Consider the following 45667-nt stretch of genomic DNA (forward strand, 5'->3'; position numbering starts at 1 on the left):
TCTCGATCGAGAGTTCGTTCTCACTGCTCTCGGTGACCCGGAGTTCCATGCAAGACGTTCCGTTCGTCGGCCGCTTGTACCTTTCGAAGGCGTCTCCGTGCGGGTACCACGGAAAGCGATCACCGCTGGTCCGTCGCCACCCACGGACTCACGATCGGCGTACTGGTGCGCTCTCGTCGTCACCTGTGGGGTCGCTCGAGGGCGTTCGGTCGACTTCCGTGATCGAAAGCAATCACTATACGACTTCGCTCGACAGTACCGGGTATGCTCTCGGCTCTCCTCGCAGTGCTCGTTCTCGCGGTGCTTCTTGGCTCCGTCGCGGTCGTCTCTCGACTCGACGGGACGGAGCGTCGGTTTCGGGACGTCGCTCGAGCGCGACTCCACTACGGCGTGCCGTGGGGGACGCTCGTCGTCCTCGCGGGGGTCGCCTGCGTGTATCTGTTCGTACAGGACGGGATCACGGATCTCTCCGATCCCGTCACGATCCCCTACCGGGCGTGGTCGTACTTCTACCCGCTCGGGATCGTCACCTCGTCGTTCTCCCACGCCAGCCTCGGCCACCTGCTCGGAAACCTGATCGCGGCGGCCGTCGTCGCCCCGATCGCCGAGTACGCGTGGGGACACTACCCCGACGACGGCGTCCCCTCCTGGCGGGCGAACCCGTGGATTCGAGCCCTAGTGATCTTTCCGCTGGCCGTCTTCGCCATCGGCATCCTCACGAGCCTGTTCGCGCTCGGTCCCGTGATCGGTTTCTCCGGGCTCGTCTTCGCGTTCGCCGGCTTCGCGATCGTTCGCTACCCGATCCCGACGCTCGTCGCAACGATCGGCCTCCAGGGCGCGCTGGTGACGATCTACAACTCGATTCGAACACCCGTTTTCGTCTACGTCGCCCAGCCGAGTCCACCCACGTCGCCGTCGTGGGCCGACGTCGCCATCCAGGGCCACGCCCTCGGCTTTTTCATCGGGATCGTCCTCGGGCTCGCCTTGCTCGAACGTCGGGGCGGTCGGCCGACCGCGTTTCGTATCTGGATCGCCGTCCTGCTGTATGCGTTCTCGAAGGGGCTCTGGCAGATCTACTGGTTCGGCGAAGGGAACACCTACCTCCTCTTTCGAGGCCCCGGCGTCGTGATCGTCGCGGCCCTCGCGATCGTGATCACGCTCGCCGTCTCCGGTACCGACCGGAACGTCGTTCCGGATCGGTTCGAACGCGCACTCGCCCCGATTCGGTCCTCGAGCGAGGTGTCTGACCGTGACGTCCGAAGTGACGATCGGGATTCAGGCACCCGCCTCGGGCGGCTCCTGGGTCTCGAGGTCCGACCGAAGGCCGATCGCGACTCGACGGTCGACCGCCTCGGGCGGGTGCGCGAAATCGCGACCGGGGCCACCGACGGGGCTACTCGACGGACAGCTCCGGGAAGTCGCCGAGTCGGCTTCGTCGCCGTCGTTCTCGTCCTCGCGGTACTTTCGGGGATGGCGATTCCGGTCAACTTCCTCCTCCTCGAGAGCGACTCAGGGGCCGACCGGGCGACGGTCGAAGTCGAAGATTACACCATCGAGTACGTCGAGGAGGCCGACCACGAACTCGTCTCGGGGATCGGTATCGAGGCGGTCGAAGACGACGCCGGGCTCACGGCCAGCGGCGTCGTGGTCTCGAGCGAGGCGCGCCACGCCTGGATCGAGGCGGTGACCAGCCAGCGGCTCGCGTTCTCCGGGTCGGAGACGGTCACGGTCGGCGGCCTCGGCTGGCGAGAGACGGTTCACGTCGAACGGGAAGGCTGGGAACCCGTCGGTAACGATACCGTATACCAGGTCTGGCTGTGGCAGGACGGCGACCAGCCACGGCACGCATACGAATCCGAGCCCTCCCGGGCCGACGTGTTGATCGACGACAGAACCGTGTCGATCCTTCCCGACGACGGTGAGTTCCTCCTGGCGGTCGAGTCACGCGAGACGGGCGACGTTTCGACGGCACCTGTTCCGGTCGAAAACGAGTCGGTCGACGTCGGCGGGCTGACGTTCGACCACGATAACGAGACGGTGTACGCCTCCTCGAACGGAACCGAAGTCGCGGTCGCGAGCGCGGAAACGTACGAGTGAACGAGCGGAACACAGTCGCTTTTGGGCCCACCAGACGGCCACATCGCAAACGCGACTGTTATGCGACGGACTCGAGTCGCCACCGGCTGTGTCCGCCGCCTGGACCCCGTGTGGGGTGAGACGGCGAAACCGGACGGACGAAACACCACTTCAGAGGGTCCCCACGAGCCGTCGAGCAAAACCGCATCTCGAGCGAAGCGAGGGATTCGTACCGGCGCGTGATGGACACGGTTTGGGGACAGTCGGCTGTACGTGGACGTTTCGGCGGTCGACGACGAACGCGGCGATCGGCGGCGACGAAGTGAACTGGTCCGGCGGCGGTTAACGTCCGGACCCCGATCGGAAGCCGGCCTGAAACAATGCCTCGCCTCCCTGAGGTATCGGACAGGTCGAGATTGGACGATGATCCAACGTGTACTCCGGCGGTCGTCCGCGAGGGGCTCAGAGTCGGACGGGGACAGCGACGCGAAACCTGCCGTTCGTCTCGCGGGCGTCACTCACAGCTACGGGGCGACGGGCGGGCGTCTGGAGACGAGCCGAGATCGGACGGTGACTGCGCTTCGGGACGTCGCCCTCGGGTGTGATTCGGGGGAGATCGTCGGTCTCGAGGGGCCAAGCGGGAGCGGAAAGTCGACGATTCTCCACGCGATCTCCGGGCTACTCGTTCCGACAGCGGGACGCGTCGAGATACTCGGAACCGATCTCACCGGGCTGTCGGCTCACGAACGAACCCGACTCCGGCGTCGACACGTCGGGATCGTCTTTCAGCGGTTTCACCTCCTCCCGTCGCTTTCCGCTCGAGCGAACGTCGCCTTGCCGCTCGTCCAGGCCGGTGTTCCGAGATCTGAGAGGCGTGAACGAGCCACTGCGTTGCTGACGGAGGTCGGACTCGCGGGGCGAGCCACCCACTTGCCGAGCGAGTTGAGCGGCGGCGAGTGCCAGCGCGTCGCGATCGCCAGGGCGCTCGCGACCGATCCGGACGTCGTGGTCGCCGACGAACCGACGGGCGAACTCGACACCGAGACCGGGGCGGCCGTCCTCGAGTTGTTGACCGACGTCGGCGGCGACCGGGCGGTGGTGATCGCTTCCCACGACGACGACACGCTCGCGATCGCCGATCGGGTGGTGACGCTTCGCGACGGGTCGGTGATGTCGGATGAGGGGTGATCGGGAGGGGAGCCGTCGCGAGCGGTGGCGCGGACTCGCCGAACTCTCGCTCGTGCGGCTTCGAAACCGTGCGATGCGAACCGGACCGCGCCGTACGGCCGCGACCGTCGTCGCCGTGGCGCTGACGATCGCGTTGCTAGTGGTCCTGACCGGGATCGCGCTCGCGCTGGCCGGCGGCGTCGCGGACGAGACCGACGCTGACGTTCGGATCGGCCCGGAAGACGGTGGGGCCTTCTCGAACATCGACGGCGTCGAGGAGCCGCGACTCGGGGAGACGAGCGAGCGGTCGGCGGCGATTCGTGGACACGAGGGCGTCGATCACGCCTCGCCCGTCCTCGCCGAGACGGGCCGACTCGAGCCAGCCGATGGCGGTGATCACGAGACTGTCCTTCTCGTCGGCGTGATCCCCGACGACGAATCACGGACGGTCGCTGGCGTGCCGACCGACGGCCTGGAGCCGGGGGACCCCCACTACGCGGACGGCTCGTACGACGGACCACCGACGGGCGAGATCGTCCTCTCGGAATCCGCGGCAGACCGCCTCGACGCCGAGGAAGGTGATGAACTCGACGTTCCCGCCTCGCACCTCGAGGCCGAGTCGGCCTACCTCTCACGGACCGTCACCGCAGTCGAGGACGGGAGTGGAGACTCGAACACCGAGGTTCCGGTCGCGCTCGTCCATCTGAGCGAATTACAGACGTTCGCCGGAAGCGGAGACGACGAGCTGGCGGATACGGTACTCGTGTGGGGAGAGTCCGAAGCCGCGACGTCCGCGGGGACCGACGCCTATCCGAACGCGGCCGTCCAGCCGGTCGGTGACGGCGGCCCGTCGGCGATGTTCGACGACGGGTTAGCGTTTGCGACCGGACTACTCGCGCTCGTCATCGGTATCGCGATCTGTGCGTCGTTCGTCGCAACCACCGCAGGAATGAGCGTCGACCACGACCGGAAGGCCCTCGCCGTCCTCGAGTCCGTCGGCGTTCCCACTAGCGGCCGACTCGCGATCGTCGCACTCTCGACGGTGACGACCGCGGTGTGTGGCGCACTCCTGGGAGCCGCGTTGGGGCTGGTCGGCATCCGTGGTGTGAACGCGATCGCCGCCGGAACCGGCGCTGACGGCGCGGTCGCCGCCGCTCATCCGCTTTTCGTTCCGTACGCGGTCGGGGTCGCACTCGTCGCGACGGTGATCGCCGTTCCGTATCCACTCGCCGTCGCGGCCAGAACGTCCGTTCTCGAGGAGGTGGGGCGGTGATACGCGCGAAATCCCGTATTCGGTCGCGGGCAGTCATCGGCATCGCGCTGGCACAGCTTCGCCGGTCCCCCGGACGGACGCTGATCGCGATTCTCGCGGTCGGGCTCGCGGTGTTGTCCGTCACGCTCCTGGCGAGTCTCGGCGCTGGCGTGATCGATGCCGGCGAGGAGGGCCTCGACACGGCCGGACGGGACATCTGGATCTCCGGCGATCCAGTCGACTCGTCGGCCGGGCCCGCGGAAAACTCGATCGTGGGCTCCCACGAGGTCGCTCACGAGGTCTCCGAACGTGACGACGTAAGCGGCGCGTCCCCGATCGGAATGCACGAACTGTACCTCGGTTCCGATCCCGACGAACTCGAGCGGGTCCCCGCGGTCGGAGTACAACGAACGCACGACGGATTCGACTTCGAGGAGGGCGGCGGATTCAGGACGCCAGACGAGGCCTTCGAGGGAGGACGATCCGACGAGCCGACGACCGACGAAATCGTCCTCGACCCGGAGGTCGCATCGGCACTCGACGTCACCGTCGGCGATACGATCTACGTCGGGGCCAGCCAGGAGACCGCACCGAGATACGAGTTCACCGTCGTCGGGACGTCGTCGTACTACTCGCAGTTTCTGGGCTCCGAAACTGCGGCGCTTCCGCTCGTCGACCTCCAGGCGCTCACCGGAACCACGGGATCGGACAGGGCGACGTTCATCACGGCGAACGTCACCGAGGGCGCCGACCAGGACGCGGTTCGCGACGATATCGCGGCGGAGCATCCCGACTACGACGTTCGGACGAGCGACGAACAAATCGGAGCCATGGCGGCGGATCGCCCGATCGTGATCGCCAGCGGGACGACACTCGTCGGACTCGCGATCGTCGGTGGCACCGTCCTGACGGTCAACCTCTTCGCGCTCGTGACCTACCACCAGCGGACCGAACTCGCGGCGCTTCGGGCGCTCGGACTCTCCCGGTGGCTCCTCGCCGGAACGATCGGGGTACAGGGGCTCGTAATCGGCGCCCTGGGCGGTCTCGCCGGGCTTGTGGCGACCCCGCTGATCGTCGCCGGGCTCAACCACCTCTCGGCGTCCGTCGTCGGATTCGAGAATCTGCTCCGGACGCCACTCGAGGTGTACGTGGCCGGGCTCGTGCTCGCGGTTGGGCTCGGATCGGTCGTGGCGCTCGTCACCGGATGGCGCGCCGGCCGATACGCCCGAATCGAACACCTCGAGCAGTGAGGCGGATCGCTGTATCGCCACGACGACAACCCGTCTCGTCGTCGCGTCGAGACTGTCTGAGCGCGGACCGTCTGACGGCCTCGCTCACCGCGTCGTCGATCGAACGACGCTATCGATCCCACTCGATCCGAAAAACCTCCGCCTCGAGCGTCTCGCGGTCGGCGGTGTGAAACTCGAACCGACGGTCGATCGGGAACTCCGCCCGAAAGGCGTGGGTCACGTCGCCACCTTTGTCGGCCGCGAACGACTCGACGAACGCCTGGCTCCCCTCGTTGTGGACCGTATAGGAGACGTCCGCGATTGCACTCGCCGTCTCGAGAAACGTCCGATCCGCGTGACGATTTCCGCGCTGGGCGCCAAACGGCGGGTTGGAAATCGCCGTCGCCCCGGCCGTCGCGAACGGATGGCGGGTGACGTCTCCTAAAATCCAGTCGACGTCGCGGACTCGATCGCCGCCACGATCGACTGCGCGCGCGTTTTCCCGGGCCAGCGCCAGCGCGTCGAGGTCGACGTCGATCCCGACGACGCGGTCTGCACCGGCGATCGATGCACCGATCGCGAACATGCCGGTTCCGGTTCCGAGGTCGATCACCCGACGCTCGAGATCACCGTGTAGACTCGCCAGGTGAAGGACGTGTGCGGCGAGTTCCGGCGGCGTGAGATACTGTTCGAGTTCGACCGCGGGATCGGAAAAATCGTCGACCGACTCGAGCGTGCGTGCAAGCTGTCGCCGCGAGAGACCCGCCATTCCGAAAATTCAGTGCTCGATCGAGAACGGTCCATCGAGGTCCAACACGACGCCCTCGCGTTCGGCGCGTTCGGCACAGGCCGAAAGCGCCGGCCGAACCTTCTCCGGATCGGCGACGTCGTCGACGGCGACCGACACCGAGGCGACGCCCAGAAACGCTCCGGCGCGAACGTAGCTTCGAATCCGGTCGACTTCCTCCTGGGTGGCGAGCGAACAGTCCTCGTCGAAACACGCCTCGACGGTGAGGGCCGCGGGAACGAGCCCTTCCTCGGCGAACTCGCGTTTGAGATCACGAAGGTACGCCGGCGCGGTCGACTCGAGGTCCGTCGCCTCGAGGGAAACCGGCGTCGCGTCGGCCGGCCGACAGCGATCGATCGTCGGTGCAAACTCGGAAGACGGGGTCGTGCTCATTACCACCACATACATGAGTTGCATACAAAAACCTTTGTAAATGCACAGTAGTAATTACGTCGGGATCAGAGCGCAGTTTGTTGCGCTCACGGGGCGCATGAATCGTATCTTTCACGACAGGTTCGAATAGAGTTAAGGGTCGTCCGTGAGACGTTTCCGTATGGACGAGTGTCCTCGGTGTCAAACACCACTCGAGCGCCTCGCCCTCGGTGACGTGACCACCATCGCCTGTCCGCGCTGTTCGTACGCCGACATCCCGGTCGAACACGAGAGCGCACCGGACGAGCGCGAATCCTGGCAGGACGCGTTCAACCGATTCTACGAGGCGTAGTCTACCCTACCCGATTCAAAGAAACGGAGAGAATTGTCGAGTTATTCGCTCGCAGCGGCCGCTTCGGCCTCTTCTTCGTCGTCGTGGTCGACGTCTTCGTCGGATCGTGCGGCGACGAGTCCACCACGTGCGACGCTGTACAGCGGTTCGCTCGCGTGAGAGACACCACTGATCGAGAACGGAATGTTGGCGTCCTCTAAGTGGTCACGGAACAGCGCCTCGAACCCGTTCGGACTCGAGGTACCGCCGGTGACGACGACCGGAACGTCGAGTCCTTCCTCGACGTCCTCCTCGTCGACTTCCGAGACGATGTTCTCGATGACGTAGTCCAGCAGGTTCTCGTAGTAGATCGAGAGTGCGCCTTCGACGCCGCCGACGTCGGTCGTGAAGTCGAGTTCGAAGTCGTCTTCCTTGATCGAGGTGACCTTGTCGACGGGCGTCCCGGTCGCGCGGGCGGCCTGCTCGTCGACCCAGTCGCCACCGCGGGCGACGGAGAACTTCATGACGGGTACCGCGTAGTACGCCAGACAGACGTTCGTCATGCCTGCGCCGAAGGAGATGCCGAGGCCAGTGAAGTTGTTGTCCGCCAGTTCGGAGTAGATGACGGACATCCCCTCGTTGATCGGTTCGGCGTCGTAGCCCATATCGTTCAGGAATGACTCGATCGTCTTCTGGTGGTAGAGCGTCGAGAGATCGGAGTCGATCGGGTCGGCGGGCGTCGAGAAGTACAGTTTCTCGTCCGGATAGCCGGGCTCGCCGACGACCTGTTCGATGATGAGTTTCATCATCGGGATCGCGCTCTTCTCGTCGTTCGAGAGGATCCCGTGTTTCATCGGTCGGCGCGTCTCCTTGTTGAAAATGTTCGCGAAGTTCAACGCGTCGTCGCCGACGACGTACACTTTGTCGTCCTTGCGGATGTGTAGGACTTCGCTTCGCGAGAGCATCTGCTCGGCCATATCCGAGTACTCGATCTCTACGAAGGAGTTACGCTGTTGCACGAAAACCGTGTCGTTCCCATCCTGCTGTGCAGACAGAATGTTCATCGTTCCAACGTCTAGGCCTTTGGCCATAGTTGGCCAAGGTGGCCGACGGATTATAAATCTATGTGCCTTAATTCTATTTGAAAAGATCCGCGAACAATATAATATTTACCGCAGTAATACTCTCTTAATTTCTCCCGAGAATAGATCGTATTCGGGCGAACAGGCCCGAAACGGCGGATTCGGATTCGGCCGCGGACGAAGACGCCTCTTTTGCTTGCTGTTCCTCACGAAGCTGTCGAAGTTTCGCGGTCTGGTCGTCGACGGTCGAACTCGAGGTGGTCGTCTTTGTCTCCCCGCCTTTCAGTCCCTTGAGACCGGCGACCTGCGAGTCGACCCCGGTCGAGCGCGTCGTCTTGGCCTGGACGTTGACGTTGACGTCGTCGAACTCGTCCTCGGAGAACGTCAGGCGACTGTGTTCGGTCTTCTCGACGCCGCCCCACGAGAGTTCGACGCCGTCCATCGCCTCGTCGATGTCGCGGCGAATCTCCTCGTCGGAGTACGACTCCTCGTCTTCGTCGGGTTCTTCGGCTTCGGCGTCGACGCGGTCGGCCGCACGAGCCATGTCGAGGTAGTGAGCGATCAGCGCCGCGCCGGTCGAAGCGGTGAGCCCCGCCATGCCGACGGCGTAGACCGCGACGACTTCGGCGGTGTAGTCGTTGCCGACGCCGTACCAGTCGTAGGGATAGGCGATCAGGAAGCCAACGATGGCGGCGAACGTGATTGCGACGGCGCCGACGGACGCGTAGCGAACCCGACGCTCGCTCGGGAGCAAGACGACGATGCCGAGCATCGTTATCGGGAGTGCGGCCATCACGATCGCGTACGCCGGCTGTGCCCACGCGACGTGGTCCGTGGTGCGCGGTTCGAGCGTGTTACTCCAGAGGAACAACACCAGCGCCACGGCTGCCAGTCCGATTCCGCCGAGGAACAGGCCGAAGCCCAGATAGACGTCGGTCCGGTCCTCAGGTTCGCCGATGTATCGGCGATAGAGGTCGAATAGATAACCGTTTTCGGACGATTCCGCTGCCATTAATTCCCCGTTTACACTCCAGTACTATCACTGTTGGGTTGAAATTATCTCTCACTCCCCGCTCGAAAACAGTCGGTCGCCGCTCCGTCGTGTCGATGAAACGTACCCGACATGTCGGTAAAACGCCGCCGTTATACGTCCGTGGCCGTTAGCACGGTCAATGAGCCAGGAGTCTGGGTACACCGAGGGAGACCTCCGAAACACCGGGATGCAGTTGAAACACGACCGCGAGTGGGACTACGAACTCGAGCGGATCATCGACGCGATCGAAGAACGCGACGCGACCAAAGTCGGCCTGCAGTTTCCCGAGGGTCTCAAACGGCGCGGCCCGTCGGTCGCCGACGACCTCCGTGAACTGACCGGCGACGACGTGACGTTCATGCTCTCGGGCCAGCCCTGCTACGGCGCGTGTGACCTGGATACCTACCTGATGAAGCGGACCGACGTCTTCGTCCACTTCGGCCACTCGCCGATGAAGGACACGAACAAGGTCATCTACGTGCCCCTCTTCTCGAACGTCGAGGTCTTCCCGATCATGGAGGAGGCACTCGACACCCTCGAGCCACCGGCCGAAACCGAGGGCGTCGGCCTGGTCACCACCGCCCAGCACATGAACCGCTACGAGGAGATGCGCGAATTCCTGGAAGACCGCGGCTACGAGGTCCACAGCCGTCGCGGTGACGACCGACTGACCCACGAGGGACAGGTACTCGGTTGCAACTACGCGAGCGCGGACGTGCCCGCGGATCAGGTACTATACGTCGGCGGCGGGAAGTTTCACCCGCTCGGGCTGGCGATGGAACATCCGGAGAAACACGTCGTCATCGCCGATCCCGTCAACAACGTCGTCACCGTCGCCGACACGGAGAAGTTCATGAAACAACGCTACGGCGCGGTCCATCGGGCGATGGACGCCGAGAAGTGGGGCGTCATCTTCTGTACAAAGATCGGACAGGGCCGGTGGGAACAGGCCCAGGACATTCTCGAGGACAACGACGACGCCTACCTCATCACAATGGACGAAGTCACCCCCGACCGTCTGCGTAACTTCGATATGGACGCGTTCGTCAACACCGGCTGTCCGCGGATCACGACGGACGACGGCCCGCAGTTCCACAAGCCGATGCTGACTCCCGGCGAGTACGAAATCGCCGTCGGCAACAGATCGCTCGAGGAACTCTCGTTCGATACCTTCCACGGAACCTGGTGACGGTTCGACGGCGTTCCCGGTGGCCGGTCTCGGTTCGACCACCCCGAACCACAGATTTCCGATACGCTTCTGAAATGCTGAAATTGTGCCGAAGGACACACTGACAACAACGATAGTCCCAATATTTCGAGAGTTTCGAGTAATACTGTATTGAACCCAAATCCGTTTGGGAGTGTTCTTTTGCCCGGTCAGTACGGATCAGTAGTCGATGAATACCACGACGTTCGGCGACCGGTCTGGCACGCCTCGGGGCGGCGCACTCGAGTCGCTCGGAGACGCTCGACAGTGTGCGGTCCTCCGACTCGTTTACGAACGGTCGTCGGCAGGAATCTCGAAAACGGATCTTGCGTACGAACTCGCGGCGGTAACGAACGATAAACCACCCGACGACGTTACTAACCCAGAGTACCGACGCGAACAGGTCGACTGTCACCACCGGCTCCTGCCCGCGCTGATCGAGGTCGGCCTTCTCGAAGAGAGTGGAGACGGCATCGTTACGACGGATCATCCGATCTTCGACACCCTCGTTTTCGAGGCCATCGTCGAGGGGCGACTCGACGGACTCGAAGACGATCTCGAGACGCTGATCGACGCCCTCGCTGACTCGACGCGTCGGCTGATTCTGACCGTTCTCGACGAACGGGATCGTCCGATCGGCGTCGAACCACTCGCCCGCTCGCTGGCGGCCAGAACGAACTCGACGAGGAAAGCGATCTCGGACCGGCGGCTCGAGCGCCTCCGTACCGCACTCGTTCACGTCCATCTTCCCGTTCTGGCCGACGCCGACCTCGTCGAATACGACGTCGCCACCGATCGGATCTCGACCGGCGAGCGCCGGTCGTTCGCCTCGGATCGATCCGCTACCGAATCGGATTCCTCCCCAGAAGGGCGCGAGTCGACGTCCCCTTCACGGACCGTCGGTAAGCGCGGGAACGTTTGAGTCGGAAGGAGCCACCAGTTTGTCGGGCCGACGTGCGAAGACAACAACATTTACCCTGCCGGTCCGCGCATCGTCGTGCATGCCCGAAATTACGAGCGATTGGGGCGACTGGCTCGTTCGCGACGTCGAGGACGCTACCCCACAGGGAGTGGCGATCTGGTATCTCGGCTGTAACGGCTTTATTCTCAAGGGACGCGAAGGAACCACGATCTACGTCGACCCGTACGTCGGACTGGGCGATCCGCCTCGAACCGTCCGAATGATTCCGGTCCCGTTCGCCCCCGCGGACGTCGCGGAGGCCGACGCCGTCTTCGCGACCCACGAACACACAGATCACGTCGACGGTCCGAGCCAGGCGCCGATCCTCGAGAACACGGGTGCGACGTTCTACGGGGCCGACGACAGCCTCGCGGTCGCGCGCGAAGACGAACAGTGGCTCGAGGAGTGGGATCTCGACGCCGATCAGTTCGTCGAACTCACCGAAGGGGATTCCCTCGAGGTCGGCGAGTTCACCGTCCACGTCGAAGATGCGTACGACCCGGACGCGACGCATCCGGTCAGTTACGTCTTCGAAAACGACGCCGGAACCGTCTTCCACGGCGGCGACACGAAGCCAAGCGAGGAGTTCGAACGCATCGGGAGCGAGTACGACATCGACGTCGGGATACTGGCGTTCGGAACCGTCGGCCAGATTCCGGACAAAGAGACCGGTGAAGGGAAACGAACCCGCTGGTACAGCGACGAAAACCAGATCGTCGAGGCCGCAAGCGACCTGCAACTCGACCGACTCCTACCGAGTCACTGGGATATGTGGCGTGGACTCACTTCCGATCCGAAAGTGTTGCACCATCACGCGAAGAGTTTCGAGTTCCCGAATCGCGTCGACGTGATCGAGATCGGCGACCGAATCGACCTCGAGTGAGATCCGTCGGCGACCGGTAATGACTTATATTTGATACTGTCCGTACCATTTATAGTAATGGTGAGGTAACGTTGTGGCCATGAGTAGCACCGCCGACACGGACGACGTGATCGAGGTCAGTTCCGACGGGTTGACCGTCCGGAAATCGTTCACGGCGGACGAGTTTCCCGTCCCTGCGATCCGGTTCGAGATCGAATCCGATCGCGACGAACAGGTTACGTTTCGACTCTCCGAGGACATTCCCGAATCGTTTCCGATGGACAAAGTCGGCTTCCACCCCGACTATCACAGCGAAGAGTGGACCGCGTTTCAGGACAACCACGTCGAGTTCACCGGCTCGCTCGACCCCGAGGAGCAACTCGTAACCGTCTACGGGATTCGTATCGACGACGATCAGTCAGCGGCGCAGTTTCTGACCGAACCGGCGATCGTCGAAGTGAGCTCCGAGGAAGACGAGGCGGATTCCGATCGAGAGGAGGTCGACGACGGGGTCATCGATAGCATCGTTTCGGACGATCGAAACCAGCCGGTCAAAGACATGCTCTCCGGCGACACGGACGCCGTCCCGGGCCTCGAGCAGGAAGATGCGGACGAATCCGAAGACGACGGCGATCTCGACCTCGATCTCGATCTGGGCGACGTCGACACCGAGCCAGTGGAGACGCCGGAGGAAGACGAAACCGACGACGCACCCGATATCGACCTCGACTTTGGCGAGGAGGAGATTCCGGAACCCGACGAATCGACCGAACCGGAGACCGACGACGCCGAGGACGAACCGGAGATCACGCTCGACCTGGGCGGGGACGAAGACGACGAAGACGATGCGGATGCCGAACTCGACGTCGAACCGGAGCAGGACGTCGAACTCGGCCTCGAGGACGAGACATCCGACGTCGAGGAAACCGGCGCCGAAGACGACGCGGATACCGAAGACACCGATGTCGACGCCGAGGACTCCGACGCCGAATCCGAAGACGGCGCGGACCCGATCGAACTCGAGACCGAACCCGCGGATGGCGACGCCGAAGACGATGCGGATGTCGAATCCGACGCGGACGTCGACGAACCCAAAGAGGTCGAGGAAGACGTCGACGAACCCGAAGAGGTCGAGGAAGACGTCGACGAACCCGAGAGCGAGCCAAGCGAACCCGACGCGGACGTGACACCCACCCCGGATCACAACGGGGCGGACGTCTCAGCCGAGACCGCCACCGACTCGCTCAGCACGCAACTCGCCGCCGAACTCCGTGAGGGGACGGTCGACGACGACGATCTCGAGGTACTCCGATCCGAACTCGAGATCGAGCCCTCGAATCTCGAACAGGTGAAAATCGACCACCTTCAGTCGCGAGTCGAAGAAGTCGCCGCCTACGCAGGCGCTCTCGAGGAGTTCATCGGCGAACACGGGACGGGCACGGAAATCATCGAGAGCCTCCGGAACGAGGTCGCGGAGTTCGACGACGAACTCGAGACGATGGGGAGCCGACTCGACCGGACCGAAAGCCAGGTCGGCGACGTCGAATCCGAACTGGAGACGTTGACCGAGTGGACGACCGACCTCGAAGGTGACGTCGAAACGCTCGACAATCGTGCCGACGCCACCGAATCGGAACTCGACTCGCTCGGAGACGGACTCGAGTCGGTGGAGTCCGACGTTCGATCCGTCGGCGACGACGTCGACGACCTCGAGACGGGGCTCGCCGATCTCGAGGGAGACGTTACCGACCTCGATGCAACGGTCGACGACGTCCGTGACGACGTGAGCAACGTCGAAACAAACGTCTCGAGTGTCTCGGCTGACGTCGAGGACCTCGAGTCGACGGTGGATACGGTCGAGTCCGATCTCGAAAACGGGCTGGAATCCGTCGAGGACGACGTCGACGAACTCGAGGACACGCTCGAGGCCGTCGAATCCGACCTCGAGGACGTTCGAAGCGACGTTACGGAGATCCAGGACTGGCGCGACCAACTCGGTTCGATGTTCTCGGAGAACTGACGGCGTTTTCGAAACGCAACTCGTTTATCCGCCGCCGAACGAAACTCGTTCAATGGGCGAGACGATTCCGATCGCCGTTCCTCGAAAGGGGCGGCCGCTCGAATCCGTACTCGAGCGATTCGCTCGCCGTCTCGACGTGACGGAACTCGCCGACGAAATTTCCTCGACGCTCCGCCACGAGAAAGCCCTCACGAAGGGGAACCTCGATTCCGACGAGGAGAACGTCTATCATCGCCTCGCCGACTACAGCACGGTTTCGGAGCCGACCGAGCCCGAGTACACGCTCGTACGCGACGACCGTGCGGGGAAACCACGCCGAATCGTTTTCGACAGCGTCACGGTTCCCATCGACGGTATCGACGGGGTTCCGGAGGGAACCAACGTCCAGCTCGTCGGACGCGAGGAGCCGTTTCGTGCGCTTCGAACCCACGAGTTCGCACTTGGATTCGACAGCGCCGACCTCGTCCTCGAGGAGGTCGTCGAGCTTCGACCGGAACCGCTCGACCGAATCGCGGACGTCAACGCCCGGATCGATCCGGCCGAATCCGACGTCCGCGTCGTGACTGGTCTCGGAGACACGGTCTATCACACCCTCATGGCGACGCCGAACGTCGCGCCGTCCGGCTCGGCGATCGACCGCTCGTTTCTCGAGACTTACGACGGCCCGTTGTGTATCGAACCGCGGTACGAACGGCTCGTTCGAGCCGTCCTCGGCACGCGAACACTCGAGGGAATCGACTTCCGGTATCCCGAAAACGGACGCGAAGAGGAGGCGGCGATCGCCGAGACGGGACTCGGTGTCTACCTGACGGTTACGGGATCGACCGCCCGCGAACACGGGCTGTTGCTTGGGGAACAGCTCTTCCCGAGCGAGACGGTGTTGCTCGAGACGACGCCGGAGGTTACCGAAACCGCTGAGGCGGTGCGTGCTCTTCTGAATGGGCCGGATCTCGAGACGAAACTTGCCGTCGAGACGTAGCCCGTCTCTCGGTCGAATTTCTGCGCAGTGTATGTGATTAGAGACTGTAGTCGAACTCCTGGTCGGCGACCAAGTTGATATAGCGATATAGGATATATGCGATCGGTATCGCACAAATTAGGGAAGATTATTTACTCGGCATAGAATAAATATGGTCTAAATACGTCTCGCGGACGCGATCGCCCCAGTCGTGCGTGTAAGTGTCGATCACCTCACTCGCGACGTCACCGCGGAGGTACTGGACGACGCCCCGGTCACCGGTTCGATCCCGGAGATGCGTCGTAAAGAAGTGTCTGAAGTAGTGTGGCGTCACGTTCTCGGTCGTCCCGCCACCTGTTCGATACCAGCCGAACTCGCGGGCGTGTTTCTCGACGATGTATCGGACGTCCGCCGTCGTAAGCCGCTGGCCCCACGACGTTTGGGTATCGACGAACAGCGGTCGTGCCGGTGAAATGGCGTCCGGACGGATGGCGAGCCACTCGACGAGCGCCCGATCGAGTTCGTCGTCGACGGGAACGACGGTATCTCGCTTGCGCTTGTTCGACGCGGTCCGTTCTTCGCCGTTGGTTACTTCTCCACGAGCGGGCTCAGCGCCGACGAAAATCGACGACTCTCGATGTTCGAGTTCGACGCGAGCGTCCCACTCGAACTCGAGGTCGTCGACCGCGAGGTTGAGGTCCCGAAGATCGAGGTTACACAGTTCGCCGACACGGATCCCGGTTTTCAAGAGCACAAGCACCACTGCACGCTCGAGTGGGTGGCCGATCGAGGCGACGAACGAGCGCATGTCGGGGATCGAGACGTCACGTCGCGTCGGGTTCGAGTCGATCGATTCGGACAGCTCTTCCATGACGAGCGCCATCGGATTAGAGTCAAACACCCCGATGCGGTTCATGTAATCGAAGAATCGGTTCAGGTAGGACGCGTAGGTCGCGATCGTACTCGGCTCGTACTCTCCGCGCAAGGAGTGAACCCAGGCCATACACTCCCGGCGGGAAACCCCCTCGAGGGAGTCGACGGCGAACTCGCCGACGACGAACGCCTCGAACGCCCGCAACACCCGATCGTACGCCTCGAGCGTTCGTTCGCTCTTCCCGTGGTATCGCTGGTCCTCGAGGAAGTACGCGATCGGATCGTCGACCGCCTGAGGAGTCGCCTCAGTCGCCATCGTCACCCCCCACGAGCACGTACCCATCGTGGCGTCCGCTGTATCGAATCCGGTTGTTCGCCTGGAGGTCGCCGATGGCATCGTCGAGTCTGGATTCGACGTCGTCGCTGATCGCTTCTAACAACTCGTCCCACGAGTACGTGTCAGTCGATAGTAACTCGAGGACCCGTGTTTCGAGGCCGTTACCCCCGGGGTCTGACCCCTCAGAAGGGAGTTCCTTTTCGGCGGGTTCGAACCCTTTTCGTCCGGCCTGAACCATCGTCCTGACGAACTCGCTCTGGCTCATTCCGAGGTCGTCGGCGTGAGATTCCCACTCGGCCTTTTGGTATGCAGGCAGATAGGTACTGATGGACGTGCGCTCGGTGTTCGCCGATTCCTCCATACGCACCCATCATACTCGAGGAGTATCAATGTATCTTACGAATCCGTCTAAGGTATCTTATCCGATTTTGTGATGGTATATTACTCGCGTCTACGGTCCCATGGTCCGAGATATTATCAAATTGTACTGTACTATTCCAGATATCAACCTCCAATGGATGGTGCCACAATTTGGGATCTAAATTGAAACGAGCTCGAGTGAGACCAGTCAGATCGGGACAAATCGTCCAATCGAATGCTCTCTTTAACAGTCTATCTTCTTATACAAACGGAGGATAGGGCTCAGTCGGGATACGAATGAGGCGCTCATTTGTGCCGATCGAATCGCCTTTTCGCGGACGTCTTCGACGAGACGAGCGATAACTGAGACACTCATCTGCGCCGATCGAACGTTGGTCGGCGGGCCGTCTCGAGCCGGCGTACTTCGACGAAGCGAGTGCGTCGATTCTCCGCTTGTGAGACCATGGCCCAGACGGCGAGGGTTGATTGACGAGGGGATGCCCGAGGTTCAGTCGGTCGTTTCCGAATCGCGGGTAACTGAAACGGTGGCGCCGGTGTGACTTCCCCGGCCGTCTACGGCCGCACAAGCGCCTCGAGGCGCCATTGGTGGAAAAGTGGGAAAAGGCGACCAACGCTATCACACGGACCGTACAGCGACTGTGTGGACTCGAGAAGACAAGTAGCGACTACGGCGATCTAGAGACGATCGCACGGCCGCTGGCGATCGGGGATGCACTGGCCAGTGGTTCCGATAGCGTAGCTTGACTCGAGGGGAGAGAGCGCCCCGACTCGAGACCTGGGAAACGTTCGTATCTACGAACGCGTTTCACTGACGGCCCGTCCAAACGGTTTCAGGGGGAGACCACAGCGCGGTCCTGATAAAGTTTTGTATGGCCCCGTGTAGCACGGAATGCTACGGAATTGGTGAGATGCCGGCCCCGAACCACAAGGGGTGGCGAACCAGCGGTGGTTCGTACGGCGATGACACGGATTCCGATGGGGCCTGTTTGACCGGGCCACAGCCCTACACAGGGGAGAAAACGAGAGTTTCGCCGGTATCAAGCGAGAGCAAGCTCTCGCGGACCGTCGGAAGACTGTGTCTTCCGAGATGCTGCCGGTTCCCCTTGAGTGCGGGTTGGAACCTCGAACGCCACGCTCGGCGGAAATCCGATGGTCGGATTCCACGTCCTTCAGGGCGTAGAGGAGGTCAACCCTAGGGAGATTTATCGACCGTCATCACTCGTCGTTGACGAAGTCGGTGTGTGAGTACATCGAGCGAACGTCCCGAATGGGCGACAGCCGGGCGGCGTGACGGACCGAGTGGTCCGCGGTCGGGTCGCGAAGTGGTTGACTGACGAGTCGCGGGTTGGTTAGCGATAGTCGTTGCTTCTCATAGTGGCCATCGCTTCGAGACGTGGTCGTCTCGAGCAGTGAAATCCCACACATAAACCAAGTAGTGCTATATCTATACAACGGGCCCGGTACTGTCACGTCGAGAATACTCGGTTGGGTTACCAAGGCCAATTCGAACGCGACCTCGTTGGCATCTCTCCGTCGAGATCCAGCAGTTGACGAACCGTAATTCGATGCTCGAGCGACCCCACGAATTTCGTCTGTTGTAGCCTGATGCCGGCCTCCAGATTACGTCCGCGACCGAGTTGAGTTGGTGTTCAGCCACAAACCGGGATTCGCTCCCGGCCTCGAGCGTGCTTCACCTGTCGAACACAGAGCCGAGAAAACCGCGAGTAAGATCAGTGTGTCGCCGTTCGAACGTCGTCTACGTGATACAGATCCTCCTGTAGCCCTTCCCCCTCGCAGTCCTCGTTCGGGCAATCGTAGTGCCACCCGTCCTGGGTCGCATCCCGTTCGCGGAATCTGTCGCCACAGACCTGGCAGAACAGTTGTCCCTTCTTACACGTATCCCGGTGTAACTCGAGTGCCAGCTCGGTTTGAAACGACTGGTTGCAGTTGCGACAAGTGTGCATATTTGGTCTGACGCCAGCATCCCCCAAAACTGCTTGGGTTTGTTTATTCCGCCGGGAATGTCGGCGATCTGGACCTGCTACGGCGATTCAGTTATGACCGTCTGAGAAATCACGAGCACGAACTCGGACTGGAGTAGACGTTTCGATCCGTGTCAGGTCCCGCCGGATCGAACCCGTCCGGTTATCGTCGACGCACTATGACAGATTTAGAAGGTTATGAGGGTCCGGAGTCTACTCGTCGCGGCCGAGGATTCCGCGTTCGGTCATCTTCGCGGGGTCGAGCACTTCGTCGGCCTCCTCCTCGTCGAGGTACTCTTTCTCGAGAACGACTTCGCGAACCGTCTTGTCCTCTTTGAGTGCCGTCTTGGCGACCTCGCTTGCCTTGTCGTAGCCGATGTGGACGTTGAGCGACGTCGCCAGCGCCATCGACTGTTCGACCGCGTCGGCACAGTAGTCGCGGTTTGCCTCGAGCGGGCGAACGAACCGATCGGCGAAGACGGTACTCGAGTTGGCGATCAGTTCCGCGGACTGGAGGAAGTTGTGCGCCAGGACGGGCTTGTAGAGGTTGAGGTCGATCTGTCCCTCGGCGGCGCCAGCAGAAACTGCGGCGTCGTTGCCGACGACCTGCTTGTGAACCTGGTTGACGGCTTCGGCGACGACGGGGTTGATCTTCCCGGGCATGATCGACGATCCCGGCTGATTTTCGGGCTGTTCGATCTCGCCGAGCCCGTTTCGCGGCCCCGAGGCGAGCAGTCGGAGGTCGTTTGCGATCTTGTTGAGCGAGCCGGCGACGACGCGGAGCGCGCCGTGGGCTTCGGACATCGCGTCGTGGGCCGCCTGCGCTTCGAAGTGATCGTCGGCCTCGCGGAACTGGACGCCGGTCTCTTTGGTGATGTACTCGGCGGCTCGGCCGGGGAACTCCTCGTGGGTATTGAGTCCGGTGCCAGTCGCGGTGCCGCCGAGTGCGAGCTCCGCGAGGTGTTCGCGAACTTTGTCGACTCGAGAGAGCCCCTTTTCGACCTGCGTGCGGTACCCACCGAACTCCTGGCCGAGCGTGACGGGCGTCGCGTCTTGGAGGTGCGTACGGCCCGTTTTGACGACGTCGTCGAACTCCTCCTCTTTCTCCTCGAGCGCCTCACGGAGCGTGTCGAGGGCAGGGATGACGTCTTTCTCGATGGCCTCGAGCGAAGCGACGTGCATCGCGGTCGGGATGACGTCGTTCGACGACTGACCGTAGTTAACGTGGTCGTTGGGGTGGACGACGCGGTCGCCGATGTCGGCGCCCATGATCTCGGCGGCGCGGTTGGCGATAACTTCGTTTGCGTTCATGTTCGAGGATGTGCCGGAGCCGGTCTGGAAAACGTCGACGGGGAACTGGTCGTCGTGTTTGCCGGCGATGACCTCGTCGGCGGCCTCGACGATCGCGTCGGCAACGTCGTCGTCGACGAGATCCAGATCGCGGTTCGCCTGCGCGGCCGCCTTCTTGACGACGCCGAGTGCGCGAACGAACCGTCGGCCGAACGCGATCCCCGAAATCGGGAAGTTCTCGACGGCACGCTGGGTCTGGGCTCCCCAGTAGGCATCCGCTGGAACCCGCATCTCACCGAGGCTGTCCGCTTCGATTCGATAATCGTCTTCGTCCATGCGCGGAGGGTCACGGCCGGCGGGGTAAAATCCACCGAAACGGCCCGGTGGCGCGCCGACACTTCCCGTCGCTAGGCGCGTGAGCGTCCGTCAGGAGTTCGGGTGAAATCAACGGAGAGGCCGACGTCGTCCGCTTTCGCTCGTTCCCGAAGCGCCGACTGCAAGCGCTTTCGACCGGCTCCGTGGATGTCTCGAGCGTCCTCGAGGTCGATATCGTAGATAGTGGGCGTCGCCCAGTAAAACGTACGCGAACTCGCGGTGTCGACCACGAGCGAGGCGAGACCGAGACGACGCTGGAAGATCGACCGTCGCGTCGAGACGGTCTGGATTCGGTAGTACGGGATGACGGTCGTCCGCCGTCGCCAAAATCCGCGTCGAACGACGAGGTGTTCCTCGCCGACGAAATAGCCCAGGTTCGCGTATCGAAGGTGGGCGGCGGGTGGAACCACGAGGAAGGCGACCGCGGCGAGGTACCAGCGCTCGAGAGGGGTGACCCATGCGAGTCCGAACGCGACCGCGACGATGGCCGCCGCGATCAACGAGTAGCGGACCAGATACCGGCGCCGGGCGATGGTTGGCGGTTTGTGGAATCTCGGCCGCTCGACGCCGGTGAGGTTTTCGGTAAAGGTGTATACCCGTCTTCGATGGGCCAGCGGAACGGCCGACTGGCTTCCCGATCCGCTGTCGGGACCGTACCCCGCGGTTTCGACCCACAGACCCGCGTATTCGATCAACCGCTGGACCGGATTGGCGGTGACGGTCACCGACTGGACTTTCTCGGCCGGGATCGACCCGCTGTAACGCTGGAGCAAACCCCGTTCGTAGACGAAGTCCTCGTCGACCCGTCCGAGCCGGAAGTCGTAGTACGTCGCGAACGTGTACGCCACGCTCAACACGTAGGTGATCACGAGGCCGTTGATCATCGAGACGATCGTGAGCACGCCGTAACTGCCGGTCGTCCCGTCGTCGAGATCGGCGGGGCCGCCGACGGGTTGAGAGATCGTGACGAGGAACTCGAGGATGGTTTCCGTCGCGAGGAAGAACACGAACAACACCGCGGCGACCGCCGCGGGTCGGAAAGACGTAAACGAGTACAACAGGAGCTCTTTCGACTCGAGGTCGAACAGCCGCTGACGGCGGGATTCGTACGCCCCGATATCGGATTCGTCCGTCTGCAGATCGAATTCGTCCGCCGGTTTCGCGTCGGCGCGTTCGGGATCGGCACCCGACGTCGGCATTTCATCTGACGTCCCCACGGCCGATTCGTCTGTCAGCGACGACTCGTCGGATTCGACCGCGTTCGCGTCGGCGTTCGCTCGCTGACGTCGGCGCTCTTTCGCCTCGGCGGTACGTCGCCGGATCTGGTGTTGAAGCCGGTTCGCTTCGCTCTCGCTGACGAACCGGAGGGTCGCCTCGGTGTTTCCGCCTCCCGCAGTTTCGATGGAGACGACGGCGAGACCCAACAACCGCTGGAGGACGCCGCGAGCGACGTCGACGTTCTGAATCCGCCCGTAGGGAATCTCGCGGGATCGCCGGGAGAGGACGCCCGAACGAACGTCGAACGTGTCGGGCGTGATGCCGTACTCGAAGCGGTAGTAGTACGCGAGGGCGTAGGAGACGCCGACGGTCAGGCCGAGCGGGACGATCACGAACACCCAGGAGTACTCGACGCTGTCGACGACCCCGGAGAGGAAGACGACGAGAAAGAACGGGATTGTCACCCACGTGACGGCCTGCTGGAGCGCCATCGTCACCGCGCTGAATGGATGGAGTCGGTTCATGTTAGACGGCGTCGTCGGCCTCGCTCTCGACGGCGAGCTCGCGGAGCGTATCCTGTAACTCGCGCGCACGACCGGGCGTGAGCCCGGGAATTCGGACGTCCGCATTTCGGGATCCCGCGGTGTAGACGACCACGCTCGAGAGCCCGAGAACCCGCTCGATTGGACCGAACTGGGTGTCGACGTGTTGGACGCGCACGAAGGGGACCGCGGTCTCGACGAACGTAACCACGCCGCGCTCGAGATAGAGTGCGTCGGACTGGAGTTCGAACCGCCAGACCTGATAGAGACGGATCGCGTAACCGACCGCGATCGCGATTCCGGCGACGACGACACCCCACAGAGCGACCGACGGGACGTCGACGAACAGTCGGTCCACGGCGGCGATGACCACGCCGACGACGACCACCGTGATCACCCACTGTGCGATCCAGAGTAGCCGGATCCGCGGATGAAGCGATTCCATACAAGTATCGTATCAGCAACTCAGGATAAACCTGCGGTTCCTCTCCAGCGGTGAGAGGGGGAAACCACCGGGCGGGAGCGACGGTTTGACGGTTCCGGTCGAAACGCCGTGCGAACGAGTCACCGGCTATGTCCTCTCCTCGTACTCCTCGGGAGTGTACGTCGAAAGCTCGAGCGCGTGGATATCCGTCGTCATGTGACCGTCGAGAGCGTCGTACACGGTCTGGTGTTGCTGGACCAGGGGGAGTCCCTCGAATTCGGGCGAGACGACAGTCGCCGCGAGGTGGTCGTCGTCGTGTTCGTCGCGGGCGTGTGTGACGGTTGCGTCGGCGTCCTCGAGTTCCGCCTCGATGAGTGCTTCGACGTCGTCGGGTTTCATACGGGATCGAACGTGCGCTCGCGGCAAAAGCGCCGCGGTCCGTCCGCGTCGACCACACCCGAGGCGGTATCCCGCTTGGCTCTCCTCTCGTTCGGAACGTGGGCATCGATTTTATAGTATCGTAGCCCCCGCTGGTGAGCATGTCACTGGCAGCAGCAACTCGGCGCGCCGTCGACGAGCACCCGTTTCTCGTCGCGGCGCTTCGTGCCGGCGTCGTCAACTACACCGCCGCTGCCCGGTTTCTCGAGGTCGACGGCGAGACGGACGCGATCGCGACGGCCCTCCGACGATACTCGTCCGAACTCCCGGCGTACGAGACGTCGAGGCGGGACGTGCGGGTTCGGATGGAAAGCGGCATCGGGCCCGTCGACCCAGAAACCGAGGACGCGCTCGTCTCCGTCGGTGGCGTCTCCCTGGGGGCGGACGGCGGCGACCGGACCGCAATCGTCGCCACCGGGGACGTCGACGCGGCGGCGCTCGGAGAAACACTCCAGCGTCTCACACTCGAGGGGATCGATCCGACGACGGCGGCCGTCGGTGGCGAGACGGTGCTCGTCGTCGTCGACCGACTCGAGGGAGCGAACGCCCTTCGAGCCGTCGAACGAGCGCTCGATAATTCGATCGACCGACCGACGCGCTGAATTTATTTGCATCGGTATCGATCGTTCGTTCGAGATGTCACCGTCGACTCACGATCTCGAACCGCCGGCTCCAACTGCGAACGATTTTTTAGTTCTCGACGATCCGAGCTTCGGTCCCGAGACGGTCGCCGTCGTGACCGGAGCGGCCTCGGGTATCGGGCGGTCCTTGTCGACCGCCCTCGCGATGAACGGGCTGACCGTCGTCGGTGCCGACGTCGACGAGGATGGACTCGAGGAGACCGCGGATCTCGTCGATTCGTTCGATCACGACGGGCGCTACCTGTCGGTTCCAACGGATCTGACCGACGATGGGGACGTCGAGGCGGTCGTGGAAGCCGCGGCCGAGGAGGGCGATCTCTCGTTCGTCGCCAACGTCGCTGGACTCCAGCATATCAGTCCGATTCGCTCGTTCCCGATAGAGCAGTTCGATCTGTTACAGTTGGTAATGGTCAGGGCACCGTTCCTGCTCGCCAAACACGCGATGGACCACATCGCGGAAAGCGGCGACGGGACGGGAGCCATCGCGAACATGTCGTCGGTCCACGGCCACTACGCCACGACCGACAAGGCGGCGTACATTACGGCCAAACATGCGATCAACGGCCTGACGAAGTCGATCGCCGCCGAGGGCATGGGCGACGTTCGGAGCTTCAGCGTCAGCGTCGGCTACGTGCTGACTCCACTGATGGCCGATCAGATCGCGGATTCGGCGTCGAACCGGGGCCTCTCCGAACGGAAAGTCTTGGAGGAGGTGATGCTCGGGCCGGCCAGAACGAAGGAGATGATGACGCCGGCCGACGTCGCGAACTTGTTCGTGTTCGGCTTCTCCGAGTACGCGAGCCATCTAAATGGCGCCGATCTCCTGTTCGACGGCGGTTACACGACGACCTACGAGTGAACGATCGATGAGAGACGAACGAGCGACTGATTCCGAGGAGGGGACGATGAGGGACGACGATCGAACAACGACGGGTGACGAACTGGAAACGACGGGTGACGAACGGACACAGGTGGCGATCGCGTGTCAAGGTGGCGGGAGCCACACGGCGTTTACCACCGGTGTCCTTCGAACGCTGCTGAGTGAACTCGACTGGGCCGAGGAGTACGAACTGGTCGGTATCAGCGGCACGTCCGGCGGCGCGTTCAACGCCCTCGCGGTCTGGTACGGCCTAGTCACCGCCGACGAACGGCGGGCGATCGAGATACTCGAGGGGATCTGGGACGACCTCGCGGCGGAGAGCTACCACGACCGAATGGTCAACAGTTGGGTCTCAGTGTACTCACGCTTTCAGAGCGAAGGCGGACCCGTTCCGGGCGTCAGTCCGTACCACTCCCCGGCCGCCGACTGGGGACAGGCGCGGATCGCCGACGCGCTCGAGCGCCACGTCGCGTTCGAGGAGATTCCCGACCTCTGTGCGTACGAGGAGCCCGAGCTCGTCGTCGGGACGGTCAACGTCACCGACGGCACCTTCGAGACGTTCACCAACGAGGCAGTGACGACCGACGCCGTGTTGGCGTCGGCGGCGATCCCGACGCTGTTCGAGGCCGTCGACATCGACGGCGACCAGTACTGGGACGGGTTGTTCTCGCAGAATCCGCCCGTCAAGGACCTCATGTCCGTCCCCGGAGACCGGACGCCGGAGGAGCTGTGGGTGATCCAGATTAACCCACAACACAGGGAGGACGTGCCGACCCGACTCTCCGACATCAGCGACCGGCGAAACGAACTCGGCGGCAACATTTCGTTGAACCAGGAGTTGCGGATGATCGAACGGATCAACGAGTGGATCGAAGGCGGCCACTTCGATCACCCGGAGTACACGAAAACCGACGTCCGGCGGATCCAACTCGAGGGATACCACTATGCGAGTAAACTCGATCGGAGCCCCCGGTTCCTCGAGGAGCTGGTGGAACGCGGTGAGACGGAGGCGACGGCGTTTCTCGCGGATCGCGATTCGAGTGACTAACCGAGACGAACGGCGTCGCTGGCGCCCGGGTCGGAAGCGGTCTCACCGGCGACCTCGAGTCGGGGGTTTCAGCTGCGGAACGACCGGGATCAAAAGCGGATCGAGGAAAGGGAGATTCGCGTGCGCCGGGTGCCATCACACGCTTTAACTTTCGTCCGGGGAAAGTGAGTGTAATGACCCTACACGTGACGAACACGTTGACGGGCGAGACGGAGCCGTTCGAGCCACAGGACCCCGATAACGTTTTACTCTACTACTGTGGCCTGACGGTCTCCGACCCGCCCCACCTGGGCCACGCACGCTCGTGGGTCCACGTCGACGTCATGCACCGGTGGCTCGAGTATCTCGGCTACGACGTTCGTCACGTCGAGAATTTCACCGACATAAATGAGAAGATCGTCGCCCGCGTCGGCGAGGACGACCTCGGCGAGGACGAAGCGGAGGTTGCACGGACGTACATCGAGCGCACGCTCGTAGACATGCGATCGCTCAACCTTCTTCGGGCGGAGGTCTATCCGCGCGTCTCAGAACACGTCCCCGAGATCGTCGACCTCGTCGAGACCTTGATGGAGAAGGGTTACGCCTACGAGTCGAACGGCTCGGTCTACTTCGACGTGACCCAGTTCGACGAGTACGGTAAGCTCTCGAACCAGGAACTCGAAGAGATCGAATCCCAGGGCGACCCCGACGAGCGCACGGAGAAACGCCACCCGGCGGACTTCGCGCTCTGGAAGGCCGGCGGCGTCGACGAGCACGCGGTTCTCGAGCACCGACACGACGGCGTCAATTTCGAGTGTGCCCACACGACAGCCCAGACGTGGGACTCTCCCTGGCGAGAGGGGCGACCGGGCTGGCACATCGAGTGCTCGGCGATGAGCATGACCCACCTCGGGGAGACGCTCGACCTCCACGTCGGCGGGCGGGACCTCGTTTTCCCCCACCACGAAAACGAGATCGCCCAGTCCGAGGCCGCGACCGGCCAGGTGTTCGCGAACTACTGGCTTCACTGCGAACTGTTCCAGATGGACGACGAGAAGATGTCCTCGAGCCTTGGTAATTTCGTTACCGTCGACGACGCGGTCGAACAGTGGGGGACGAACGTTCTCCGGACGTTCCTGACAGCGGGTTCGTACAACAGCAAACAGCTCTACTCCGACGAGACGATCGCCGAAGCCGAGGAACGGTGGGAGCGCCTCGAGCGGGCCTACGACTCGGCCGTCGAGGCGCTGGATTCGCCGGCGGCGCGGACCAAACTCGATGATGAGGAGCTTCGAGCGACCGTCGACGAGGCTCGTGAGACGTTCACGACTGCGATGAACGACGACTTCAACACGCGTGAGGCGCAATCGGCGTTGCTCTCGATCGCGACGGCGATCAACCGCCACGTAGCGGAGTCGGCCGACACCGTAAGAGACAACGAGGCGGAGAGCGGGTACGACTACCGCGGCCTTCGACGCGCGGTCGAGAGCCTCGAGGAACTCGGCGACGTGCTCGGTCTCTCGTTCGTCGGCGAGACGACCGGCACGGCGGATCTGGCGGGAGATGTCGTCGAACTCGTCCTCGACGTTCGCGAACGCGAACGCGGGGACGGAAACTACGAACGCGCCGACGAGTTGCGAGACGAACTCGAGCGATTGGGAATCGAGATCCAGGACACCGACGAGGGACCGAGCTACCGGCTTTCCTCGGGAGAGTAACGGATCGTAGAAAACCGGTAACCGGTCCGTATACTCACGGGAACGTGTGCTTACCGTTCGTCGGCGGCTGAATGTGGGGTCGGTACTTATGCACCGATCTGTGGTCGCCCGTCTATGGATCGGCGGCTGTTCGTCGCGACGGTCGCGACGTGTTGTCTCGGTGCGACGGCAGGGTGTCTCGAGGAGACCCTCGAGGAGATTTCTACGTTTTCAGCCTCCCCCGCCGTCGTCTCCCAGGAATCGACGGCAGAGACTGGATACGAGTATCAAGGTACCCGAGAGGTGGTCCGCGAACACGACGTCGCCCGAGGCTTCGTCCAGACAAAAAACTACGTCAGTACCTACCGCCGAACGATCGAGGTTCCCCTCGATATATTCGATCAGGACGAGACCGAAGCGGGGATCTTCGCCGTCCTTACGACCCCGCAGGTTTCGATCGGCGACGAACAGTTCAACCCGATCGGGGAGCTAACTCCCGGACAGATCGTCGGACGAGTCCAGAACCAGTACGAGGAACTCGAGATCGATCCCGAGTCGACGGCGCGTCGCTCCCTCGAGATGCTCGGGGGGACGACCACGGTCGAGACGTTCGAGGGCGAGGCGGCGTTTCAGGGGATCGACGACGTCGACGTGATCGTCGATATCTCACAGCCCGATCGCGACGGGGATCACTTCGTGATCACTGGCGCGTTCCCGGACGTCCCGATACTCGACGTGGACGCCGAGACTGACCGCGTCGATACGATGATCGAAGGTATCGAGCACGGGGCCGGCGTGGACGTGGAGATTGTGGACGGGTGAAAAACCGATGGGGCGGACGGGGGGAGACGGCTTCGAGGTCGATCGTTGCCAGACGCGGCTTCTGATGGATCGGCGTCGACAGCGTCACACGACGTGCCTTCCCCGGTGCGATGGTAACGGGTCGGGCGAGTACACCGCTATCGTCGACCGCGAGCACGATCGTGCGGCTGGCGACGACGTCACCGACGTTTCTCACCTCGCCAGTTACCTCGAGACGACCCGCCCGTGTCTCGATCTCGCGAATATCGACATCGAACGTAGCGGGCTCGAGAACGTCGACGACGACCGGGTCGCGGGCGTCGGCCGATCTGATCTCGAGGGCGTACGTACCGGATTCGACGGGTGTTGGCCACTCGAAGACAGCCTCCGCGGATTCGCCGGGTTCGAGCGTGATCGTCCGAGAGTGAGCGATGCGGTCGTCGACGACGAGCGCGAGCCGTTGGGTCTCGGTGACGGGGCCGACGTTCGTGGCGGTTGCACTCAGACGGATCGTCTCGCCAGGTTCGATCTCGTCGGGTGCCTCGGTGATCGCAACGTCGAACTCCCCGTCGCCGACGATGTCGATGGTCGTCCCATCGACCGCGTCTCGGGTAGCTACCGCCAGGTCGAGTGCGCCGACGTCGGCCTCCGTCGGAGTCCACGTCAGGGTCTCGATGGCAGCTTCACCAGGCGCGAGTTCGACGGGTTCCGAATCGACGATCGCTCCGTCGACGAGTAAGAACGCGTCGGCCGCGATCGTGACGTCGCCGACGTTCGTCGCCCCGACGGGGACCGCGACCGGTTCGTCGACTGCGATGGGTGTCGCCGGATCGAAGACGTCGACCGGAGACACGAGTACGTCGATCGTGAGCGAAGCCTCGTCGTCGGCCGACGAGACGGCGAGTTCGTACGTACCGGGTTCGACGTCGACCGGCCAGTCGAGGGGGAGTTCGTCCGTTTCCCCCGGATCGAGTGTCGCCGTCTCCGCGTCGACGACAGTCTCCTCGACGATCAGGGCCACTTGCTGGGCCTCCGCGACCGGCCCCTCGTTCGTCACCTCGGCGACGACGGTCACGTCCGTCTCTGCTTCCGCCTCGAGGACGTCGGCAGCGAACTCTCCCGGGCCGACGATCGTCACCGGAACGCCCTCGACCGGCTCGGTCGGGTCGAGCGGGTCCATCACGTCGACCTGGCCGTCGAGTGTGACGCCCAACTCGTAGACGCCTGGCTCGACGTCGGGTGTCCACTCGAGGACGATTTCGTCCGTTGCCCCCGGCTCGAGCGTCACCGTCTCGGTTGCAACCACGACGTCGTCGACGGCGAGTTGGACGACGTCGGTCCCCGCGACGTCGCCGAGGTTCGTCACGGCGACGGGCACCTCGAGCAGTTCGCCGACCTCGACCGGGTCCGGGAGATCGGGCAACTCGACGTCGAACGCGGCGGGTTCGTCGACCGTCACCACCGTCGCGTCGCTCTTGCCGTCGACCACCGCCTCGACGGCGACGACGCCGGGCTCGACGTCGATCGTCGCCAGTTCCAGCGGGACTTCTTCGGTTTCGCCCGGCTCGAGTGTGACGGAGTCCGTGTCGACGAGTTCGCCGTCGACGAGGAAGTCGACGTGTTGGGTCTCGGATTCGGTACCCTCGTTTTCGACCTCGGCGACGATGGTGGCCACTTCCCCGCGCTCGACGACGTCGTCCGAGTCGACGATCTCGACGTCGAACGGCTCGTCCACGACGGTGACGAACTCGGCGACGACGTCGTCCGGCGTCGAGACGCGAACCGAGTACTCGCCCGGTTCGACGTCGAGTTCCTCTGTGTCGAACGCCACGTCGGTCGGCACCGACTCGTTCGGCGCGAGCGCGAGTTCCTCGGTCTCGGTCGCCACCACGTCGCCGTCGGCCTCGACGAGTTCGTACGTCACCGCCTCGGTTACAGGTTCGTCGCCGCGGTTGGTGATCGTGACGTCTGCCTCGAGCTCGCCGTCGACCGGGACCGTCGTCTCCACGTCGACGATGTCGGCCTCGAGTTCCGAGGGGATCGCCTCGAGTTCGGCGTCGACGGTGACGATTTCGTCGGCCTCCACCGTGACATCGGGGATCGTCCCCGGCTCGAATTCGGGTGCTGTAATCGTGAGGTCGTCGGTGTCCGGCGCCACCTCCTCGACGACGAACGATCCCGTAACGTCGGGTTCGGCCGTCCCGAGAACGGCGCCGTCCGCGTCGGCGACCGTCACCGTCTCGAGAACCGGCGTTCCGGCCGGGTCGGCGACCGTTCCGGCGATCGTCCCGGTCGCCGGCGCGATGGTAAACTGCGTCGCCCGGGAGTCGAGCAACCCGGCCTGCTGGCCGGTCGCCAGTTCGTTGAGCTGGACGAGGACCGGGGACTGGCCCCCAGTCGGCGGGTTTCGAACACCAGGGATGCGGATCTGGAGGGTATCTCCTTCGGAGACGCGAGGCTGTCCCGATGCGCGGCTCACGCCGATCGTCGGTCGTTCACCCGCGAGCCTCGTTCGCGTCTGGGTGACCACGAGCGGCGTCGGTGCCGTCTGGGGGTTTCTGATCAGCGTGATGTCCGTCGGCTGGACGGCGTTGAAACTGATTCCCGATCCCGACGCGTCGATGACGACCTGATCGACGGCCGACGCGCCGCCTCTCGCGGCGACGTTCTCGATCGTGATCGTGTACGTCGCCGTCTCGCCGGGCGTCGGTGGACTCAGTGAGATTCTCGGCGGCGGTTGTTGTCCCGTCTTCGGCTCCGCAGGTTCGACCCCGTCCCCGTTCAGTGTCCTCGACCCACCCCAGGCTAATCCGGCTATCAGGCCGGCCGACGAGACGCCGGAAAGCACATCGCGTCTCGAGTGTCGATCCTCGAATTCGTTCGAATCAGTCACAGATACAATATTTTCGATTCCGCTACCTTCGTGTATCGGACGCTCTCAGAGACTGTATTTACCACAAATTTATTTGTGATGTGACATATTTACAAATACGTGAAGATCACGGCTCGGAACCGGTTACGCGTGGAGAACTATTTCGGACCCGATAGACGCCGCCTACAGTCCGAGCGCGGTGAGCACCGAGAGGCCGCTTGCGGTCGCGCCGATCAGGTAGCCACCGATCGCGCCGCCGTTCAGGAGTGGCAAGCCGGCGTGTGGTCGCCCCTTGACGACCATGTACATGAGGACGAGCAATCCCGCGAGGGTTCCGACCAGCGCGCCGAGCGCCGCCAGGTTGAGCACGATCCACGGGACCTCGAGGGTGCCGACGTCGATGAAGTAGGCGGCGCTGACGACGAGTATCGATGGGATGACGGCGTCGCCGAGTCCGATGTAGAACGCGTCGCGGTCGACGCCGTCGTCCGTACCCGACTCCGAGTCGGCATCGGAGTGTTGTGAGTCGGACCCGCTCGAGGTGCCCTCAGTGGATTTCGCCGGGACCGCTTCGTCGTCGGCCCCGCCGTCGGTAGCCCCTGGGGCCGAACCCTGGCTACGTTCGGATTCGTCCTCGATGACGTCGTCGGTCGTTCCCGCCGCGAGGTAGGAGTACGAAAGCGACATCGGGACGATGAGGATGACGGGGATCTTGAGGTCCATCACGCCCTCTGCGAGGTCGAGCATGTGCTCGGTGCCGTAGACGCTGATGGCGTCGTAGATCGCGAGCACCGAGAGCAAGAGGATCGCGGGGAGCAGTCCGAAGCTGATACCGAACAGTGCGGCCGCGCCGGCTCCCATCAACACCCCCGAGAGGTCGATGACGTACCACTCTGGGTAGGCAAGTAACGCGATCCCGACCCCGAGCGCCGCGAGGACGGCGAGAACGTTGGCTGGGCCGACGGTGACCACGGGCGGGACGAGTTCCGTGAAGACGAACCAGGCGAGCATCACGCTGACGCCGACGATCAGCGCGCGGATCATCCACTGGAGGTCGTACTTGAACGCCGCGAGCATCAGGACGGTCGCGACCAGGATAATTCCGAAGTAAAGAACGCTGTTCGTCGGATCATCTGGGTTGTCGACGGCCTGACGTTCGGACTCGTGAAACGGCTCGATCAACGCGAGCGCGCCGAGTTGGACGCCGAGAAAGAGCACCAGCGTCACCCCGACGGCCGCGATAATCCGCGTCCGATGGTTCATTACCCCGCGTTTGGGCCCCGTTCCTATGGGTGTTTTCTTCTCGAGTTCGTCGCGGGGAGAGTAAGAACGACGTCTACTGGCCTGGCAAGCCGAGGCGGTTCACCTGGCGTACAGCGTCGATCCGACCAGCGCGGGCAGGTGGACGTCGTCGTGTGGAGTCATCGCGAGGTAGGGCCGGGAAACGGGACCGAAGACGTCGACGACGCGGCCGACCTCCTCGAGTGAGTCGTCGAGGACCATCGTGCCGATCGTCTCCCGATGATCGGCGTCGTCGCCGTTTTCCCGACCGTCCATGTCGTCCGTTCGGAGGACAGCGAGTCCCTGTGCCGTACGGACGACGGTTCCAACCCGACGCATCTACTCTCGCATCGCGACGACGTACGCCGCGACGGCCTGGACCAGATCGTTCTTCGAGGAGTCGTCCGATCCTCGGACGACGACGCGACCGCGCTCGGCCCACGGCTCCCTCGAGTAGGCTTTGTCGCGTTCGATCGTGGCGTCGTACCCGATCTGTTGGACGGCCTTGGCGATCTCGTCGACCGTCGGTTCGTCGACCGCGAGATCCCCCGATACGCGTCGTCCCTCGGTTCGCGAGCGCTCTGCATCGAGATAGGCGGGCCAGATGACGTTCTCGACCATGCGTTCATCTCGGCAGGCCGACGAGTAAACCCTTTTCAAAACGGGACGCCTGCTTCGGCCGACGGTTCGACCGGCGGCGGCGAGCAGTGGACCAGTGGAGATTGGCCCAGTCCGGGCCGGTCAGTCCAGACGGAACCGACGGACGACGGCGAACGAGAGAAGCGCGATCACCGCGGTCGCGACACCGAACCCTGGAATCGCGAACGTCCCGTCGCCGTCGTCCTCGGCATCGTCGTCCTCGATATCGTCACTCGAGTCGGAGTCGTCACTGGCGGATGCATCGTCGTCGGACGTTTCCTCCGCGTCGGCGCCGTCGGTTCCGACGTCGTCCCCGTACTCCTCGTCGATAGCCTCGAGGTCGCCTTCGATATCGGCGTAGACGTCGGGGTGGACCGTCTCGACGAGGTTGACGATCACGTCGACGATCCCCGGTGCCGGCTGGCTCATCGCGTTGTCGTCGACGGCGACGACGTTCCCGTCCTGGTAGGCGGTCGTCTCCTCGACGCTCTCGGCGATCGGCGGTTCGTCGGTCCAGTCGGGGTAGACGATCCACTCGGGATCCTCGTCGACGACGACTTCTGGACTGATCTCCTGCCATCCCTCGATGTCGGCGCGTTCGGCGACGTTCTCGAGGCCGGCCGCGGTCAGCACGTCGTGTTGAAACGTCTCCGTTCCGGGCGTCGTTCCCTGATCGTCGCTGACGTAGTAGGCGAGCGGTTCCTCCTCGTCCTCGAGGGCGCCTTCGATCACCTCGAGGCGATCGTCCATCCGGTCGACGGCCTCCTCGGCACCGACGCACTCGCCGGTTATCTCGCCGGTCGCCGCGACGTTCTCGCGCACGTCGTCGATCGACGTCGCGGTGTCGAGGACGTACACCGGAATTCCGGCGTCCTCGAGCTGGTCGAGGAGTTGCTCGTCCGCGAGGGCGACGTTCGCCGCGAGCACGACGTCCGGATCGAGCGCGACTATCTCCTCTGCGACCGGCGTCACGCCGTCGTCTTCGGTAATATCGGTTCGGTCGCCCGTCTCGAGGTCGTCGGTGTAGGGACCGATCGGCATCCCGACGACGCGGTCTTCGGCGCCGATCTGATAGGCCAGTTGCACATCACCCGGATAGAGGGTGACGACTGCGTCGGGTTCGTCCGCGAGTTCGATCGTCTCGCCTCGGGCGTCGGTTCGCTCGAGGGGGTAGTCGCAGTCGGCGTCGATCGCCTGCGTGGCGGTGGGCGTCGAAGCAACGGACGTCGAGTCGGCGAACGTCGAAGTAGCAGAAGTCGCGCTCGCGGACGCCGTCGATCCGGTCGAAGCCGGAACGGCCGCACCGACCGCGGCGCCCGTCGCCAGCGCGATCGTTCCGACGACGAGCATCACTGCGAGCAGTGTCGTGCGTAGTTTGCTCATTACGCGTACGACCACGCACTTCAACAAATATTTGGCTACTGCAACCGAGATTGTGGGTATGATCTCGCCGGCCCGAACGCTTTCCTGGACGGTCGGCTTACTCGTCGTCCTCCTCGGTGTGACGGTGGTTAGCGCCGCACTCGGCCCGGTCAGGATCGATCCGGTGACCGTTGGGAAAGCGATGCTCAACGCGGTCGTGATCCCGACCGACGTCGTTACCCGGAACGCGGCGACGGTCCCGCTCGTCGGCTGGCGGGTTCCAATTCCGGGTCTCGAGTACGTCCCCGTGTTTTCGTTCGACGTTCCCGACACCCACCAGACGATCGTCGCCACCATCCGCCTGCCCCGAATCGTGCTCGCGGCGATCGTCGGCTTCGCACTCGCCGCCGCAGGGACGGTGATGCAGGGATTCTTCCGGAACCCGCTCGCGGACCCCTCGATCATTGGCGTCTCCTCCGGCGCGGCCGCGGGGGCGGTCGCGGCGATCGCGTTTCCGGCGCTCGTCCCGTTCGGAAGCCTCCACCTCTCGGCGTTCGTCGGCGCGCTCGCGACCGCCTTTCTCGTCTACGCGATCGCGACCAGCGGCGGGAAAACGCCGGTTGCGACGCTCCTACTCGCGGGCGTCGCCGTCCAGGCCTTTCTCGGCGCGATGATCTCGTACATGCTCGTCCACAGCGGCGACGACCTCCGCCAGGCCGTGATCTGGATGATGGGACACCTCCACAACAGCACGTGGAGTGACGTCCAGTTCGCCCTCCCGGTGACGGTCGTCGGCGTCTTCGTCTTGTTCGCGTACTCTCGTGACCTGAACGTCCTCTTACTCGGCGAGGAGGACGCCCACCACCTCGGCGTGGACGTCGAACGGACCAAGCTCCTCTTGCTCGCGCTCTCGAGTCTCGTCACCGCCGCGGGGGTCGCGGTCGCGGGCGTCATCGGCTTCGTCGGCCTCGTCGTCCCCCACATCATGCGACTGATCGTCGGCCCCGACCACCGCATTCTGCTCCCGACGAGCGCGCTGGCCGGCGCGTCGTTTCTGGTCGCGACCGACACGATCGCTCGAGCGGGACCCGCAGAGGTGCCGGTCGGCATCGTCACGGCCGCACTCGGCGCGCCCTTTTTCCTCTTCTTACTCGTTCGACGGGAGGTGCACGCCGTATGACCGGGTCACCGTTCGACCGAACTGACGCGGACGAACCGCCATCCAAGCGGGACGCCCACGAATCGCCGTTCGATCGAACTGACGCGAACGAATCGGCGTCCGAACGGGGCGTCAGACGAGGGCGCTCGAGCGGCCACGGCGAGGATCCTCACGCACCCGATCCCCACGGCGAGCGCTTTGCACCCGACTTCGGAGACGTCCGTCCTCCATCCGATCCCCACGAGGGCCGTCCCGTCCCCAACTCTGCGGAGATAAGCGTGGAGGACGTCTCGCTTTCGTTCGACGATCTTCGGGTGCTCGAGGAGGTTTCCCTCTCCGTTTCCCCCGGCGAATTCGTCGGCTTCGTCGGCCCGAACGGAGCGGGGAAGACGACGCTGTTGCGCGCGATAAGCGGCGCGCTCGAGCCGACAGCGGGCTCGATCGAGATCGGCGACGTGGACGTCCACGGCGTCTCCTCGCGGGAGTCGAGTCGGCTCGTTGCTGTCGTTCCCCAGGATACTTCGCTTTCGTTTTCGTTCCCCGTTCGCGACGTCGTCGAGATGGGCCGACACCCCCACCGGTCGCGGTTCTCTCCGCCGACGGCCGACGATCGGCTCGCAGTCGAAGACGCCCTCGAGCGGACCCGAACCGCCGAACTCGCGGATCGGCCGATCGACGAGATCAGCGGCGGCCAGCGCCAGCGAGTCGTCCTCGCGCGTGCGGTGGCACAGGAGACGCCGGTCTTGTTGCTGGACGAACCGACGGCGAGTCTGGATATCAACCACCAGGTCGAAACCCTCGAGTTGGTCCGCGACCTCGTCGACGACGGTCGGACGGTCGTCGCGGCGATCCACGACCTGGACCTGGCGGCGCGGTACTGCGATCGACTCGTGATGGTAGCCGGTGGAGCCGTCCACGCAGACGGTTCACCGTCCGACGTGTTGACCCGCGAAGCGCTGGCGGAGGCGTTCTGTGCGAACGCGACGATCACGCCGAACCCGGTCACGGGAACGCCGACTGTTACCGCGCTGGCCGATCGGCAGGTGACCGACATCGATGGGACCGGTGCCAGCCGCGGACGAACCGACGGCGGCGACGGGTCGACTGCCCCCGCAGTTCACGTGGCGGGTACGGGAACGACGGCGGCAGGCGTCCTCGCTCGCCTCGACGTCGACGGGCTATCCGTCTCGATCGGCCCGGTTCCGGCGGGCGGAATCGCAGCCGAAGCCGCTCGGGATCTCGGAGTCGACTGCCTCGAGGCGGATCCCTTCTCGCCCCCGTCTGGGGCGGTTCGATCGAGACTAGCGGAGCGGGTCCAGGCGGCCGACGTCACGGTGGCCGCCGACGTGGTGATCGGCCCCGATGTGGGAAGTCGCCACGTGCTCGAGACGGTCGAAAACGCGGACCCGCTCGTCGTCGTAGAACGCCGGCCCACCGACGAGCGCATCGTCGGTGACGAGGAGGAGAGTGCGCGGCTTCGCCGATACGAATCGTGTCGGGACCGCGCACTGGAAGCGACGGTCGACTCCGTTCTCGACGCGGTTCAGACGGTGCTCGAAGAGCGATCGACGGGAGGCGGAGCCGACGGTAACCGGCGTTCGGATTCCGACTCCAGGCTCTCGAACGAGTAGTCGAACACCGTCTCGAGGTGAGTGACAGCCCGGAGTCGTCGAACACCGTCTCGAAGTGAGAAACAGCTTGGCATTGTAGGCGGCGATGGGGTCGCGTCGACGGTTGCCCGCGTCGATCACGCCCCGTTCGTTCGGTGATCTGGGCGAGTGACTTATCCCCATCACGACCGACTTGATCGACCATGGACACGCGTTCGGAAAACACCGATGAGGTGTTCCAAGGGGCAGACGAGGTGACGCTCGAGCGATACCGGACGCTAATAAACGCGATCGACGACGGCATCTTTCAACTCGATTCCGAAGGCCACCTGGAGGCCGTCAACGAGCGAATCATCGAGATGACGGGATACGTTCGCGACGAGCTACTGGGGACACACGTCTCGAAGATTCTCGCGGACGAAAACGGCGAGGCGATCGATCGTATCGTTTCGACTGGAGGCTACGCGGACGGCGAACGGAGCGAACGGCTCGAACTCGCCGTTCTCACCGCCGACGACGAACGACTTCCCTGCGAACTTCGGGTCAATCCGGTCGGCGACGAGGACGAGGACGAGTTCCGGGGCGCAGTTGCCACGGTTCGAGAGCGATCCGGTGGGGACGGGGCTACTCGGATCCGCGAGTCACCGCGAGCGGCGTACGATTCGATCACGAACGTACTGGACGAAGCCAACATCGGCGTTATCGTCCTCGACGAGACGTTCGAGATCGAATGGATCGACGAGACGATCGAGACATTCCTCGATCTCGAGTGGGAGCAAGCCATCGGCCGAGACAAACGGACGGTGATCGAGGAGACGCTCGCGGACCGAATCGTGGAACCGGACTCCTTCGGTGATACCCTCCTCGAGACGTACGCGGAGGGAACGTACGTCGACCGCCTCGAGTGTGCGGTTCCGGACTGGACCGACGGCCAGCACGACGAACGCTGGCTCGAGTACCAGAGCAAGCCGATCGAATCCGGCGAGTTCGCCGGCGGGCGGGTCGAACTCTACTACGACGTTACCGATCGGAAACAGTCCGAAGACGCCCTACGCGAGAGCGAAGAGGCCTTTCACTCCCTGGTCGACACCGTCGAGGAGTACGCGATCTTTCGGCTGGATACAGCCGGGAACGTCATCAGCTGGAACGAGGGCGCGAGACAGATCAAGGGATACGAACGCGAAGAAATCCTCGGCGAACACTTCTCGCAGTTTTACACCGCGGACGATCGATCGAGAGGAGTCCCCGAACGCAACCTCGAGATGGCACTCGAGACCGGCTCCACCGAAGACGAGGGGTGGCGAATCAGGGAGGATGGATCCCGGTTCTGGGCGAACGTGACGATCACGCCGGTTCGAGCCGACGACGGCACCCACCGTGGCTTTCTGAAGGTGACCCGAGACGTAACCGCTCGCCGCGACCGAGAACGAGAACTCGAGGGCGAACTCCAGCGTATTCTCAGCCGGATCTCGGATGCGTTCTACGCGGTCGACGAGGAGTTCCGGTTTACACACGTCAACGATCGCGCCGAAGAGTTACTCCAGCACTCCGAGGAGGAGCTACTCGGCGAGCGACTCTGGGACGTATTCCCCAGCGCCGCCGAGATCGACGAGGTCTGGGACGCCTTCCAGACGGCACGAGAACAGCAGGTGACGACCAGCTACGAACTCTACTACGAGACGCTCGGATTTTGGATCGAAGCGAACCTCTACCCCTCAGAGACCGGTATCTCGGTTTATTTTCGGGACGTTACCGAACGCCGCGAACGACAACAGGCGCTCGAGGAATCGGAACGGCGCTACCGCACCCTCGCCGAGCACTTCCCGAACGGAGTTGTTACCCTGTTCGATCACGATCTCGAGTACACGCTGGCGGCCGGGCGTGGATTCGATCGAATCCCGGTCGATCCCGACGACCTCGAGGGAAGACACCTCCGTGACGTGTGGCCGGAGGAGGCCGCTGAGATCCTCGGACCGGCGTTGCGCTCCGCGCTCGAAGGCGAAGACAGGACCGTCGAGCACACCTACGCCGGTCGGGAGTGGGAGATCCACGCGGTGGCGATCACCGACGAACGCGGCGACGTCTTCGCCGGCATGACGATGGGCCAGGACATCACCGAGCGCCGGGAGTACGAGCGAAAGCTCGAGGAGACGATCGCGAAACTCGAGGAGTCGAACGAACGCCTCGAGCAGTTCGCCTACGCCGCCTCACACGATCTCCAGGAGCCGTTGCGGATGGTCTCGAGTTACCTGCAGCTCATCGAACGGCGCTACGGCGACGACCTCGACGACGACGGCGAGGAGTTCCTCGAGTTCGCCGTCGACGGCGCAGAGCGAATGCGAAGAATGATCGACGGATTACTCACGTATTCTCGCGTCGAGACGCGGGGTGGTCCCCTCGAACCGACCGATCTCGACACCGTCTTCGAAGAGGTTCTCACGGATCTTCACCTCCAGATGGCGGAGTCGAACGCCGAGATTACGGCTGATTCCCTTCCGTGGATCGAGGGAGACGCCGACCAGTTACGACAGGTGTTCCAAAATCTCCTGCTGAACGCGATCACGTACAGCGGGGACCAGCCACCTCGCGTCCACGTCAGCGCCGAACGACGGGACGACGAGTGGGTACTCTCGGTCCACGACGAGGGAATCGGCATCGATCTGGACGATCAGGACCGCGTATTCGAAGTCTTCGAGCGACTCCACAGCCACGAAAAACACTCGGGGACGGGAATCGGGCTCGCGCTCTGTCAACGCATCGTCGAACGACACGGTGGCGAGATGTGGGTCGACTCCGAACCCGGCGAGGGATCGACGTTCTCGTTTACGCTTTCGGCCGCGGAAGCTCCATCTCCATAGCGAAGACTCGAGGGTAGGAGTCGTCCCTCCACGAGCGTCGGGAATCGTACCTGCACGAGGGTCAAGCGGCGTATCCGCTCGAGGGGGATGGTAGGGGCCTCTCGGGTCAGGGAGAATCGGAATTCGTCCGTGATCGGGGTGAGAGAGTGTACTCGTCACGCCCGAACGCAACTGGACGGTTTTTTACCCTTCCGCCCCCGAGTCCTCGCCAATGACCGAGACCGAGTACGACTACGAAGCGCTCGGACTCGTCGCCGGACTCGAGATCCACCAGCAACTCGATACGGCGACGAAGCTGTTCTGTCAGTGTCCGACCGAACTCCGCGAACCCGAGGAGGCGACCCGGACGTTCACCCGGTATCTCCACCCCACCCGGAGCGAACTGGGCGAACTCGACGCCGCCGCCGTCGAGGAGAGCAAAGTCGACCGCGAGTTCGAGTACCTCGCCTACGACAGCACCTGCCTCGTCGAGGAGGACGACGAACCGCCCCACGAACTCGACGAGGAGGCCCTCGAGACGACTCTCGAGGTCGCCCAGCTCATGGCGATGGAGCCGGTCGACCAGGCAAACGTCATGCGCAAAATCGTCGTCGACGGCTCGAACACGACCGGCTTCCAGCGCTCGAGTCTCATCGCGACGGACGGTGAGATCGAAACGAGTGCTGGCCCGGTGGGGATCGAGGACCTCCTGCTCGAGGAAGAAAGCGCCCAGCGCGTCGAGGAAACCGAATCGGGGGTGCGCTACAGCCTCGACCGCCTCGGCATTCCGCTGGTCGAGATCGGCACGAGCCCGGACATACGAACGCCGGATCAGGCACTCGAGGCCGCCGAACGGATCGGGATGCTGTTGCGCTCGACGGGCAAGGTCAAACGCGGACTCGGGACGATTCGCCAGGACGTCAACGTCTCGATCGAGGAGGGCGCCCGCGTCGAGATCAAGGGCGTCCAGAGTCTCGACGACATCGACGACATCGTTCGCAACGAGGCCGCCCGACAGGTCGAACTCGTCGAGATCGCCGCGGAACTCGAGGAGCGCGAGGCGTCTGTCGGCGACCCTGAGGACGTTACCGACGTCTTCGAGGATACCGAAAGCGGCGTTATTCGGGGAGCGCTCGATTCCGGAGGGTCCGTGATGGGCGTCTCGCTGTACGGCTTCGACGGGCAGGTCGGCCGGGAAATCGCACCCGATCGCCGGCTGGGCACGGAGTTCTCGGATCACGCGAAACGCCACGGCGCGGGCGGGATCTTCCACACCGACGAGTTGCCGGCTTACGGCGTCACCGAAGCGGAAGTTGGTGATCTTCGGGAGGCGGTCGGGGCGGGTCCCGCGGACGCCGTCGCCATCGTCGCGGACGAAACCGCGGTCGCGGAGGCCGCCATCGAGGCCGTCGTCGAACGCGCAGAGACGGCACTCGAGGGCGTACCGGAGGAAACCCGCGGTGCGAACGACGACGGAACGACCCGGTACCTGCGTCCGCTTCCCGGCGCGGCGCGGATGTACCCCGAGACGGACGTTCCACCGGTCGAGCCGGACCCGAGCGACGTGCCCGAACCCGAACTGCTCACCGAGAAGGTCGAACGCTACCAGGACGAGTACGACCTCGGCGAGGGACTGGCCGAACAGGTCGCCTACGGGAAGTACATGCCACTGTACGAGGACCTCGTTTCGGACGGGATCGATCCGACGCTCGCCGCAACGACCCTCGAGTCGACGTTGACCGAACTCAGACGAGACGACGTCCCGGTCGAGAACCTGACCAATGGGCATCTGGATGGAGTACTCGGGATGGCCGAAGACGGCGATCTGCCCAACGAGGGCGTCGGTGATCTGCTCGCGGCGCTCGCCGAGGATCCCGATCGAACGCCAGAGGAGGCGGCCGACGACGCGGGTCTGGGTGGGGCCGACGAGGAGGCCGTCCGCGAGACGGTCGTCGAGGTCGTCGAGCGCAACGAGAGCCAGGTCGAATCGGAAGGGATGCAGGCGTTTTCCGGTCTCATGGGCGAGTGTATGGGAGCGCTTCGCGGAAAGGCCGACGGCGACCTCGTGAGCCAGTTGCTCCGCGAAGAGATCCAGAAGCGGGCCTGACTGGTCCAGAAGCGGGCCTGACCGGTCTTGAAGCCGGCCCAACCAGTTTAGAGGCGGGGCCGAACCGGTCGGCGGCTCTAACCGATCGTGTCGCGATTGTAACGGTCATAGCGTCGATTCTACCCGGATCGTGGCGTCGATTCGACTCGACGAACGTCGTCCGATCAGTCGAGACGACGGTCCGGTACGTCTGGTAGACGCAATCGGTACGGCCGACAGTACGTTTATTACACCGGACGTTGCCCACCCGACCAAGGTGAAACGATGAGCGATGAGAAACGAAATCACGTGACTGCAGTGTGTTACGTTCGTGCGCCGTTACTTCTCGAGCCGGTCGACAGACAGATCGAGACCCTCCAGGCCTGTGAGTCGGAGGGAACGATCGACGATCTCTTGCTCCGGAGTTGGCCAAAAGAAGTGACGCGGTCGTCCGAGACCCCACACGGAGAAGTACTCGAGACGTTCGAACGGTTCGAGCGGTGGGCCAAACGCCGAGGCGTGAGCGTTCAGCCGCCGTTTCGCGAACGGACCAGCACGTCACAGATCACCGGGAAGACGACGGAACTGCTCGTCACGCCACTGCTCTGTCTCGAGGTGTACGTCGACGAGCAACTCGTCGGGGTGTTCCCCCACTCGGAGGATGAGGAGACGTACACGACCGACGAAGTGATCGCGGCGTTGCGAACGGGCGAGCGTCCGACGCCGCTCGGGGCCGAACCCGCCGCTCGGGAACTGTCGAGCGACGATACCTGCCCCGATTGTGGCGGCGAGTTGATCGACGGACAGGGCCTGTTCGCCTGTTCGGACTGCGGATGGGTCGGTGCGTCGACCCCATCCGGCGAGTACGTCGCCGACCCAGTGCAGTCGGCGGACTCCGTGGCCGACACCAGAGCGAGAAGTGCTCCGATCAACGATCCCCGATGAATCGCCGCCCCTCCTTCGAGAGCCGTTCAGTTTTGCGGTCGACGTCGCGTCCGCCGGAAAGTTCGATTCATCCCATCTGATACATCAGCGAACACACTAAATCTTATCGCCCAGAGGGGCGTTTGATTCTACAGGCCCGCCCGATCACGCCGATCCGTAGTCGTAATCAAAACAATTATGTAAGCGAACACATATCTTTGTGTGTAAAACCTTCACGAGATGTGGTGTGTACGACGGGGAAAGGGGTGATCGTCGTGAACCCATCGGGATGGAGTGACCGGCCTGCCGGCCGATGATCGATCGAATGCCAGAGGAAGATCCGACGTTTCTGTACGAACTCGCGCGCAATTCCGAGGAGTTGAAACTAATCGAGTATCTGACGGGGTCCGAGAAGCCGATCATCAGGTACCGAGCGGCCGAAATTCTCGGCGGCCTGGCCTCGAGCAAGAGCGACGACGCTCGAGAACGCGTTCTCCGCGCACTCCTCCGAACGGCCAGACACGACGAGAACGATTCGGTACGCGCGTCGGCGATCGACGCGATCTACCTTCGAGACGAGGACAGCTTGGGCCAACTCATCGCGGACCTCGCGGGGGAGCGCATCGACGACGTTCCCGACTGGGTCGGGATCGACCGGACGACCGACTGGCTCGAGGCGGAGTATCCCGAGTTCCGAATGCTCGCGGCCGCCGCACTCGGACGGATCGGCGACGAGAGAGCGATTCCCGATCTTCTGGGGGCCTGTACGGACTCGGATCTCCGGGTTCGAACGCGCGCCGTTCGGGCCTGTGGCACGATCGCCGATCCGCGGGCTGTGGACGTCCTCGAGGGACGACTCGAGGACCGAAGCGAGCAGGTCAGGCGGGCGGCGGCGACCGCGCTCGCAGAGATCGGGACGGAAGACGCACTCGAGGCGCTGGCGCCGGCCGCTCGCTCCTCGACAGAATCGGTTCAGGTCATCGCGGTCGGCGAGCTCGGACGGTTCGGGAATCTGGAGCCCGTTCCGATCCTCGTCGATTCGCTCGAGGATCCCAGCGAACTGGTCCGACGAACGGCCGCACGGTCGCTACTCGAGTTGCTCGCGAACGCGCCGCCGGACCGGAGTCACGAACTTCGTGAGGCCGTCTCCGACGAACTCTCGCAGGGAGATACGACGTCGCTCGTCGAACAGCTGGGAGCGATACTGGCTGGAAACGCGCCGCAGTACGTCCGACGAAACGGGACGTGGTTGCTGGGACGAATCGCCGACGACGAACACCGCGAGGACGTCCAGGAGTGGTTGCTCCGCGCGCTCGACGATTCCGACGAGATCACCGCGAAGTTCGCCATGACTGGTCTGGTCCAGCTCGGCGACCCGTCGCTCGAGTCACGGTTGCGTCGATTGGTCCGCGACGAACCGGACGGTTCGGCGACGAAACGCCGAGCCGAATTCGTCCTCGAGCGGGTCAAATCTAGTCCGTCACGCGAGGCGGTCACGAACTCCGTCGAGTTTACCTACGTGAGCGACCCGGCCGATTACACCCGAAAAAAGCGCGGCGAGCCGTCGGATCTTCGGGACGAGTAACACTCTTCCCGAGTACCGTTCATCTGGTTTTGGTTGACGGCTCCGAGTCGGGGACGACCGTCTCGGCCGCCGATTGACGCCCATAATATATATCGTCGTGAACGAACGAGTGAAACTCGAGCCGCATGGTGTACAACTGGCGATGTCGACGTTGTGAGTTTGCCGTCTGGTCCTCGGACGGGAGGGAGATACGCACTGCGGTACAGGACCACCTCGTCGACCACCATCGCCAGCATCTCTCGAAAGAAGGGTTCCAGGTGAGTTGGAGCTGTCCGTACTGTGATGATAGGGGACTCGACCACGACAAGTCGGCCGCCGTTCAGACGTTCAGGAGCCACCTGTTCGGACACGCGAAACAACTCCTGCAGACCGGAACCCACGTCGCCGACGAGATCGACGGAACCGGCAACGTGTTGGTGCTTGCCCCCTCTGAAAGCGACGGGGCGAACAACGCTCGAGCACACTTCACTACACCCAGCGACGTCGCGATACTGGTGACGATGAACGTCTCCGAGCGACTGGAGTTGCTCGAGCGTCGTCTCGAGGAGTGGCCGTCGAAAACGATCGTCGTCACGACGAAGGCGGACCCGCTGACCGACGTCGAGGGCGTGGATATCGCGTCGATCCCACTCGAGGTCGTTCAACTGGACAAGGGCCTCGGGATCGCAGGACTCGGTGAAACGATCTCGCGCGTGATCGCCGAACACGAGCGGCCGGACGTAGACATCGCCGTCGAGTTCGACATCCTCTCGGAAATCATCGACAAGTACGAACTTGAGCAAGTGTTCCGGTTCATCCATCTGCTCAACACGCGGATCGAAAGCGCCGGCGCGCTCTCACACTACTACTGTAACTCACAAGCCCGTTCGAAACCGACGATAAACCTCATCGGCGAACTGTTCGATCTCAGGATATCCGCGACGGGAAAGCGGTTCGTTCTCGAGCAGTGATCGGACCACCGGCCGTCACTCGAGAGATCGAGACGTCAGTTAGCCGTCACTCGAGAGATCGAGACGTCAGTTAGCCGTCACTCGAGAGATCGAGACGTCAGTTAGCCGTCACTCGAGAG

The 45667-nt window shown here is 63.5% G+C and carries 38 protein-coding genes and 1 pseudogene (1 of these 39 cut by a window edge); 22 read left to right on the plus strand and 17 right to left on the minus strand.

Features of this window, described 5'->3' with window-relative positions:
* A protein-coding gene (locus tag AB7C87_RS11945) for a DNA-directed RNA polymerase subunit L (protein WP_369729690.1) crosses the window boundary here: on the minus strand, positions 1 to 49 show its start. 236 nt of this gene lie to the left of the window's left edge; only the first 49 of its 285 coding nucleotides appear in the window; it begins with the start codon at positions 47 to 49; its stop codon lies off the left edge, out of view.
* A 215-nt stretch (positions 50 to 264) separates the two neighbouring features.
* Between AB7C87_RS11945 and AB7C87_RS11950 the strand changes: the two genes are divergently transcribed.
* The 4 genes from AB7C87_RS11950 to AB7C87_RS11965 all read left to right on the plus strand — a co-directional run bounded on the left by AB7C87_RS11950 (position 265) and on the right by AB7C87_RS11965 (position 5745).
* Entirely contained in the window at positions 265 to 2097 is a 1833-nt protein-coding gene (locus AB7C87_RS11950; RefSeq protein ID WP_369729691.1) for a rhomboid family intramembrane serine protease, read from the plus strand.
* A gap of 402 nt (positions 2098 to 2499) precedes the next feature.
* Positions 2500 to 3264, plus strand: a complete 765-nt coding sequence (locus AB7C87_RS11955) for an ABC transporter ATP-binding protein (protein WP_369729692.1) — start codon at positions 2500 to 2502, stop codon at positions 3262 to 3264.
* Positions 3254 to 4516: an FtsX-like permease family protein gene (locus tag AB7C87_RS11960; RefSeq protein ID WP_369729693.1), complete on the plus strand. Its 1263-nt coding sequence runs from the start codon at positions 3254 to 3256 to the stop codon at positions 4514 to 4516. The genes AB7C87_RS11955 and AB7C87_RS11960 overlap by 11 nt, the downstream gene beginning before the upstream one ends.
* Positions 4513 to 5745, plus strand: a complete 1233-nt coding sequence (locus tag AB7C87_RS11965; RefSeq protein WP_369729694.1) for an ABC transporter permease — start codon at positions 4513 to 4515, stop codon at positions 5743 to 5745. The genes AB7C87_RS11960 and AB7C87_RS11965 overlap by 4 nt, the downstream gene beginning before the upstream one ends.
* Positions 5746 to 5854: 109 nt before the next feature.
* Here AB7C87_RS11965 and AB7C87_RS11970 read toward each other — a convergent pair whose 3' ends face one another.
* Both AB7C87_RS11970 and AB7C87_RS11975 read right to left on the minus strand, forming a co-directional pair.
* Positions 5855 to 6493, minus strand: a complete 639-nt coding sequence (locus AB7C87_RS11970; RefSeq protein WP_369729695.1) for an METTL5 family protein — start codon at positions 6491 to 6493, stop codon at positions 5855 to 5857.
* Between the two features lie 9 nt (positions 6494 to 6502).
* Positions 6503 to 6904: a DUF7961 family protein gene (locus tag AB7C87_RS11975; protein WP_369729696.1), complete on the minus strand. Its 402-nt coding sequence runs from the start codon at positions 6902 to 6904 to the stop codon at positions 6503 to 6505.
* A 160-nt stretch (positions 6905 to 7064) separates the two neighbouring features.
* Here AB7C87_RS11975 and AB7C87_RS11980 point away from each other — a divergent pair, with 160 nt between their 5' ends.
* The gene (locus tag AB7C87_RS11980) at positions 7065 to 7235 is read left to right on the plus strand and encodes a zf-TFIIB domain-containing protein (RefSeq protein WP_369729697.1); all 171 of its coding nucleotides are present in this window, start codon (positions 7065 to 7067) and stop codon (positions 7233 to 7235) included.
* 41 nt (positions 7236 to 7276) lie between these two features.
* Here the strand turns inward: AB7C87_RS11980 and AB7C87_RS11985 are convergent, their stop codons facing one another.
* Positions 7277 to 8305 (minus strand): disk-shape morphogenesis protein volactin, encoded by a 1029-nt coding sequence (locus AB7C87_RS11985; RefSeq protein ID WP_369729698.1) that lies wholly within the window; start codon positions 8303 to 8305, stop codon positions 7277 to 7279.
* A 97-nt stretch (positions 8306 to 8402) separates the two neighbouring features.
* Positions 8403 to 9308, minus strand: a complete 906-nt coding sequence (locus tag AB7C87_RS11990) for a cell division protein CdpA domain-containing protein (RefSeq protein ID WP_369729699.1) — start codon at positions 9306 to 9308, stop codon at positions 8403 to 8405.
* A gap of 160 nt (positions 9309 to 9468) precedes the next feature.
* Here AB7C87_RS11990 and dph2 point away from each other — a divergent pair, with 160 nt between their 5' ends.
* The 5 genes from dph2 to AB7C87_RS12015 all read left to right on the plus strand — a co-directional run bounded on the left by dph2 (position 9469) and on the right by AB7C87_RS12015 (position 15358).
* Positions 9469 to 10518, plus strand: a complete 1050-nt coding sequence (gene dph2 / locus AB7C87_RS11995; protein WP_369729700.1) for a diphthamide biosynthesis enzyme Dph2 — start codon at positions 9469 to 9471, stop codon at positions 10516 to 10518.
* 208 nt (positions 10519 to 10726) lie between these two features.
* Positions 10727 to 11458 carry a DUF7344 domain-containing protein gene (locus AB7C87_RS12000; RefSeq protein WP_369729701.1) on the plus strand — a complete coding sequence of 244 codons (732 nt, stop codon included), beginning with the start codon at positions 10727 to 10729 and terminating at the stop codon, positions 11456 to 11458.
* A gap of 79 nt (positions 11459 to 11537) precedes the next feature.
* Positions 11538 to 12380 (plus strand): MBL fold metallo-hydrolase, encoded by an 843-nt coding sequence (locus AB7C87_RS12005; protein ID WP_369729702.1) that lies wholly within the window; start codon positions 11538 to 11540, stop codon positions 12378 to 12380.
* Positions 12381 to 12459: 79 nt separating this feature from the next.
* Entirely contained in the window at positions 12460 to 14379 is a 1920-nt protein-coding gene (locus AB7C87_RS12010; RefSeq protein ID WP_369729703.1) for an AAA family ATPase, read from the plus strand.
* 52 nt (positions 14380 to 14431) lie between these two features.
* The gene (locus AB7C87_RS12015) at positions 14432 to 15358 is read left to right on the plus strand and encodes a phosphoribosyltransferase HisG-related protein (protein ID WP_369729704.1); all 927 of its coding nucleotides are present in this window, start codon (positions 14432 to 14434) and stop codon (positions 15356 to 15358) included.
* Between the two features lie 127 nt (positions 15359 to 15485).
* Here the strand turns inward: AB7C87_RS12015 and AB7C87_RS12020 are convergent, their stop codons facing one another.
* The 7 genes from AB7C87_RS12020 to AB7C87_RS12050 form a co-directional block, all read right to left on the minus strand.
* Entirely contained in the window at positions 15486 to 16526 is a 1041-nt protein-coding gene (locus AB7C87_RS12020) for a tyrosine-type recombinase/integrase (protein ID WP_369729705.1), read from the minus strand.
* Complete coding sequence (locus AB7C87_RS12025) at positions 16516 to 16908, minus strand: DUF5805 domain-containing protein (RefSeq protein WP_369729706.1); 393 nt, start codon at positions 16906 to 16908, stop codon at positions 16516 to 16518. Before AB7C87_RS12025 ends, AB7C87_RS12020 begins: the two co-directional genes overlap by 11 nt.
* 1750 nt (positions 16909 to 18658) lie before the next feature.
* Positions 18659 to 18892: a transcriptional regulator gene (locus AB7C87_RS12030; RefSeq protein ID WP_369729707.1), complete on the minus strand. Its 234-nt coding sequence runs from the start codon at positions 18890 to 18892 to the stop codon at positions 18659 to 18661.
* 231 nt (positions 18893 to 19123) lie between these two features.
* A complete protein-coding gene (locus AB7C87_RS12035; protein WP_369729708.1) occupies positions 19124 to 20536 on the minus strand; it encodes a class II fumarate hydratase in 1413 nt (470 codons plus the stop codon).
* A gap of 71 nt (positions 20537 to 20607) precedes the next feature.
* Positions 20608 to 22317, minus strand: a complete 1710-nt coding sequence (locus tag AB7C87_RS12040; RefSeq protein ID WP_369729709.1) for a PH domain-containing protein — start codon at positions 22315 to 22317, stop codon at positions 20608 to 20610.
* Position 22318: 1 nt separating this feature from the next.
* Positions 22319 to 22780, minus strand: a complete 462-nt coding sequence (locus AB7C87_RS12045; protein WP_369729710.1) for a PH domain-containing protein — start codon at positions 22778 to 22780, stop codon at positions 22319 to 22321.
* A gap of 126 nt (positions 22781 to 22906) precedes the next feature.
* Entirely contained in the window at positions 22907 to 23158 is a 252-nt protein-coding gene (locus AB7C87_RS12050; protein ID WP_369729711.1) for a BolA family protein, read from the minus strand.
* Between the two features lie 140 nt (positions 23159 to 23298).
* Here AB7C87_RS12050 and AB7C87_RS12055 point away from each other — a divergent pair, with 140 nt between their 5' ends.
* From AB7C87_RS12055 to AB7C87_RS12075, 5 genes are all read left to right on the plus strand, one after another.
* The gene (locus tag AB7C87_RS12055) at positions 23299 to 23799 is read left to right on the plus strand and encodes a DUF7523 family protein (RefSeq protein WP_369729712.1); all 501 of its coding nucleotides are present in this window, start codon (positions 23299 to 23301) and stop codon (positions 23797 to 23799) included.
* 34 nt (positions 23800 to 23833) lie between these two features.
* Positions 23834 to 24697 carry an SDR family oxidoreductase gene (locus tag AB7C87_RS12060; RefSeq protein ID WP_369729713.1) on the plus strand — a complete coding sequence of 288 codons (864 nt, stop codon included), beginning with the start codon at positions 23834 to 23836 and terminating at the stop codon, positions 24695 to 24697.
* Between the two features lie 46 nt (positions 24698 to 24743).
* Positions 24744 to 25766, plus strand: coding sequence for a patatin-like phospholipase family protein (locus AB7C87_RS12065; protein WP_369729734.1), 1023 nt, complete (start codon positions 24744 to 24746; stop codon positions 25764 to 25766).
* Between the two features lie 173 nt (positions 25767 to 25939).
* Complete coding sequence (cysS, locus tag AB7C87_RS12070; protein ID WP_369729714.1) at positions 25940 to 27463, plus strand: cysteine--tRNA ligase; 1524 nt, start codon at positions 25940 to 25942, stop codon at positions 27461 to 27463.
* Positions 27464 to 27577: 114 nt separating this feature from the next.
* Positions 27578 to 28264, plus strand: coding sequence for a DUF6517 family protein (locus AB7C87_RS12075; protein ID WP_369729715.1), 687 nt, complete (start codon positions 27578 to 27580; stop codon positions 28262 to 28264).
* A gap of 1171 nt (positions 28265 to 29435) precedes the next feature.
* Here AB7C87_RS12075 and AB7C87_RS12080 read toward each other — a convergent pair.
* The 5 genes and pseudogenes from AB7C87_RS12080 to AB7C87_RS12100 form a co-directional block, all read right to left on the minus strand.
* Positions 29436 to 31136, minus strand: a pseudogene (locus AB7C87_RS12080) (CARDB domain-containing protein); the annotation flags it as partial.
* Positions 31137 to 31298: 162 nt separating this feature from the next.
* Positions 31299 to 32378 carry a presenilin family intramembrane aspartyl protease PSH gene (locus AB7C87_RS12085; RefSeq protein ID WP_369729716.1) on the minus strand — a complete coding sequence of 360 codons (1080 nt, stop codon included), beginning with the start codon at positions 32376 to 32378 and terminating at the stop codon, positions 31299 to 31301.
* Positions 32379 to 32477: 99 nt separating this feature from the next.
* Positions 32478 to 32735, minus strand: a complete 258-nt coding sequence (locus AB7C87_RS12090; protein WP_369729717.1) for an H/ACA ribonucleoprotein complex subunit GAR1 — start codon at positions 32733 to 32735, stop codon at positions 32478 to 32480.
* Positions 32736 to 33017, minus strand: a complete 282-nt coding sequence (srp19, locus tag AB7C87_RS12095; RefSeq protein ID WP_369729718.1) for a signal recognition particle subunit SRP19 — start codon at positions 33015 to 33017, stop codon at positions 32736 to 32738. It abuts the gene before it with no gap.
* 120 nt (positions 33018 to 33137) lie between these two features.
* Positions 33138 to 34418: a PGF-CTERM-anchored ABC transporter substrate-binding protein gene (locus AB7C87_RS12100; protein ID WP_369729719.1), complete on the minus strand. Its 1281-nt coding sequence runs from the start codon at positions 34416 to 34418 to the stop codon at positions 33138 to 33140.
* Between the two features lie 58 nt (positions 34419 to 34476).
* On the opposite strand from AB7C87_RS12100, the gene btuC reads away from it, so the two are divergent.
* The 7 genes from btuC to AB7C87_RS12135 all read left to right on the plus strand — a co-directional run bounded on the left by btuC (position 34477) and on the right by AB7C87_RS12135 (position 45548).
* A complete protein-coding gene (btuC, locus tag AB7C87_RS12105) occupies positions 34477 to 35577 on the plus strand; it encodes a vitamin B12 ABC transporter permease BtuC (protein ID WP_369729720.1) in 1101 nt (366 codons plus the stop codon).
* Positions 35574 to 37187 carry a heme ABC transporter ATP-binding protein gene (locus tag AB7C87_RS12110; RefSeq protein WP_369729721.1) on the plus strand — a complete coding sequence of 538 codons (1614 nt, stop codon included), beginning with the start codon at positions 35574 to 35576 and terminating at the stop codon, positions 37185 to 37187. Before btuC ends, AB7C87_RS12110 begins: the two co-directional genes overlap by 4 nt.
* Before the next feature lie 182 nt (positions 37188 to 37369).
* Positions 37370 to 40024 (plus strand): PAS domain S-box protein, encoded by a 2655-nt coding sequence (locus tag AB7C87_RS12115; protein ID WP_369729722.1) that lies wholly within the window; start codon positions 37370 to 37372, stop codon positions 40022 to 40024.
* Between the two features lie 211 nt (positions 40025 to 40235).
* The gene (gene gatE / locus AB7C87_RS12120) at positions 40236 to 42110 is read left to right on the plus strand and encodes a Glu-tRNA(Gln) amidotransferase subunit GatE (protein WP_369729723.1); all 1875 of its coding nucleotides are present in this window, start codon (positions 40236 to 40238) and stop codon (positions 42108 to 42110) included.
* Between the two features lie 264 nt (positions 42111 to 42374).
* Positions 42375 to 43034: an HTH domain-containing protein gene (locus AB7C87_RS12125; RefSeq protein ID WP_369729724.1), complete on the plus strand. Its 660-nt coding sequence runs from the start codon at positions 42375 to 42377 to the stop codon at positions 43032 to 43034.
* A 304-nt stretch (positions 43035 to 43338) separates the two neighbouring features.
* Positions 43339 to 44598, plus strand: coding sequence for a HEAT repeat domain-containing protein (locus tag AB7C87_RS12130; RefSeq protein WP_369729725.1), 1260 nt, complete (start codon positions 43339 to 43341; stop codon positions 44596 to 44598).
* Positions 44599 to 44723: 125 nt separating this feature from the next.
* Entirely contained in the window at positions 44724 to 45548 is an 825-nt protein-coding gene (locus tag AB7C87_RS12135; protein WP_369729726.1) for a DUF7504 family protein, read from the plus strand.
* Positions 45549 to 45667: the final 119 nt, after the last annotated feature.

Source organism: Natrarchaeobius versutus (genome assembly GCF_041205745.1).
In the GTDB taxonomy this organism is placed as follows: Archaea; Halobacteriota; Halobacteria; order Halobacteriales; family Natrialbaceae; genus Natrarchaeobius; species Natrarchaeobius versutus.

Bases quoted from the DNA above. Each gene is read 5' to 3' on its own strand.
- AB7C87_RS11950 (WP_369729691.1), top strand. From the start codon at position 265: ATGCTCTCGGCTCTCCTCGCAGTGCTCGTTCTCGCGGTGCTTCTTGGC.
- AB7C87_RS11955 (WP_369729692.1), top strand. From the start codon at position 2,500: ATGATCCAACGTGTACTCCGGCGGTCGTCCGCGAGGGGCTCAGAGTCG.
- AB7C87_RS11960 (WP_369729693.1), top strand. From the start codon at position 3,254: ATGAGGGGTGATCGGGAGGGGAGCCGTCGCGAGCGGTGGCGCGGACTC.
- AB7C87_RS11970 (WP_369729695.1), bottom strand. From the start codon at position 6,493: ATGGCGGGTCTCTCGCGGCGACAGCTTGCACGCACGCTCGAGTCGGTC.
- AB7C87_RS11975 (WP_369729696.1), bottom strand. From the start codon at position 6,904: ATGAGCACGACCCCGTCTTCCGAGTTTGCACCGACGATCGATCGCTGT.
- AB7C87_RS11980 (WP_369729697.1), top strand. From the start codon at position 7,065: ATGGACGAGTGTCCTCGGTGTCAAACACCACTCGAGCGCCTCGCCCTC.
- AB7C87_RS11985 (WP_369729698.1), bottom strand. From the start codon at position 8,305: ATGGCCAAAGGCCTAGACGTTGGAACGATGAACATTCTGTCTGCACAG.
- AB7C87_RS11990 (WP_369729699.1), bottom strand. From the start codon at position 9,308: ATGGCAGCGGAATCGTCCGAAAACGGTTATCTATTCGACCTCTATCGC.
- dph2 (WP_369729700.1), top strand. From the start codon at position 9,469: ATGAGCCAGGAGTCTGGGTACACCGAGGGAGACCTCCGAAACACCGGG.
- AB7C87_RS12000 (WP_369729701.1), top strand. From the start codon at position 10,727: ATGAATACCACGACGTTCGGCGACCGGTCTGGCACGCCTCGGGGCGGC.
- AB7C87_RS12005 (WP_369729702.1), top strand. From the start codon at position 11,538: ATGCCCGAAATTACGAGCGATTGGGGCGACTGGCTCGTTCGCGACGTC.
- AB7C87_RS12010 (WP_369729703.1), top strand. From the start codon at position 12,460: ATGAGTAGCACCGCCGACACGGACGACGTGATCGAGGTCAGTTCCGAC.
- AB7C87_RS12015 (WP_369729704.1), top strand. From the start codon at position 14,432: ATGGGCGAGACGATTCCGATCGCCGTTCCTCGAAAGGGGCGGCCGCTC.
- AB7C87_RS12020 (WP_369729705.1), bottom strand. From the start codon at position 16,526: ATGGCGACTGAGGCGACTCCTCAGGCGGTCGACGATCCGATCGCGTAC.
- AB7C87_RS12025 (WP_369729706.1), bottom strand. From the start codon at position 16,908: ATGGAGGAATCGGCGAACACCGAGCGCACGTCCATCAGTACCTATCTG.
- AB7C87_RS12030 (WP_369729707.1), bottom strand. From the start codon at position 18,892: ATGCACACTTGTCGCAACTGCAACCAGTCGTTTCAAACCGAGCTGGCA.
- AB7C87_RS12035 (WP_369729708.1), bottom strand. From the start codon at position 20,536: ATGGACGAAGACGATTATCGAATCGAAGCGGACAGCCTCGGTGAGATG.
- AB7C87_RS12040 (WP_369729709.1), bottom strand. From the start codon at position 22,317: ATGAACCGACTCCATCCATTCAGCGCGGTGACGATGGCGCTCCAGCAG.
- AB7C87_RS12045 (WP_369729710.1), bottom strand. From the start codon at position 22,780: ATGGAATCGCTTCATCCGCGGATCCGGCTACTCTGGATCGCACAGTGG.
- AB7C87_RS12050 (WP_369729711.1), bottom strand. From the start codon at position 23,158: ATGAAACCCGACGACGTCGAAGCACTCATCGAGGCGGAACTCGAGGAC.
- AB7C87_RS12055 (WP_369729712.1), top strand. From the start codon at position 23,299: ATGTCACTGGCAGCAGCAACTCGGCGCGCCGTCGACGAGCACCCGTTT.
- AB7C87_RS12060 (WP_369729713.1), top strand. From the start codon at position 23,834: ATGTCACCGTCGACTCACGATCTCGAACCGCCGGCTCCAACTGCGAAC.
- AB7C87_RS12065 (WP_369729734.1), top strand. From the start codon at position 24,744: ATGAGGGACGACGATCGAACAACGACGGGTGACGAACTGGAAACGACG.
- cysS (WP_369729714.1), top strand. From the start codon at position 25,940: ATGACCCTACACGTGACGAACACGTTGACGGGCGAGACGGAGCCGTTC.
- AB7C87_RS12075 (WP_369729715.1), top strand. From the start codon at position 27,578: ATGGATCGGCGGCTGTTCGTCGCGACGGTCGCGACGTGTTGTCTCGGT.
- AB7C87_RS12085 (WP_369729716.1), bottom strand. From the start codon at position 32,378: ATGAACCATCGGACGCGGATTATCGCGGCCGTCGGGGTGACGCTGGTG.
- AB7C87_RS12090 (WP_369729717.1), bottom strand. From the start codon at position 32,735: ATGCGTCGGGTTGGAACCGTCGTCCGTACGGCACAGGGACTCGCTGTC.
- srp19 (WP_369729718.1), bottom strand. From the start codon at position 33,017: ATGGTCGAGAACGTCATCTGGCCCGCCTATCTCGATGCAGAGCGCTCG.
- AB7C87_RS12100 (WP_369729719.1), bottom strand. From the start codon at position 34,418: ATGAGCAAACTACGCACGACACTGCTCGCAGTGATGCTCGTCGTCGGA.
- btuC (WP_369729720.1), top strand. From the start codon at position 34,477: ATGATCTCGCCGGCCCGAACGCTTTCCTGGACGGTCGGCTTACTCGTC.
- AB7C87_RS12110 (WP_369729721.1), top strand. From the start codon at position 35,574: ATGACCGGGTCACCGTTCGACCGAACTGACGCGGACGAACCGCCATCC.
- AB7C87_RS12115 (WP_369729722.1), top strand. From the start codon at position 37,370: ATGGACACGCGTTCGGAAAACACCGATGAGGTGTTCCAAGGGGCAGAC.
- gatE (WP_369729723.1), top strand. From the start codon at position 40,236: ATGACCGAGACCGAGTACGACTACGAAGCGCTCGGACTCGTCGCCGGA.
- AB7C87_RS12125 (WP_369729724.1), top strand. From the start codon at position 42,375: ATGAGCGATGAGAAACGAAATCACGTGACTGCAGTGTGTTACGTTCGT.
- AB7C87_RS12130 (WP_369729725.1), top strand. From the start codon at position 43,339: ATGCCAGAGGAAGATCCGACGTTTCTGTACGAACTCGCGCGCAATTCC.
- AB7C87_RS12135 (WP_369729726.1), top strand. From the start codon at position 44,724: ATGGTGTACAACTGGCGATGTCGACGTTGTGAGTTTGCCGTCTGGTCC.